This is a genomic window from Gracilibacillus alcaliphilus (assembly GCF_016909015.1).
In the GTDB taxonomy this organism is placed as follows: domain Bacteria; phylum Bacillota; class Bacilli; order Bacillales; family Amphibacillaceae; genus Gracilibacillus; species Gracilibacillus alcaliphilus.
Genome location: NZ_JAFBFA010000013.1, coordinates 1 through 57671 on the forward strand (window position 1 = coordinate 1; position 57671 = coordinate 57671).

The window sequence follows — 57671 nt, forward strand, 5'->3', positions numbered from 1 at the left end:
TGAAAATGACCGTTGTTTGCCTGGATTAAGCTTTATTTCCAGTGATTTTATGGAAATTGGGTCATTTTCACTCTTGAAATTCCGAGAGTCTATTTCATAATAGAGCCTCTTGTTATGCCATTTGTTTTGCTTTTTCAACGACTTCTTCAATGCGCCCAACCAAACGGAAAGCATCTTCTGGAAGATCATCATATTTACCATCTAGAATTTCACGGAAACCTTGAACGGTCTCTTGAACTGGCACATAGGAACCAGGCTGACCAGTAAACTGCTCTGCTACGTGGAAATTCTGTGATAAGAAGAACTGGATACGACGTGCACGAGATACTGTTAACTTATCTTCATCAGATAACTCATCCATACCTAAGATAGCAATAATATCCTGTAGTTCTTTATATTTTTGTAATGTTTGCTGTACTTCACGAGCTACATTGTAGTGATCGTCTCCAACAACTGCTGGGTCAAGGGCACGTGATGTGGAAGCAAGTGGATCCACGGCTGGGTAGATACCTTGCTCTGACAGCTTACGATCAAGGTTTGTAGTGGCATCTAAGTGAGCAAATGTTGTTGCAGGTGCCGGATCCGTATAATCATCGGCTGGTACATATACTGCTTGAATAGATGTAACAGAACCTTTGTTAGTAGATGTAATACGCTCTTGCAATTGTCCCATCTCTGTAGCAAGTGTCGGCTGGTAACCTACGGCAGAAGGCATACGGCCTAATAAGGCAGATACCTCAGAACCTGCTTGGGTAAAACGGAAGATGTTATCAATAAATAACAACACGTCCTGACCTTGTTCATCACGGAAGAATTCAGCCATTGTCAAGCCTGTTAATGCTACACGCATACGCGCTCCAGGCGGTTCGTTCATCTGACCGAATACCATCGCTGTTTTCGAGATTACGCCAGAGTCTTTCATTTCATAGTAAAGGTCATTACCTTCACGAGTACGCTCTCCAACACCTGCAAATACGGAAATACCACCGTGTTCTTGAGCAATGTTGTTGATTAATTCCTGGATAAGTACGGTTTTACCTACACCCGCACCTCCAAATAAACCGATCTTACCACCTTTAATATAAGGTGCTAATAAGTCTACTACTTTAATTCCTGTTTCAAGAATTTCCGTTTCTGTCGCTAATTCGTCAAACTTAGGTGCTGGACGGTGAATAGGGTCACGGCGTACCGTGGCACTCATCTCTTCATCCAAGTCGATTTTCTCACCTAATACATTGAAGACACGACCTAATGTTTCTTCACCTACTGGCACAGAGATTGGTGCTCCCAAGTCAATTGCTTCTGCACCACGTTTTACACCTTCAGTACCTGACATCGCAATGGTACGAACGGCATCATCACCTAAGTGAAGTGCTACTTCGACAATAAGCTCTTGTGCTTCGCCATTAACATCATACTGAATTTTCAACGCATTATAAATTTCAGGGAGTCTGCTGTCATCGAATTTAACGTCAACAACTGGCCCCATGATTTGAATAACGTGTCCTTTAGCCATCGATTTCCCTCCTAACTTAATCATTCGCTACCGATCAAAAATATTATTCTAATGCAGCGGCTCCACCAACAATTTCGGTAATTTCCTGTGTGATAGCAGCCTGTCTTGCACGGTTATACTGCAGGGAAAGATCCTCAATAAGATCATCTGCATTATCTGTCGCACTCTTCATAGCAGTCATACGTGAGGCATGCTCACTTGCCTTACTATCAAGCAATGCTCCGAAAATCAAGCTCTCTGCATACTGTGGCAATAATATATTTAAAATATCTTCTTGGTTTGGTTCATACTCATACGTACTGTGTACACCAGCTGCATCTTCTGCTAAATCAGTCAGTGGTAAAAGTCTCTTGTCTGTCACTTGTTGGGATATTGCACTAATAAAGTGATTGTAGAAAATTACTAACTCATCAATCTCCTCTTCGACAAACAACTGAACGGTATCAGAGGTTAACTCTTGGATTTCAGCAAAGCTTGGCTGATCTGATAAACCTGTCACCTCTTTTAGTATTGGCATATTGCGCTTCTTAAAGAAATCACGGCCAATACGTCCGACAGCAATAATTGCATACTCGTCTGGAGATTGATGGTGCTCTTGAATCCTGCGATATACGGCACGAAGAACTCCACTATTGAAGGCTCCAGCCAAACCACGGTCAGAGGTAATTACAAAGTATGCTGTTTTCTTGACCTCACGAGTCTGTAACATAGGATGTTCTACATCTTCTTCACTTCCAGCAGCAATACTGTTCACTACTTCCTTGATCTTATTACTATAAGGATCAAAAGCCTTCGCGAACTCTTCTGCCCGTGATAGTTTCGATGCCGATACCATATGCATAGCCTTAGTGATTTGCTTGGTCTTCTGTGTAGATGTTATTCGTGTTTTAATATCTCTTAACGATGCCACTTCGTTTCACCGCCCTTTCCTTAAAGGTTGACGCTAAGTGCTTGAAAAAATTTTTCTGCTCATTACTGCTTATTCAGATACAATGAAAGTCTTCTTGAAGCTTTCGATAGCTGCACGCATGTCATTATCATCCGCTAATGCACCTGTATCGCGTACAGTAGCTAACAGTTCCGGCTTGTTATTCTCTAACCAAGTTAGGAATTCTTCTTCAAAACGAGTAATGTCTTCTACTGGAATATCATCTAAGAAGCCTTTTGTCAGGGCATAGATGATCATTACTTGTTTCTCTACTACCAATGGCTTATGAAGACCTTGCTTTAATACTTCAACTGTACGTGCACCACGATTTAACTTCGCCTGTGTTGCCTTATCAAGGTCTGAACCGAACTGAGCAAATGCCTCTAATTCACGGAAAGAAGCCAAGTCAAGACGAAGTGTACCTGCTACTTTCTTCATCGCTTTAATCTGTGCGGAACCACCTACACGTGATACAGATAAACCTGGGTTAATCGCTGGTCGAACACCAGAGAAGAACAAGTCAGACTGTAAGAAGATTTGTCCGTCTGTGATTGAGATTACGTTGGTAGGGATATATGCAGAAATATCTCCTGCTTGTGTTTCAACAAATGGAAGTGCAGTTAAAGAACCTCCACCTTTGGCATCACTAAGCTTCGCTGCACGCTCTAATAAACGAGAGTGTAAGTAGAATACATCCCCAGGGAATGCCTCACGACCTGGCGGACGGCGTAATAATAAGGAAAGCTCACGATATGCGTTCGCTTGTTTTGTTAAGTCATCATATACAACTAGGACATGCTTTCCGTTGTACATGAATTCTTCACCCATGGATACACCCGCATATGGTGCCAAATATTGAAGCGGTGCCGGATCACTGGAACCAGCAGATACAACGATAGTATAATCTAATGCGCCATACTTACGTAATACTTCTACTGTCCCACGAACAGTAGAGTCTTTCTGACCAATAGCAACATAGATACAGATCATATTTTCAGTCTTTTGATTTAAGATCGTATCGATCGCTACAGTAGTCTTACCTGTTTGACGGTCACCAATGATTAACTCACGCTGACCACGACCAATCGGTACTAAGGCATCAATCGCCTTGATCCCTGTTTGTAATGGCTCATCTACTGATTTACGGTCCATTACACCAGGTGCTGGAGATTCTAATGGACGGGTTTTTGTTGTTTCCACTGGACCTTTACCATCAATTGGCTGGCCTAGCGGGTTCACCACGCGTCCGATAAGTTCCTCCCCTACTGGCACTTCCATAATACGGCCTGTACGGCGAACTTCATCCCCTTCACGAATTTCTGTATATGGTCCAAGGATTACAATCCCGACATTGGATTCTTCTAAGTTTTGTGCCATACCCATGACACCATTTGAAAATTCGACAAGCTCACCAGACATGACGTTATCTAACCCATGTGCACGTGCGATACCATCACCGATCTCGATAACCGTACCTACATCACTTACTTCAATATCTGAATCATAGCTTTCGATTTGCTGCTTAATCAGTGCACTGATTTCTTCAGCTTTAATGCTCATGCCATTTCACCCCTATCGTTCTTAATTTACTGCTGTTATTTGTCGCTCTAAGCGGTTCAACTTACCTTTAATTGATCCATCATACACAGTATTGCCAATACGGATACGGATACCGCCCAGTATAGAAGGATCTACTATATTGTTTATTTTTAAGGCACTTACGTTTAATTTCCTGGTAAATACACCTTGCAATGCTTGCTGTTCTTCCTGTGTCAACTCTCGCGCTGAATATACGGCAGCTTCTTCGATGCCTTTTACTTTATTATTAAACGTGATAAAATGATCGGCAACTTCGGGAACAATCTTTTCATTATGGCGGTCAACAAGCATAAAAAGAGTATGTAATACATCCTTTGAAAAGCCTGTGAACGCTGAAGTAAGAAGTTCTTTCTTTTTCTCTGCAGCTACTTTTGGATGCTGCAAAAATGCAAGTAACTCTGCATTAGTAATGAAAACTTCTTTTACAGTCGTTAATTCCGCTTCTAACACATCGGCAGTTCCTTTAGTTTGAGCTATTTCGAAAAGAGCTTCTGCATAACGTTTAGCTACAGTCGTATTACTCATCGCTCTTCTCCTACCTCTTTAATGTAGTCACTGATCAATTGCTCTTGATCTTCTGCATTAATTTCTTTCTCAATTACCTTCGTGGCAATTTGTACAGATAAGGTTGCCACTTGTGCCTGAAGTGCTTCAACTGCTTTTTCTTTTTCACGTGCAATATCTTCTTCAGCTGATTTCTTAATGCGAACGGCTGCTTCGTTAGCGGCCTCCATAATCGAACGTTCTTGGTCGATCGCTGCTTTCTTCGCATCTTCAATAATTCTCTGTGCTTCTTGGCGAGTTGATTTCAGCTGTTCATTAGCTTCTTGTGCAGCCTTCTCTGCTTCCACACGATTCTTCTCAGCCGTTTCAATCTCATTCGCAATATGATTCTCACGTTCTTCCATTTTGTTCATTAACGGACCCCATGCGAATTTCTTTAATAAAGCTAGTAAAATTAAAAAGCTGACGATAGAAAACACCATGTCGCCACCCTGCAATCCACCAATTGACGCCTGAATGACGAGTCCATCTGTTAACAGTTGCACAGTGCTCACTCCTTCCCACTCCGATAGTTGTATCTATTGAAAAATTCATTTTCATTGATTGTATATTACATGCCAGCTAGTGACATCCCCTTGTTACAAAGGAATGGCGAAGGTTGTCTGAGACGAACTTCGCCACTCTGCATTATTCAATAAGAAGATACACATGGAGCATAATTGCTCCACACGTCTTCTGCTATCTACGTTACATTACCATAAAGGCAATTACTACGGCGAAAATTGGAATCGCCTCTACTAACGCTACCCCGATAAACATAGTTGTTTGAAGTGGACCTCTTAATTCTGGCTGACGTGCGATCCCTTCTACTGTACGACTTACGATATTACTAACCCCAAAACCAGCACCAAGTGCCGCTAAACCAATTGCAATTGCAGCTGCTAAAGCTTCCATTACTTGTTTCCTCCTTTAAAATGTATAAATAATTAAGATAATATTATGTTAATGGTCTTCGCTCACTTTGTGAGAAATATAAACCATTGTTAACATGGTAAAAATAAATGCTTGAATAGCTCCTAAGAACATACCAAAACCTTGCCACGCCATCATCGGTATAATGGAAGCGACAGTTGTAAAAGGTACAGCTATCATTGCCATTTTCGTGATAAGAGATAGTAGTATTTCTTTTGCAAAGACGTTACCGAAAAGACGTAGACCTAGTGTCAAAGTATTTGTAAATTCCTCAATAATTTTGAAAGGCAATAAGAATGGTACTGGGCTGATAAACCCTTTGCAGTAGGCTTTGAACCCTCTTACCTTTATCCCATAATAGTGACTTAGAAGGACAACTAACCCTGCTAAGGATAATGTAACTGTTGCATCAGCTGTTGGTGATTTCCACCATAATGTATGTCCAACTACACCCATAAAGATGACCCCAAGCATATTACTTACGAAGACAAACACCAATAGAGTTAGTCCAAGCGGTAAAAATACTTTACCGGTTTTCCAGCCCATTGTATCTCCAATAATCCCTTTAACAAAATCAACAATCCATTCCATGAAGTTTTGAAAACCTGTAGGCTTCATTTGCAGTTTCCTTGCTCCCAGTGTACAAATAATAAACACAATTACAGAGGAAACAAATACCATCAACGTTGTTGACAGGTTAAAATCCAGCCAAGGAACACCGAACAGGTCTTCCAACATCGGTGATTCGTGATCCAATTCCTTCACCTCACTTCCCTTTTCTAGTCATAAACATAATAGATATTGCAAAATCTATCATAATAACAACATAGGTTGTCATTAATCCAAAAACAACGGCCATCAAATGGAAATGTTCTTCAAAACGCATAGCAATAACTATTGCTAATGCAGGTGCAGCTAGTCTAATAAATGTTCCAATCCCTTTCGTGCGGCCACTCTCGGCCACAGATTGTCCAAATTGATCGATTTTACGCTGCATGATCCATAAACTGTAGAAACTCAGTGCTGCTCCCAGCAGGAGTCCGAGGAAGATTCTTGTATATGGGGTAAAGCCCCAGCCAAGAACAAAAATGGCAAGAAGGAAGAACATCCATTTACGCTGACGGGTTACCATTTGACTAAATTGATCCATAATTACTCGTCCCCCGTGATTTCTCTTACGTAATGAATGGTTCCGTATATACCGGCTCCTATTCCTAGAAGAAGCCCTAATACTAAAAAAAGTGGTGAAGTTGATAAGTGGTTGTCTATATACCTGCCAATGAACAATCCCAGTAATGGACCGCCGACAAGTTGTGACAAAATCGCAGAATAAATGGCAAATCCGTAGTAACCTTTTTCTTTAGGTGGTGACATTTGCTCACCTCGGTTGCTCCATTGAGATTTCCACATAAGTATGGAATCTATTACTCACTGACGTGTGTAGTGGACAATAGATTATACACTGTTTACACGACGAATTTTTACCAGTAGAAAGATAGAATATTGCTCTTATGTATATGCATATGAAAACGATGACCTATCCAAAAATGTTGCCACTACCTTGAAACCCTTATCATCCATACTAGATTAGAATACAATAGAGCCCTTATAATGTCAATCCAAATTTAAGACAAAAAGCAAAAATAAACGGTCATATTTCAACATTTTTTATAAAAATCCTCATTTTCAAGCTATTATTTAGTTTCAGACGGTTTTTGAATAAAATGTGACAATTAGTTCGAGTTTCGAAGCACCTGTCTGCCATGGGAAAACAGGATGCAGCTAACCGCCCCATCCTGTTTGATATTGATATACTTCACCCGCTTTGGTTTCGATGGTAATATTTGCAATATACGGGCGTTCCAGCAATTCTTCCTCCTGAATTTCGCCTTCCCAGACACCTTGTGGGACGTCCTCTGCTTCATCCACTGTAGCGACAAAGGCAAATGTCTGTGGATCATACAGATCGATCGTTAACCGCTTGGCTTCCTCAACGAGATACAGCTTATAGTAATAATGATCATCCAATGGTGTCACACTCAGTTCTAACCCCATAACTTGAGGTACTTCTGCTTGATCAGTCACATACATATATGGTAATGGCCGATCATTTAAGTAAAGATAGCCTTGATTAATCCCTTCTGATTGGCTGTTGGTTCTAATTGTTGCTTGTATCGTCAGTTCCCTTTTTTCATTAGGCTCTAATTGAAAGCTTGGCGGTAATTGAAAGCGGATCTCTTGTTCTTGCGGCGGGAGAGAGAATTTGTATTGTTGTGTTTGCTGTGAAACATTTTCGACAACCAGCTTCGCCGATACTTGTTCGCTTAAGTCAGTTCGTTGGCCAAATGATAATAATGACTGGTAGATTAATGTATCTGTCTCAATAGCTGCCTGCGGATCTACTTTTCCTGCTCCTTGTTCTACTGGTTGATAGCCGTCTAATGGATGGGCTGTTGTCAGAAGAGCTGCTTTTAATTGTGCTGGAGTCCAATCAGGGTGTGCTTCTTTTATTAACGCCAAGATGCCAGCCACATGCGGGGCTGCCATACTTGTCCCGCTTAATGCTTGATATCCTTCAGGCACGGTGCTGACTATTTCTGCACCTGGTGCGACAATTTCCGGCTTGATTGCCCAGTTTACTGTTACAGGCCCTCTTGAACTAAAGTCGGTTATTGTATCTGATACAGGCTCATGCTCTAACAAGAGATACCCCGGATGATCGGTCAGCCAGTCTCCGTCCTCCTTGGAAATAGCTGCAACCGGGATCGATACATCGGCTTCTACTGCTCCTTGAAACAGCCCAGGTTCTTTATTGGCAATCAGCAAGGCTGCGGCACCTTGCTGCTCAGCTTCAATGGCCAACTGGGCAAATGGAATGTCACTTCTTTCTGTGATGAGAATTTTGTCATGTCCTTGGAGTTGCTGCAAGTCGGTCGTTACTTTTACATCCTTGGTAAAATCCCAAGGAACAGAACCTTCCATTGGAACTATTTCAATTCTTTTTTGTTGAAATCGGTCATAGAGATAGGGTTGTTGAAGTTCTGGTGTGGAGGCCCCCACCGATACGACTTGGCTTGCTGTGGCCGGAGATCCTACCGTCCACAGGTCTGGCCCTGTGTTTCCATTGGCTATTACGACAGTCACCCCAAATTCAGCTGCCCGATTAACGGCTACACTGGTCGGCCAATCCGGGCCATTGATCGAATTTCCCAAGGATAAATTAATAATATCCATTCCATCTTTCACAGCCCTTTCGATAGCTGCCATTACTTGAATAGAATTGCCTGCACCACCGGGTCCTAATGCCCTATAGGCATATAACTCCGCCTCAGGGGCAATTCCTGTCATTTTACCGTTTGCTGCAATAATACCAGCGACGTGTGTTCCATGTGTAGTGGGAATACCTTGCTCGACCTTTGTCTCCATTGGATCATCATCAAGATCGACAAGATCATAGCCGCCTTGATAACTTGCTTGCAGATCTGGATGTGTATAATCTATCCCGGTATCAATTACCCCTACCTTGACTCCCTTACCGGTATAAGGAAGCTGTTCCTGTAGTATAAAAGGAATGCTTTGATTGATATTACCTGTGTCTCGAAGTGCTTGATAGGTTTGAGCAGGGTATGTTTTTTTGATAAAAGGCTGTTTTCTTAACTTCTGAAGGTTTCGTTGGTCAGTTTGAATGGCAATCCCATTGAATATCGTGTCATATACTTCAAGAATATCTATTTGTGGATAATACGTTTCCAGCATTTCCACCGTTTCTTGCGGATCATCCTCTACCTCGATAATGAGCGAAAGATCTGGTGGAGAGAGGAATAACATAAGAGAAAACAAAATCGACATACATCGCACTCCTTTTTGGATAGGAGGTTGTTCAAAAAGTCACCAATCGATAAGCGGTAAATGTCTTCGTTGGCAAGTTTGTGAACACATACCATAGGGGTAGTATGAATCAGTTGCAATGAAGATATGTATAGAGAAAAAAAGAGGTCCCGAATGCTTAAGAAAGAGAGGTATAAGCACTCGGAACCCTTTTAGAATTGTTTATTTTGTTCCAAATAAACGGTCACCTGCATCGCCCAGACCTGGAACAATATAGCCTTTTTCATTTAATTTTTCATCTAATGCACCTAAATAAATATCCACATCAGGATGTTCTTCCTGTACCAGTTCTACTCCCTCAGGGGCCGCAATCAGGCACATTAATTTGATATTCACTGCACCACGCTTTTTCAAGGAATGAATCGCATCATTAGCCGAACCGCCTGTTGCAAGCATTGGATCTACTACAATCAGTTCGCGTTCTTGGATATCAGTTGGTAATTTAATGTAATACTCTACTGGTTTTAATGTCTCCGGATCACGATACAAACCGACATGGCCTACCTTTGCGGTTGGGATCAATTTAAGAATACCGTCTACCATCCCTAAACCGGCACGAAGAATCGGAATCACACCAATTTTCTTACCGCTGATGATTTGGGTAGTCGCCTCTGTTACTGGTGTCTGAATAGTTGTTTCTTCGAGAGGAAGATCTCTGGTAATTTCAAAAGCCATCAGGGCGGATACCTCGTCCACTAATGCACGAAACTCCTTAGTACCTGTACTTTTATCGCGAATATACGTTAATTTATGTTGAATTAATGGGTGATCAAAAACATATAACTTACTCATGCGAAAAACTCCTTTTTATATTAATTATGCTTCGATTCAAATTAATCATCCTTAAAATTGTACAGAAAAATCAGGCGGCTTGCAAGCACAATCAAGGAAATGGATTGGAGACACCGTCTCTCTGTGCTTATATGCTTTTAGTTTGAGTTAGTGAATAAGATTCCTCTATTCATCACTTTTCGTTTTGACGGACAACTTTCGGGATTTTCGCTTTTTTTGTCCCTCATCTGCGTTTTGATGGACAACTCTTCAGAAGTTTCGCTTTTTTTGTCCCTCATTTGCGTTATGACGGACAACTTTCGGGGATTCCACTTTTTTTTGTCCGTCATTTGCGTTATGACGGACAACTCTTCGGAAGTTTCACTTTTTCTGTCCGTCATTCCTTTTGTTACTAACGAAGAATCGCTCTCCACACTTTACTATTTATAACAGTGTACAATTCAGCTAAACTCAAAAAAGCAAATCTGCCCAAAGTAGGCTGATCTGCTTTAACGATTATTGATATAGAGGGAACTTAGCTGTTAACGCACTTACACGTTCACGTGCTTCTTTGATGGATGCTTCGTCTGTCGGGTTCTTTAATGTCAATGCGATAATCTTCGCCACTTCTTCCATCTCTGCTTCACCAAAACCGCGAGAGGTTACGGCTGCTGTACCGACTCGTACACCAGAGGTAACAAATGGGCTTTCTGGATCGAACGGAATAGTATTCTTATTTGTCGTAATACCTACTTCATCTAATGCCTCTTCCGCTGCTTTACCTGTTAGGTCTAATTCACGTACATCTAACAGCAATAAGTGGTTATCTGTACCGCCAGAAACGATACGAATACCTTCTGCTTGAAGTACCTCGCCAAATTTTTGTGCATTTTTGATAATATTTTTACCATATTCTTTGAAAGATGGCTCCAGAGCTTCTTTGAAGGCCACGGCTTTTGCTGCAATCACATGCATTAACGGCCCGCCTTGCATACCTGGGAATACAGTCTTATCAATCTGACGCCCATACTCCTCTTTACATAAAACCATTCCACCTCGTGGTCCGCGTAATGTCTTATGTGTTGTTGTTGTAACAAAATGGGCATGCGGCACTGGATCTGGATGTAAACCAGCAGCTACTAAACCAGCGATGTGTGCCATGTCTACCATTAAATAAGCGTCCACTTCATCCGCAATTTCACGGAATTTCTTAAAGTCAATTTCACGAGAATAAGCACTCGCACCAGCTACGATCATTTTTGGCTGTACTTCTTTCGCCTTTGCTAATACGGCTTCATAATCTAATCGTTCTGTATCTTTATCCACACCATAATCAACAAAATTGAAAAGCTTCCCGCTAAAGTTTACAGGGCTTCCATGTGTTAAGTGACCACCATGGCTTAAATTCATACCTAATACGGTATCTCCCGGCTCCAGCACAGTGAAATAAACGGCCATGTTGGCTTGAGCTCCCGAGTGCGGCTGCACATTGACATACTCTGCCCCGAAGATTTCTTTTGCACGATCACGAGCCAAGTCTTCTGCCACATCGACATGCTCACAGCCACCATAATAACGACGACCAGGATATCCTTCTGCATATTTATTCGTTAAGACTGATCCTTGCGCCTCCATTACTGCTTCGGATACAAAGTTTTCTGAGGCAATTAATTCAATCTTATCGTTTTGACGTTTTCGTTCATTCTCAATCGACTGATAAAGTTCTGGATCAAAATTTTTCAAGTGCTTCATGGATAGTTCCCCCTAAAAAAATAGATATTGTGTCTTAATCATTCGTCATTAACTCAATCTTATTCTAAAATAACATTATTTTCAAGATTATTCTAGTCCTTTTTACGAATAATAAAATAAAAATATGCACCTTCATTCGTAAAAATAAAAGTACATATCCTATTTACATAGATGATGGATAAACGGCTCGAGGACCGCCAATTAACTTCGGTCTTGTGCGTGCATGTGTTGTCCGGGCATGTCCTACATAGTTCTTCATCAGACGGATAGGTACAGCCACAGGTTTTAAATGCATCCCTATCATCGTCTCTCCAATATCCATCCCAGCATCGGCTTGGATCGTTTCTACCATCACGGCCTCCTGCATATGGCTGTATGCATAGGCTGCCATTGCCCCTCCAGCCTTGCGAACTGGCTGGGCAGACACTTGCTGCAAATGATGTGCACGCATGACTTGCTTCTCTACCACAAGGGCACGATTTAGATGTTCACAACATTGAAAGCATAAATGAACACCTGTCTGCTGGCGCAAGCGGTCTAATTCTTGAAACAAAACAGCAGCTATCTCTTCACTTCCTGCCGTTCCAATCTGTTCACCTGCTACTTCACTGGTAGAACAACCTATCACAAATAAATCGCCTTCAGCAAGAAAACCAAGCGACACCCATTCATCCACCATAGATCTGATATCTTGCTGCCATTGCTCCAGATGCATGAATCATCGCCTCTTCCTTTCCATGTTTGGGTTATTAGAGAACTACCACTGTTTATTTATTTTCGTATGCAGTTAATTTTGCTATTCGATTGGCATGACGCCCACCCTGAGCTTCGGTAGTAAGCCATGTCCGGGCAATTTCACGTGCAAGGCCTGCTCCGATCACACGCTCTCCCATTGTCAGCACATTGGAATCATTATGTTCACGTGTTGCCTTGGCACTAAATAAATCATGGACTAAAGCTGCACGAATGCCATTTACCTTATTAGCAGCAATGGCCATTCCAATACCTGTACCACAAATTAAAATGGCACGATCAAACTCTCCGCTTGCGACACGTTCGGCAGCAGGGATACCGTAATCAGGATAATCCACTGAATCAGCACAGTTACAACCAATATCCTCATACTCTATATTTAGCTCTTCCAACAACTCAGCTATCTCTTTTGACAAATGAATTCCGCCATGGTCTGATGCTAAAATGACTTTCATAGTAATGTTAGACGCTCCTTTTTGTAATTAATCTCTATTACTGTGCTTCTATCTTACCACATTTAGCATCAAAAAACTGCTTTTTAATTTAGCTTAAATTGACTAAGTTTAGCTTTCAAGCCTTGTGCTTGTCGATCCAAGGCAATTGCTAATCCCTCTAGGTGTTCCGCAAAATCCGCTTGTTCAGAAATGGTGGAATGGATTTCCTGCGCTCCGGCAGATGTCTCCTCTGCTATGGCCGCTACATTCTCCGATTTCACTTGTGTTGCCTCCATTTCTTGCAGCTGTGTATTCATCAGTTGAGAAATATCTTGAATCGAAGAGGCAACTTCATCTACAGACGCCGCCATATGATCTATGACCTCTGTGGTTTGTTCTCCTTTCTGTACCTCTGCATGCGTACCTTGAACATGAGTACGCATGGTTCCTACAACCAATTCAACATCTGTTTGCATCGATTTAATTAAATCAGAAATAGTCTGTACCGCTTCTGAACTCTGATCAGCCAGCTTGCGCACTTCTTCTGCGACAACAGCAAATCCTCTACCTTCCTCACCAGCACGTGAAGCCTCAATTGAAGCATTCAATGCTAACAAATTGGTTTGTTCACTAATATCCCCAACCATTGAAATAACATTCTCAACTTCTTGTGCCTTTTGTGATAAACGATTAACGTCTTGCAGTGCCAGCTCTTGATTGTCTGCTAATACCATAATTCCTGATACCAAACGGCTAATAACATCCTTTGATTCCTGAAGCTGGGCAACCATTTCATTTGACTTATTTTGTGAATCTTCTGCCCGTTCGTCAACTTGTGTTGCCAAACGCGTAGCATTATCCACTGCCTCAGCCGTCTGCTGGATTGCTTCAGAAGTCTCCTCAGCACCTGAAGAAATCTGACTAACCGTATCCTCCAATGCTTCCGTTTGTTCCTTTGTTAGGGATGTGGCTTGCTTCATCTGGCGTACTGATTCGGTTGTATCCTGCGCATGTTGATCAATTTCCTCCAAAACCGAACGCAGTTGGGATACCATTTTTTGAAAGGCTATCGTTAAAGCCCCGATTTCATCTTCTGTTGTTTTTGGTGAAGCAATGTTCTGCTTCAAATCCCCCTCTGCCACTTTGGAAGCAATCGTTTTTAACTCAATCAATGGTTTGGTAATCACTCCAGCAGCAATAAATGCCAGTATTCCTGACCAAATAATCCCTAATAATAAAGTAATTAATACAAAACTTACTTCTGAAACAGAGATAAATTCTCGAATATAGTCCTGTAATACATAAATAAAAAATGCACTCGTAGAATATGTAATAAGAGCTAATAATGTAGTGAACAATACCAATTTCAGTCTAAGTTTTAAACCTTTTCTCTGCTTCTCCATTAACCCATCCTCCTGAACCATGACTTTTTATCTATTCTTATTGTCCAACTTTTTTACCAATAATTCAAGATAATTATTGATTTCTTCATAAATTTGTTGATAAGTCATGATATCTCCACCAAAAGGATCGGCAATATCCACATTCTGAACAATCTGTTCCAACTCGTTAATCTTTTGCTGCATCGCCGGTCCAGCCTCAGGGTCAGCTGCTTTTAATTCTTCTAAACGCACATAGGCAGCCTTTAGCTGTTCCCAGGCTTGTTGAAACTGTGGATCGGCATATTCTTTCAATGTATATATTTTCCCTTCAAAAGAAGGATATTGTTGTTTCAGTACATCACGATGTCCTTGGGTCATGGTCAGCACCAAGTCTGACTCTTCTATCAGTGACGGAGTAACTGGCTGGGACTGGTGACTGCAAGCTATTCCATGATTAGCCAGAACGGTTTGTGTACCTTCAGATGACGGCTGACCAGCAGCTGCAAAAATGCCGGCAGATTGTACTTGGTGGTTTGTTCTATCCTGTAAAATGGCTTGTGCCATTGGACTGCGGCACGTATTTCCTGTACAAACAAATAATATCTTCATCATTACTGCCTCCATTTGTGATCCTTTATCACCTATCATATCTGTTCTTTATCTAATAATATCTTGTACTTGTTTAATTCGCAATATCAGCAGGATTTCCTTACCACCACATTTGTAAACCAAAAAAAATTAAAATAATCCCTCCAATCACCTCACTGTAAGTACCCAGTAAACGGTGCGCCCTGCGGCTAATCATCAGAGCGATCCAAGTAAACACCATGCTAAACAAGCCAAACAGCAGGATCGCAAATACTGTAGCTATACCTGAAAGCCCTAGTGATAACCCGATCGAAAAACTATCCAAACTTACACTAAAGGCAAATACTAATAAACCCAACCCTACTGGTGCTAAAACAGGGGTTTTTTTTTGGAGAAAAGTTTGTAAAATCATTTGCAGACCGATCGCACATAATAGTAATCCTGCTGCCAGCAGGGCAATTTCTTCTATTCTATCTGATAATAATGCCCCTAGTAACAAACCTGCAAACGGCATCAAAACATGGAATATGCCTACCACAAATCCTATAAAGGCAATCCGTTTCAAACGAATTTCTTGCATGCCAATCGCAAGACCTACCGAGAAGGCATCCATTGACAACGCAAAAGCCATACAACTAATAGAAAATAAAGCCACCACAAAAAGAACCCCCTAACCATAGTAGACAAAGAACGATTACTTCTTGTCCCATTTTTATGCAGGGAGTTGTTATTATATGTTTTTAATTCGGTCGGTGGCAGCTTTAGCTAACCTATTCATTATAGCTTCCCCTATTCCCTCTGCAGGAAAACTCTCAGATAAAATCAAATCGACTGATTTATGATTAAAATAGCGTAAGCCAAAATAAAGATTTGCCGCTACTTCCCGCAGATTGTCATGGTTGCCGCAATTATACTTCTCATTGGCATCCAGCTGTTCTATTAACGATGAACTAGCGAGCACACCTACTTTATGACCAGCTTGTTGATAACGTCTGATTTGCTGCTGGAAGAAAGCTTTGTCTCCCTCAATTAGATATAATGGAGCATCCGGCTCATAATGGTTATATTTCATTCCTGGGGACTTCGGTTGTGCTGTCTCTTTTAAAGGTTTTGGCAGTTTCACGGATCCAATCACTGATTCAATCTCTTGTTTAGTCACGCCTCCCGGCCGTAAAATCACCGGAATCTCTCCCGTTGCATCGACAACTGTCGATTCTAAGCCTACGCCTGTTGCTCCGCCATCTAATACACAAGCAATGCGCCCTTGCAGGTCATCATAAACATGGTCTGCCGTAGTAGGACTTGGTTTACCTGATACATTGGCGCTAGGAGCAGCTAATGGCAAGCCTGACTCTTTTAGTAAGGCTCGAGCGACCGGATGATCAGGCACGCGAATAGCTACTGTCGATAAGCCGGCTGTCACGGTCGGCGCCACTTGCCCATTACTTTTGAGGATGATTGTAAAAGGACCAGGCATAAAGTGATCGATTAGCTGTTGTGCCATCGGTGATATTTCTTCTGTGTAATATTTGATTTGATTGGAATCATGGACATGGACAATCAATGGGTTATCCGATGGCCGACCTTTTGCTTGAAAAATCTTGGCTACTGCCGCTTCGTTTGTCGCATCAGCTCCTAAGCCATATACCGTCTCAGTTGGAAAGGCAACGACCTCGTGGTTCTGTAAATATGCTGCTGCTTTGCGTAAAGCCTCTGTTGTCGCTTGTGTTCGTTCTGTTCTCATGTTATCCCTCGATATAGTATGTTTTGTAGTGAAAAGTCCGGTAACGTTAAGTATCCACAGAGAGGTATGTCCTCCCCGTGGATGAAAATTTTATTACAGCATTAACCTTCTGATAAGTCTCATCTTATTATAACTGCTGTGAAAAAATGTGCAAGTGGGATACACTATTCACATACTTATACACAAATTATTGGCTAAATGTGTATAATCCCCTATTTTATCCCCAACAATTAGGGAATAACTCTACCTTTTTGTACATGGGAGGTAATTTATGCACATGGTTATGCACAAATAAGACTATATCTGTGTATAAGTTCTTTTTTTACCCACATTTGCTAGGTTAGTTATCCACCACTTTGCTTCTAATGAACTGTCCAAGTCCTTTTCTGACGGCTGATAACCTAATTGTGTGAATAACTCATCTAACATGCCGCTAGTACTGTGGGTAACTAAATGTGTCGCTTTGTTATCAAACGCAATCTGTTCTGCTGATTGAATGATTGTCACTGGTAATAATATAGGGGCATGGCGCTTGATTATTAAGCTCCTTAACCAATACAGCTGCTCCTCAACTGCAATTAAGGAAAAAAATGCAATCGGGGTTTCGCCTTGATAAATAAAGTAGCCCCCCTCTTTTTGCTGTTCATACTCTGCTGCCGACATCGTCTGATCAAAAAATGCAATATACTCCTGTTGATCCAAGTATTTCGTTGCTTTTAATTCCATTTCGATTCACCTCTATCATTTTTCTATTACTATCAAGTTATGTGAGAAATGATAGAGATATGATTAACTAAACCATTTTAAAAAGAAAAAAGTATATTCAATTTCAGCATCATCATCTTCCTTACCGCTCTCCGCTTCCTCACTGTCTTCATCTATCTCTTCAGCTGACTCTTCCTCATCAACGGTAGTGCCAAACGAAAAATCAAGAAAACATAATGGTGGAAACACGACACACCACCAATTTGATCCTTCAGCTTCTCCTATTGAAATCAGAATCGCTTCATACTCACCAGCTGGATATAGATAACCATCATATAATTTTGTCGGAAAGGCGACATCTTTTCGATAACTAACTTGATAGGGCTGATCACCTACCGTTTCGGCTACAATCTTGTCAATATCATCGATCCGTGCCTCAATTAGTTCCCTTGCTTCATCAATATTACGAATATCTGCCACCCATTCTGTCACTTCTTCATTAACAGCATCACGGACTTGATGCTTTAATGCTTGATCTTTATCATCATCACTATTTGCCAGAATGCGCAAGCGGATTGCTTCATCTGGAATAACTTGTGGATTTATTTCTTGAGTTACTACTTTCTGTGGAAAAAAACCAATTACTAAAAAGATAAGGACACTAAATAAAATAAGTTTTCGCATGATTATCCTCCTATAGAACGTTTGTTAATCCTATTGTGGACAATCGAGAAAACTTTTAAACTTACAATCTATATATTTTCTCTCTTTAGCAGAAAAACAACTACAGAAGTGCTTGAACGATACGGTCTTTGCCATTAATATCTTGACAGATGCTTATCCTACTGGCAGGAAACTGCTTCTGAATAAGTGCTGTAACTGCTTCCGCCTGGGTATGGCCGATTTCAAAAAATAACATACCATCAGTGCACATCACTTGTCTGGCTTGGTGGATAATTTGTTGATAAGCATACAATCCATTATTGGCGGCGAACAATGCCAATTCTGGATCATGGTAACGAACGGTTTCTGATAACTGTTCCTTTTCCTGATAGGCAATATACGGCGGATTGGAGACAAGCACATCTAATTGGATTCCCTTCTCTATCAACGGCTGCAGGAAGTCCCCTTGATAAAATTGTACTGGTGCTTGTAACACTTCTGCATTTCGTCTGGCTATTTGCAAAGCTTTTTCAGAAATATCAACAGCCCTTACGACAGCTTGTTTGTCCCCCTGCCATTCTTTAGCTAGGGTAATAGCAATAATACCACTGCCAGTACCAATATCAGCACAATCAATGGATCTCTTGGTTACAGTAGTTAGGACTTGTTCCAGTAATTCTTCGGTTTCCGGCCTTGGAATAAGCACATCCGCATTCACCTGAAATTCACGTCCATAAAAAAATTCTTTCCCTGTTATATGCTGAACAGGAACCTTGGTCTCTGCGTGCTTGGCTACTTTGTGCATAAACTGTTGATAAGCTTGTTCTGGCATTGTTTCTCTCATACGTGTCATTAAATCTATTTTTGTCCACTGCAGCTGATCCAGCAGTAAGATCTCTGCTACCTTTGGCTCGCATTGATGTTCCATTAAAAAAGAAGAAGCCCAACCAAGGGCCTCATAAATGGTCTTTGTCATCGTTATTCACCGATTTCTTCCATCTTTTGTGCTTGTTCTTCAATAATCAAGGCATCAATTACTTCGTTCAGCTTACCTTCCAAGATTTGATCTAGCTTTTGGATAGTTAATCCGATTCGGTGGTCTGTGACACGATTTTGTGGAAAGTTATAGGTTCTAATTCGTTCCGAACGATCACCAGATCCGACCGCCGATTTTCGTGTTTGATCATACTCTGCTTGTGCCTCTTGCTGAAATTTATCATAAATCCGAGCACGCAATACCTTCATTGCCTTCTCTTTATTTTTAATTTGTGATTTCTCATCTTGAATCGATACTACAATTCCCGTCGGTTCGTGTGTTAAACGAACAGCTGACATGGTCGTGTTTACTGATTGTCCACCAGGTCCGCTGGAGGCAAACGTATCGACACGAATATCCTTTTCATGGATATCGATTTCTACTTCTTCTGCCTCGGGCATAACGGCTACGGTAGCTGTCGATGTATGAATCCGGCCGCCTGATTCTGTTTCTGGGACACGCTGTACACGGTGGGCGCCATTTTCAAATTTCAGCTTCGAGTAAGCACCTTTTCCATTGATCATAAAGATTACCTCTTTAAAACCACCTACTCCGGTTGTGTTTGAATCCATTATATCGATCTTCCAACCTTGTGATTCGGCATAACGGGAATACATTCGGAATAAATCACCGGCAAACAAGGCCGCCTCATCCCCACCGGCAGCTCCACGGATCTCCATAATAACGTTCTTGTCATCATTCGGATCTTTTGGTAATAGTAAGATCCTCATCTCTTCTTCTAACTCTTGCTGGCGCCCGGACAGCTCACTAATTTCCATTTTAGCCATTTCCCGCATTTCATCATCTAAGTCGTCTTCTAACATTTCTTTAGCGTCTGCCAACTGCTGAGTCACATCTTTATATTCACGATAAGCAGCTGTCACATCTTGCAAATCTGATTGTTCTTTGGAATATTCTCTTAATTTCTTAGAATCACTAATGATTTCCGGATCACTCAGTAATTCATTTAACTTTTCATAACGTGCCTCTAACGCTTCTAAACGATCTAACACGTTCTTCACCTCTTTCTCCGATTCACCTAAGTTATAGTATATAGAAAATACCGAATACCGGCAAAATTATCGATGGTGTGTCTTTAATTTCGCCTTTGGATGGTTAGGCACTTCATGGTGATGCCGGCATCTTGGTTCATATGCTTCCGTCGCCCCTAGCAAAAAGACCGGATCATGATAGGAAGCCGGTTGACCATCTATCAGGCGTTGAGTTCTGCTGGCTGGCGATCCGCAGATGGGGCAAACCGCATGCAGTTTTGTTACAAACTCACTAATGGCCAATAGTTGAGGCATTGGCCCAAACGGCTCGCCACGAAAATCGGTATCCAAACCGGCAAGCACAACCCGGTAACCGCGATTGGCCAGTTCGGAAACGACTGGTACGATATCCTCATCGAGAAATTGCACTTCATCAATGGCTATTAAATCAATACCTTCCTCTATATCAGTTAAAATATCCGGAGATTTTTGGATCGGTCTGGCCATAATCTCCATGCCGCTATGGGACACAATATATTCTTTACTGTAGCGACTTTCCCATTTGGGCTTATAAATAGCAACATTTAAGTTACCGTATGTAGCACGGCTGATCCTGCGAATTAATTCTTCTGATTTTCCCGAAAACATGCCGCCGCATATTAATTCGATCCAACCAGCTTCTTTCATCATATCCATACTTGCTGCTCCCTCCAACCTTCGTACTTCTCATTTTACCACGAATAATCATTTAATATGTAGGTTTTTTTTATCAGAAAGTCTTTGTTCTAATTTATAGTGCGTATTCAAACAGGCCTTTTTTCAGACAGAGCTTTTGCTTGTTCCATTGAAGCTTAGCTGAGGTTCTGTTGTACTTTTATTAAACCAAGCTTACCAAAGTTCATTACTATTCAGGATACAGGCTGACTGTAAAGAGAAGCTGAGGGGATAAGGAAGGAACACACTTTTATTTCGCCGAGAAAAGCTGGGGTTTTTCTGTTATTTTTATGACAGACCTAAAGATATTTTTTGGCTTTTAGTGTTTGTCATTTTTATTGTGACGGACAGTAGGATGACTTTCCTTGCTGTTTTGTCCGTCATTTCCAATCTCGTGTGAGTAGAATTAGCTGACAGTTAGCTGATTGTCTCGTCTGTCTGTTGACTTCCATCCATGTCAAGACATAAAAACAGGCAGAGGATAGCCCACCTGCCTGTTTCTTAACATTATATAGTTGCTTTTGAAAAAATACCGATTATTTAAGGTTATATTTTTTCTTGAATCGGTCAACTCGACCGCCGACTTTGTCAGCTCTTTGCTTACCAGTATAGAACGGGTGAGAAGCTGAGCTAGTTTCTACACGGATTAATGGGTAAGTGTTGCCATCTTCCCATTCAATTGTTTCATCAGATGATGTTGTTGATCCGGTTAGAAATTTGTAGTCAGAGCTTGTATCAAGAAACACGACTTTACGGTATTCTGGATGAATTCCTTCTTTCATGTCTATCCACTCCTTTTGCCCTGAATCCCTTGGAAACAGAGTTAAATTCACATGCGGTATCGCACATATGTCACACAGAAGAATTATAACAGTATGTACTAACCTTTGCAAGGGAATTTTAATGTTGTATTGGTTTTTTTGTACCTTTTCGTTTCATTTCTTCGTCCAATACGGCTAAAAATTCTTCATTGTTTTTGGTTGAACGTAGTTTTCTTAAGAAACGTTCTAGGAAATCAGGCGAGTCTTGCATGCTTTTACGAATAGCCCACATTTTTTCTAAATGGGATTTTGGTACAAGCAGTTCTTCCTTCCGAGTACTGGAACGCAGAATATCAATTGCAGGGAAAATACGGCGCTGTGCCAAATGACGGTCTAAGTGAAGCTCCATGTTACCTGTCCCTTTAAATTCTTCATAAATTACATCATCCATACGAGAGCCTGTTTCCACTAAGGCAGTTGCTAAAATCGTGAAGCTGCCGCCATCTTCAATATTCCTGGCTGCTCCAAAGAAACGTTTTGGCCGGTGGAATGCTGCTGGATCAATACCACCTGACAACGTTCTGCCGCTTGGCGGAATGACTAAGTTATAAGCCCGCGCCAACCGCGTAATACTATCCATCAGCACGACAACGTCTTTCTTGTGCTCTACTAAACGCATCGCACGCTCTAATACTAATTCTGCCACCTTAATATGGTTCTCAGGTACTTCGTCAAAAGTAGAGCTGACCACATCTACATTCTCATCCACTGAACGCTCGATATCCGTTACTTCTTCTGGACGCTCATCCACTAATAAAATAATTAGTTTTGTATGGGGATGGTTTTTCGTAATACTGTTAGCAATCTGTTTTAACAGCATCGTCTTACCTGCCTTTGGAGGCGCTACAATTAATCCACGCTGACCATATCCAACCGGTGTCAGTAAATCCATGATCCGGGTAGAAATTAATTTGGTGTCTGTTTCCAAATTCATTAAACGATCTGGATAAAGCGGTGTTAGCGCCGGAAAATGAACACGCTCCTTGGCAGCCTCTGGATCCTCGCCATTAACTGCGTCTACATGTAATAAGCCATAGTAACGCTCATTCTCTTTCGGCGGACGCACCTTACCAGATACCTTATCCCCATTTCTTAAGTCAAAACGGCGAATTTGTGATGCCGAAATATAAATATCTTCCGCACTTGGCGAATAATTAATGGGACGTAGAAAGCCAAAGCCTTCCGTAGGGATAATTTCCAGAATCCCATCCATAAAAAGATAACCGCTTTTCTCTGCTTGTGCCTTTAGAATAGCAAACACTAATTCTCTTTTTGTTAATTTGGCATAATAAGATACTTTAAATTCTTTTGCTTTTGCATACAGTTCTTTCAATGTCATTGATTCTAATTCTGAAATTGTTACTTCACTCACAAAATCACCACACCTATATTTAATTTATTACAGTACAAATCGTCCGCAAAATGTAAATAGCACATTATCTTAATTCCCTTGACAAACAAGCTTTACCTAAAAAATAATATCTATATAAAAGCTCTTTCAATAAAAAAGAAAACTAGGCTCCTTAGTGAAAGTCTACTAGTCCCCCCAATAAAAAGAGCACGAAATCAGCATAGGGTAAAACGCAACTATGCACCAGCTATCCCTATTGCGTAATTAATAAACCTCTATCTGTTATTTTGGAATGGTCTATGTAACGTTCAAGTAGTCTGAAAAACTTTATTGAAGCACCGAGATCATTTAAAACCTCAAGAAGAATAAAAGATGGAAGCAATACTCATCTATCAGAAGTTATTCAAAAAGCCCAATAAAAATGAAGCACCAAATTTCTGCGTTGGCGGTAGAGGAACTTCTACTAAGATCGTCCACATCATGCGGACAACGCAGAAGTCAACACTTCCTGTGCAGGTCCGTTACTCACGTATGAAAAGCATACGTTCCGTTACTCAAAGCGGCGCCGCCTTGAACTTCGACGTACAGGACGTACTAGTGCAGGCGTTATGACAGGACGTCATGGCTTTAGCCTGCCGACGTACACGATGTGCTAGTATCGGTGTTGCAACACGATGTTGCGAACTTAACCGATGACGGTCTTTTAAGCAATCTTTTTGAACACGCACTATCAATGAAAACAAGATGATTATACGAAGATCGTATATTGAGTTATTACTATTTCCTATAGTACAACCTAAACTCTAGATATTCAACTGTTTTTTCAAGAATTAAATAAAAATAATTACAAATTGCGCCCCTCCCCATTTTACCTTGGTCTGCCTTTGCAGAAAAATAAGGAGGGGGGAGGTTTTCTTCCATTCCGTCTCTTGCAGGGGCGGTTTCTCCATAAGGAAAACTGTGAGAAGCCCTTGACTCCCCACAGCTTGATTGCTATCGCTGATTATGAATTTTGGATTTGCTGCATTTCCTTTTCTGACATCTCTTCACGCCAAATCTTTGCACCCAGGCTTTTTAGTTTTTCTGTAATATTGGCATAGCCACGGTCAATATGGTCCAGTCCAGTAATCTCTGTTACACCGTTTGCTAGTAATCCTGCTACAATCAAAGAGGCACCGGCACGCAAATCACTCGCTTTCACCTTAGCACCTTCTAACGGTGTTGGTCCTTGGACAATGGCAGAGCTGCCTTCTACCTTGATTTGGGCGTTCATTCTTCTTAATTCATCGGTATGTTTAAAACGAGCCTGATAAATTGTGTCCGTAACGACACCAGTTCCTTTTGCCTGTGTTAAAAGAGCGGTAAAAGGTTGTTGAAGATCGGTTGGAAAACCTGGATGAACTAAGGTTTTGATGTCGACACTCTTCAATTCATCACCCCTGTGAACCACCAGATGTTCTTCTCCTTCTTCAATGTGTACGCCCATTTCCCGCAGCTTGGCAAGCAACGGCTCTAAGTGCTGAGGAATCACATTATCAATCACCACGTTCTTCCCGTTGGCTGCTGCCATAATTACATAAGTACCTGCCTCAATCCGATCTGGTATAATGGTATGCATACATCCAGTTAGTTTCTCCACACCATCAATACGAATCACATCAGTACCGGCCCCTTTTATCCTCGCACCCATACTTGTTAAAAGAGTGGCTACATCAATAATTTCTGGTTCTCTTGCCGCATTTTCAATTACGGTACGCCCTTCTGCCCGTACTGCTGCCAGCATGATATTAATCGTCGCACCTACGCTGACCACATCTAAATAAATTCGTGCGCCGGTTAATTTCTCTGCACGTAAATAGATCGCACCCTGTTCATTAGTAACAGTTGCACCTAGGGCCTCGAAGCCTTTAATATGCTGATCAATCGGTCTTGGCCCTAAATAACAACCACCTGGTAGACCAATCACCGCTTCTTTAAAACGTCCTAACATAGCTCCCATAAAATAATAAGAAGCCCTTAGTTTCTTTACCCGTCCATTCGGCAACGGCATTGCCGTCATATTGACTGGATTAATATGCATTACTTGGCCTTTACGCTCTACCGTTCCGCCAATCTCTTCCAACAGAAAACTTAATGTTTCTACATCTGATATATCTGGAAGACCCTCAATCATTACCTCCGACTCAGCCAAAATGGCTGCCGGCAGTAAAGCTACTGCGCTGTTTTTTGCACCGCTCACACGCACGTTTCCTGATAGTAAATGTCCACCTTCCACAAGCAGTTTCTGCATGATGTTATCCTCGCTTTCTGAGTTTCAATCCTATTACCTCTGCATCTATATTCTCAATCGAATTCTTCCATTATTCTTAGCTTGTACGATGATTACCAAATATATGTAACCTTTTTATCGGACTTTTTGAACAACCTCTTAAAATCAATCATATCTATTATAGCTTATTTAGGGAGGAATTCAAACAGTAGAAATGCCATTGCTTGAAATTAGGGAATTTGCTTCAGTTGCAGCGATATGCGGGCCAAATGTTTCCGTTTATTTGCCAGCAGTCATTACGGACTCCCTGACTTATACAGAAAAAAACAGAAAACAAACAGCGAAATGCAAGTGGTGATGGTCATTTGCTTTTTAAACACCGTCACGCGCCTCTAACCATCTCGCTCAAACAGGAAATAAGCCTCCGTTCAGTATTTAGTAACTTTTTGCATTCCAATTAAACCTGTTATCATTTACGAAGACTTCTGAAAATCTTCTGCTTCCAATGTAGTCAATTGTTCATAAGTAGGATCTTCCATCACACTCAGCCTAAACGACATATTTCGAGATGCTCGTTCAAACAGATTTCTTACATATCTCCCGTTGCCAGACTGTGTCCTGGATTGTTCCTGATTAAATAACTCTTTCACAATTGGTTCACAAGAAACAGCTAGTTGGAAACCATTCTTTTGTACCATTAACTGCAGCATAGTGTACATCTCATCGACTGTATAATCGCTGAAAGTAATCAGGATTCGGGATTGCAGACCTGGATTGGCCTGAATAAAAGTTTGCATTTCTTTCCTACTTCAATATTAGTTTTTGACACTTGTAGCCAGACAAGGAAAGCATAGTGGGAAGACATCGCAAGGAAAGGGCTCTTCTTTTCCGAAGAGAATGAGTACAATTTCATGAAACGCGGAGCCTATTTCTGGAGCGATTACACGCCTATTTTTTATGTTATAAAAAATACTCTCTATCCAAACTAACAGGAATAGAGAGTATTTCAGTATATGTTATCTTATGCTTTACCTGAAGAACCGAATTCACGCATTTTACCGATTACGGTATCTTTAATGGCGTCACGGCTTGGTCCTAAGTATTTACGTGGATCGATCATTTTAGGGTTTGCTTCTAATACTTCACGGACTACTTTTGTTTGTTGGATTTGGTTTTCTGTATTTACATTAATTTTGGATGTACCAAGAGAAATTGCCTTTTGGATATCTTTCAAAGGGATACCAGTTCCGCCATGCAGTACTAATGGTACACCTGCAATAGTATTGATTTCTTCCATCTCTTTAAAGCCTAAGTTTGGTTCGCCTTGGTAAGGACCGTGTACAGAACCTAATGCTGGTGCAAGACAGTCAATGCCAGTGCGCTCCACAAGTTCTTTACATTCGTCTGTATCTGCGTACATGATACCACCTTGTACACCATCTTCATCACCGCCAACTGTACCAAGTTCTGCTTCAACTGATACACCGTGGAAGTGTGCAAGTTCTACTACTTTAGAAGTAACAGCGATATTCTCTTCAAAAGGATCATGTGATGCATCAATCATAACAGAAGTAAATCCTGCATGGATTGCCTTCGCACATGATTCAAAGCTAGAACCATGATCTAAGTGAATAGCTACTGGTACGGTTGTTCCTTGTGCTTCCGCTGTAGCTTCTACCATTGCTACTACAACACCGAAACCACCCATATATTTTGCTGCACCTTCAGATACACCAAGGATTACTGGAGATTTTTCTTCTTCTGCCGCTTGAAGGATAGCTTGTACATATTCTAAATTGTTGATATTGAATTGACCTACTGCATACCCATTTTCGTTTGCTTTGATAAGCATTTCTTTCATTGATACTAATGGCATTATTGTTCCTCCTTTAATATATGTAAACACAATGATAAAACAATCGATCTTGTGAAAGATTGTACCCATTTATAGAATACCAATTTCATGGGCAAGGTGCAACAAAACATTTTCATTCAACCGCTTACTTTTCATTTTTTTTAACATTTATCCCTAAAAACAAGAAACCACCTCCCCTTCATAGGTTTTTTGACCCTATGCAGGAAGGTTATGACAATAATCGCTCTTTTATTTCATTGATATGCCAAATGACCTTTTCTTTGTCGATGGTCATTAACTGTCTGTTATTTAACAGTACTTGTCCGTCCACGATCGTATGGGTAATATCTGTTGATTTGACAGAATAAATAATATGAGAAATGATATTATTCTTTGGTGATAGGTGAGGCTGATCAAAGTCAATTAACGTGATATCGGCCTGTTTACCTGTCTCAATCGTACCTGTTATTTGATCGATACCTAAAGCACGTGCACCTTGACTGGTACCTAGTGCCAATGTTTGATAGGCAGATAAGGCTGTGGCATCTTCATTGGCAACCTTTTGCAGAAGACTGGCGAAGCGCATTTCTTCTATCATATCAAGTGCATTGTTGCTGGCTGATCCATCTGTACCAATCCCGACACGCACCCCTTGTTCTAATAGATGGGCAATTGGTGCAATCCCGCTGGCTAATTTCATATTACTTTTCGGATTATAAATCAGTCCAGCCTGATGCTGCTGCAAAATAGCTATATCTTGATCTGATAGATATACACCATGTGCCGCAATCACTGGACGAGAAAATAATCCTGTTTTTTCCATCAAAGTGATTGGACTTTCCTGATACTCGTTTGCAATAATCGTCATTTCCTGCCTTGTCTCTGCCAAGTGGGTGTGGATAGCACAATCTAAACGTTCAGCCTCTTGGACTATCTTTTCTATCATGTTTGGTGAACATGTATAAGGTGCATGTGGAGATAGTAACGGTGTAATCCGGCTATGGCCTACCTGTTTCCATTTTTCGACAAATGCTATTGTTGCTTGGAGACGTTCTTCTCCGTTTCCAGCTGTCTCCATAATCGCTTCACACAATAATGCACGTAAACCGGCTTGATCTACTGCCTGAGCAATTTCATCCAAGCCAAAGTACATATCTGAAAAAGTGGTTGTCCCTGACTCAATCATTTCGATCATGCTTAACATCGAAGCCCAATAAACATCATCTGCCGTCATTTTTCCTTCTATGACCCACATTTCTTGGAGCCAGTCCATTAATGGCAGATCATCACGATAACCACGCAGCAAACTCATCGGTGTATGGGTGTGGCCATTGATCAGGCCGGGAATTGCCACTCGATTGGTTCCATCAATCACTTGATCAGCTGTCAATGCAGCAGGACGTTCAGATCCAACCTCCTGAATCAAACCGTCTTTTATCAGAATATAGCCGTGTTCTATCATTTCTTGATCTTTGGTCATTGGTACGATGGTTACATTTTTAATTAATAAGCTTTCTTTAGTCTGCATCTGTTCACCTACCGTCTTCTAATAAAGTGAAACTTCATTACGTCATTTCTGATATAACTTTTTCCATAATATAAAGGCTTATTTCCTTTCGTATAATGGACTTGTTCTAAAACTTGCAGTGCTTCACCAGGCTCTATTCTTAATTTATCTGCTAACTCTGGAGTGGCTTTATCCGCAAAAATAGTACAATTGGAATAAATGAGCTGCTGATTCTGTTGTTGTTCTAAATAAGCAAAGAATGACTCCTGTTGTTGTATTTCTCTGTCATCATCACCAATAACAGCCTCTGGGACAACAACAATATCATAGGCGAACGGCAGCTTATCTGCTGTACGCACCCTCTCAAACGTAATAATCGGGGTTTCAGGCTCCAATTGGAGTAAATCAGTAATCGGTCCAGTGGCCTGTCCTTTTATTACCACAGTATTAATCGTACCTGGCGTTAACCCTTGCCATTTGATAAAATCTGTCATACTCTCCAATTTTTCTAAACCGGCATTCAATTGGGGAGAAGCAGAGATGACAAATGTACCTACACCATGCCTGCGATCAATATACCCATCTAGTTCTAAACGCTGAAGTGCTTCGCGCAAGGCCGTTCGGCTGACACGCAATTGTTTTGCTAATTCTTGTTCTGAAGGTAATTTATCACCCACAGGGTATTCTCCCTTTTGGATTAGTCCATGAATGGTCAGATATATTCGATCTGGCAGGGTGTCAGGTTTCTTTAATTCCATCTGTCTATCTCGCTCCTTCTTACGTTCGGCTGCATGTTCTTTTTATTTTTCTAAGTGTTCACGAATATTTCTAGCCGCAAATACCCCTTTATGTGTAACAATTGCATCTACAAAATTTGGTGATACAATATCAAAGGACGGATATAGCCCTTCAATTCCCTCAATCGCTGTCCGTACACCACGTGCATAGAAGACCTCATCTGCTTGACGAAATTCAATCTCAATTTGATCTGTGCTTGGCGAATTCTCATCAGGACCTTCATATCCTAATACATAGAACGGAATGTTGTGGTGCTGGGCGACTACTGCATATTGATAAGTCCCGATCTTATTACATATATGTCCTTCTAACGTGATCTTGTCGGCAGCTGTAACAAGTGCCGTAATCATGCCTTGCTCCATTAAAAATCCAGGCATATTGTCAGTTACAAGGGTAACCTTTGTCCCCGTTTCTTTAATCGAATGAGCCGTTAAACGAGCCCCCTGAAAATAAGGACGGGTTTCCGTGCAATACATTTCAATATGTTTCTTTTGTTTCTTCGCTTCTAACAGCATATGAATTAAAGCAGAATCGGCAAAACAATGTGTTAATACCCGATCACCATCTTTAAGTAAATTGGCCGTATATTTTCCACAGTCGATGGCAATTTGATCTGCTTCTGCTACTTCTTGATTCATAAAGGCAATTAATTGTTCCGCTACGTCATCCGCTTGTTTCCCTGCCTCAATAGCCGGCTTAATTTCAGTTAAACATTTATCTAAAATAACTTTTAAACGCTGACCGGTTGGCCGAGTTGCCAATAAACGCTGATAGACTTCCTCTGCATATTGTGCAAGTGTTTGACCTGACCATTCCGGATTTTGTTTCAAGGCCAGGGCAAAGCCATAGCCTGCCGCAATAGCAATAACAATTGCTCCTTGAATCGTCATATCTTCAATCGCTTCTGCTACCTGCTGGTAGTCTTCGCAAACGACATAGGTCGTTTCCTCTGGATACAGTCGGCGATTTAATAAAATCACCTGTTGATCTTCATATCTTACTGTGTTATGCAGATAGGCCAATAACGGTACATCTTGTGCTTGTGGTACGTTCATATCGTTTCTCCTCCCTTTTACTTGCTTACATAAAGAACATACCGGCAATCGCTGCACTTAACATAGAAGCTAAGGCACCGGCAAATACACTTTTTAGTGATAGTTTGGCAAATAAACTCTGGCGCTTCGGATCTAAACTAGTTAGTGTACTGGCTAATGTTGCCATTGACGAGAAATTGGCAAATCCACATAAGGCAAAGGTGATCACCATGATGGACTTGTCACTAAACTGTGCTGTATTATCCATTAAGTTGATATAAGCAATAAATTCAGTTAATACTAACTTCTCACCAATTAACGATCCTGCCATGACGGCTTCACTCCACGGAATACCGATCGCAAAAGCAAGTGGTGCTATAATAAAACCTAAAATTTGTTGTAAACTTGTTTCAAACCCAAATAAACCAGTGGCAAACCCAATAAAGCCATTCACCATGTAAATGAGGGCAACAAAGGCGATTAAGGTAGCCCCTACAATTAAGGCAATCTGCAGACCATTTCGAGCTCCTGTAGAAGCAGCCTCAATGACATTACTGGCGCCTTCTTCATCTGCCAGCTGCAGATCGGTATCTTCTTTTATATCTTCTGTTTCTGGGTAAAATATTTTGGCAATAATCAAACCCGATGGTGCTGCCATAAAACTAGCCACTAGCAGGTATTGTAATTCCACTCCCAAAAGGGCATAGGAAGCCAGCATCGTACCAGCAATAGAAGCCAGCCCGCATGTCATAACCGCAAAAATCTCTGAACCAGACATCTTCGGCAAGTGCGGCTTGACAACTAGCGGAGATTCGGTTTGACCAACAAAAATATTCGCTGCTGCTACAACCGATTCACGTTTGGTGGTTTTAAATAAGAAAGAAAATAAACCACCAACATATTTAAAGATAAATTTCATAATCTTCAAGTGATATAAGATCGCAATTAATGAGGCAAAGAAAATAATCATTGGCAGCACATTAAAAGCAACAATAAACTGGATACCAGACTCCTCTGTGTATAAACCGCCAAATACGAAATCGATTCCTTCATCTGCATAGCCGATAATAACATTGACAAAATCGGAAATGCCCATTAATATCGTCGAACCGATCTTTGTCGATAAAACAAACCAGGCAAATACGATCTCAAAGGCCAGAGCAATCAGCACAAGTCTCAGACTGACCTTTTTCTTATTATTAGAAAAAATAAAAGCAAGGCCACAAACAATTAAGATTCCAAACAGACCCCAAACAATATTAATAAAACTCATTTATTTCCCCTCTCTGGTATTCCCAGTAAGTTTCTTATTCATTTTTTAGACAATGTAGCCTCTTTATGAAGAAAGGTGAGTACCTTTCCCCATTTAGAACGTTACTATAGCCTCTAAGGCAATATAAATCTCATCTTCTACTGCTTTTTTGACATGATCTTGATGTGGATTATAGTAGTCCATATCTGCATAGGCATAACCATCTAGTGCGACAATACCTCCAGCAGAAATGCCACGTAATTGTGCAATAGTATATAATGCCGATAATTCCATTTCAGCACCTAGGGCACCAGCATCTTTATATAATTTATGCGGAAATTCAACCGGGCCGGCATAGAAGGCATCCAATGTAACAATCATCCCTGTTCCAAATGTGACATCTGTTGCTTCAGCCGCTTCATTTAACGCCTGTACCACACGGAAATCAGCTACAGCCGGTACTCCATCTGGAACCATTTGTTTGGTTAAACCATCTGTTCGAACAGCAGAGCTGGCAATAATCAAGCTGCCTGGCGGTAATTCCTTTGTATACGATCCAGCTGTTCCAACACGGATAATGACTTTCGCTCCGGCTTTAATTAATTCTTCAAAATGAACGGCTGCCCCGGGCGCTCCAATGCCGTGACTTGAAACCGTAACAGCTGTCCCTTTGTATTTCCCATTAAACGTACGATATTCCCTGGAATAAGCAATCTCTTCTGCGTCTTCCAATTTGCTGGCGATCAATTCTGCTCGAAATGGATCTCCACAAACAATAACTAGAGGAGAAATGCCATGAACCGGAATCTTCGTTGTTGGCATAACCTGTTGATTTTCGCTCATATAAACAAAACAACCCTTCTTTTTTTATTAAATTCCCTAGAGGTATGACCTCTATACAACTTCAACATTACCTTCCCGAAAAAAAGTTGTCAATATTTTTTTAATTTTGTCAAAAAGGATTGCGATATGTTTTGAGGGTATCTTCTTATACTGAATTACAATCTATGACAGCATACCAAAAGTCCTTATTATTAAATGACTGGTACTTTCTCTCAAAGAAAGGCCATGTCACAAAATAATAAAGACTTTTTGTGATAAAAAATAGGTATAGTTTTTGACTTCTTTACATTAAGGCATGAGCTATCAGACAATTTACAACTTAAACAAATAGATCATCCGTTAACATTATTTCTGTAAAACGGTAGCGACTAGTTCACGAATATCGTTTAGTTGAAACGGCTTTTCTATGACTTTATGGATCATACTTGAGTGCTGAACGTCTGCTTTTGCCTTCTCAGGCAGCCCACTCATCATAATAACAGGAATATGATAACCTTCTTTTTGAAGCATAGTGAGCAGTGTCGGTCCATCAATAATAGGCAGTTTATAATCTAACATAATTAAATCCGGCTGTTGCTGGGTGATTTTTTCAAATGCTTCTTTACCATTTACAGCAAGTTCTACCCGATAGCTCTCCTGGCTAATGACTTCTTCCAAAAGCAATCGTATTCCTACCTGATCGTCTACAACTAGAACCGTTTTTTCCATATGAATTAACCCCTTCTAACATTTTCTAGGATAGTTTGTTTATTTGGAACGACAAATAATCGCTAACGGCAGTTCTATATAGTTTAAATTCGCCATATCTTACGAAATTCCTGCAACATTTTACTATAAGAAATTATAAATTTCATTATAACATAGCAAACCGATAAGATTTAGTATTTTTTTGAAAGCGGTTACTGATTATTGAGCAATAAGCAATGAAACTTCTTTTTTGTGATTGCTGTCTGGTATAACTGACGTGCGGCTTTTAGTTGTATTTGCAGAATTCGTTATGATGAACAAATTTTCGAGGATTTTCGCTTTTTTGTCCGTCATTTTCGTTTTGACGGACAACTCATTGAGCTTTACTCTTTTTTTGTCCGTCATTTCTGCTATTGATGAATGGAGGGCGAATTCCCCGGCTATGTCCGCATACTATAGTTCCTTGCTGCTTTCCCAGATTACCGCCATCCTTTTCATATGAAAAAACACCCTACTTCAAAAAGTAGGATGTTTGCTTTCGCTTGTTTATTTATTAACCGCAGCACCGATGAAGCCATTAAATAATTGTTGTGGTCTGGTTGGTCTTGATTTGAATTCCGGGTGAAACTGAGAAGCGACGAACCATGGGTGATCCTCTAGTTCAATCGTCTCGACCAATTTATGATCTGGACTTGTACCAGAGAAGACAAATCCATGTGCTTCCATCTGTTCTCTATATTCGTTATTAAATTCAAAACGATGGCGGTGGCGTTCATAGATAACATCTTCATTCCCATAGGCCTCTTTTGTTTTTGTACCATCCTGCAGACGGCATGGGTAGATACCTAAACGTAAAGTACCGCCAAGGTCAGAGACATCTTTTTGCTCTGGCAACAGATCAATAATTGGATATGGAGTGTTTGGATCAATCTCAAAAGAGTTCGCTCCTTCTAATCCAACTACATTACGGGCAAATTCAACGGTCGCAAGTTGCATACCTAAACAAATGCCGAGGAATGGCAGTTTATTCTCACGAGCATAGCGGATTGCTTCCAGCTTACCCTCGATCCCTCTGTCGCCAAAACCGCCTGGAACTAATAATCCTTCTACATCTGATAAATGCTCGGCAACATTGCTGCTGGTAACCTCTTCCGCATTAATCCATTTGACTTCCACATCGGCGTCATGCGTATAACCTGCATGCTTTAAGGCTTCTACGACAGAAATATAGGCATCAGGCAGTTCCACATATTTACCTACTAAACCGATTGTTATTTTTTTCGATAGCTTCAATACACGCTCTACCAGCTGATTCCACTCGGTCATGTCTGCTTCGCCACAGTCCAAACCAAAATGATCACATGTAATCTGATCTAAGTTCTGTTTTTGTAAGTCAAGTGGTACGTGATATAGTGTATCTGCATCTCCAGCTTCAATTACAGATTTCTCGTTAATATCACAGAACAAAGCAATCTTTTCTTTCATTTCCTGACTGATTGCATGTTCGGTTCTTAATACAATCACATCCGGCTGAATCCCTAAAGAACGTAATTCTTTCACACTGTGCTGGGTAGGCTTGGTTTTCAGTTCTCCGGCTGCCTTGATATATGGTACTAGCGTACAATGGATATACATGACATTGTCTTTCCCAATGTCACTCTTAATTTGGCGAATCGCCTCAATGAACGGTAAGGATTCAATATCCCCTACAGTACCGCCAATTTCCGTGATGACAATGTCTGCATTAGTCTGTTTACCAGCTTGAAAGACTTTGTCCTTAATTTCATTAGTGATATGTGGAATCACTTGAACCGTGCCGCCTAAGTAATCACCATGGCGTTCTTTCTTAATAACAGTTGAATAAATCTTTCCCGTTGTAATATTGCTGTATTGATTAAGATTGATATCAATAAAGCGTTCATAATGACCTAAGTCAAGGTCTGTTTCTGCGCCATCATCTGTCACAAATACCTCGCCATGTTGATATGGACTCATGGTGCCTGGATCCACATTGATGTATGGGTCAAATTTCTGGATAGTTACCTTTAATCCTCTATTTTTCAAAAGTCGTCCCAATGAGGCAGCCGTAATCCCTTTTCCAATAGAAGAAACAACACCACCAGTTACAAATATATACTTGGTCACACTATATCCCTCTTTCTATTTGTATTATGATATCTATTATTTTTCGTGACAAATAAACAAGTTATGACACACGCTCTAAATAAGGTACGCACCATATGATATGCTTATCAAAAAATAAAAAGCGCCCCCCTAAGCAGGGAACGCTATATGCTTCTACTAATAATAGTGCCCAATAAGAATTTTACTCAGAAGCTTATCGAAAGTCAAGTATCTGTTTAAACTATTTTTCTATATCATCTTCATTAATGAACTCGTCATCAATCTCCTCATCGTCATCCTCAAAGTCAAAATCATCATCGATAATATCATCTGCCGCTAATTCATCATCATCGAAATCGTCTAGATCATCGTCTTCTGCAATGATCGTTTCATCCAAATCCTCTGTTTCATCAAGCACATCTTCTGCCTTGCTCTTCTTTGCTTTTTTCTTTTTCTTCTTTGGCACAACCGTAATATCCTCATCAATTTCCTCAACGGGATACCACTTCTTCAGCCCCCAAAGATTGGAACCTTTTGTCATAAAACGTCCATCAATGTTTAAATCTGTATAATATTGAGTAATCCAAGTATCCTTCTCAGACTCTGATAAACCCTTCAAATCGGCAATTCGATCAAATATTTCACGAAAGTCTAATGCTTTATTCTCTTCTTCTAAGATTAGCGTCGCAATCTCTATCATTGCCAACTCATCTATTTGTTGTTGCGTTAAGTCATGTAAACTCAAAGCTCAGCACCCCTTTTTCATCAATACTATATGTAAACTCCTGTATGCAATTGATATAGTCTATCATCATATTATATGATTTTGTTTATCGAAATGCAATACTCATTCTTTGATTGCTCTAACACCATCTGCACAAGCTGTTTACTGTTACACGTGATTCCTTGTCTGTCACCTGCTAAGCCTCCAAAAAACGTACCAGATTCGCAATTTTCTCTTCTGTTAATTCACCTGAGTTATCAAATATCTGAATATGGTCTTGCGGAATGTCCCAATTAATGGCTGGAATAAAGTCTACCCTTGTTTCATAGGAATCCCAATTATCCAGTTTCCACGTATCTCGAACTGTCCCACGTTCCTGAATACGCTGACGTTGTTGATTCATATCGTCCAATGTAACAACGACTACCTTCACATCAACGTCAGTCTTTGATTTACCGCTGGCGGCAATCACTTCATCGATCCAGTCTTTGTTCTTCAGCTCAGCCGTAAAGGGAGAAATCATAAATACATTCTGTCCAACACGCAGGTTCTCTATGCATATATCTTTGGTTGAATCATATTCTAAATCACGCAGATTCTCTTTATAAAATTGAGAATCACGGTCATTCGGGTCCATGTTGTTCATTTTTAAAATATGCTCAACGAAACGTCCGCCAATTGTATCACGATCAAGGAACGCACACGGAATCCGCGCAGCCGCCTTTTCCGCTACTGTTGTCTTCCCAGTACCTGCTACCCCTACAAAAAAAACTAACCTTTGCACAAGCTCACACCTCTTCTGTAATTATCTATTCTTTTGTATATGTTAACGCAAAATGAAGAAATACGCACCCCTAAGTTGGTGTATATTCCAATTTTTTTTGGCAACATTAAATAGATAAACACGGATCAATTAGCCGAATATCTTTTTTTAGCAAAAAGGGGGATCACCGATGATCTGGTTAGTATTAGTAGTTATTCTCATTTGCCTGGACTGGATCATTGGCAGATGGTTTCAATTCCAAAAGAATCAGAGTCAGAGCTGGATGACGACCATCCAAGAAAGTGATGTCTATATCGATGGTAATTCCTTATTTTCTGCTATTTACCAAGATATTGAACAAGCAACAAAGCGAATAGATATCCAATTCTTTATTATTCGCAATGATAAAGTAAGTAATCGCCTGTATGCTTTATTGGCACGCAAGCAATCTGAAGGTGTTCAAGTGCGGCTGCTGACAGATTGGATCGGCAGTATTCGTTTCCGCAGTAAATGGCTGAAACACAAAATGGCCTTTCGAAAGACAAACCCGCCAGCCTTTCCCTTTTTTTATCGCTTACAGCAGCGTAACCATCGCAAAATACTAATAATAGATGACAGCATAGCCTATGTTGGTGGGTTTAACCTTGGTGATGAATATTTAGGCAAAGATCTGCAATTAGGTGCATGGCGGGATTATCATGTTCGGGTAACTGGTGAAATCGTGAAAGTACTGCAAACAGCGTTTACGATCGATTGGGAACAGCAAATACAGGACACTATGCATGCAAACAATGGTGATGTGGAGGTGTTAACTACAGAAGGATACACCTTTGAAAAACGATTATTGCATTATATTCATCACTGTCAACATTCTATCGAGATTGGTTCTCCCTATTTTATTCCCAGTAGCAAGGTAAAAAAGGCACTGCTGGACGCCTTAAATCGCGGCGTAAGGGTTACCATCTTATATCCAGATAAAGCAGATCATCTCCTTACAAAGGCAGCCTCTCTTTCCGATTTAAAGCAGTTAAAAAGCCACCACGCAACTATCCGTCTCTATAAAAAAGGCTTCTTTCACGGCAAAGTGATTTTTATTGATGAAGACACCTGTATCTTTGGTACTGCAAACTTCGACCGTCGCAGCTGTGAGCTTAACCAAGAGCTGAATTTTATTTTCACTAGCCAGCAGCCTTTATATACCAAATTAAATCAAGCCTTTTGGCAGGATGTTTCCATCAGTAAGCCCCTTACAGACGGGTGGCTGGAACACCAGCCCGTACACTTGCGTTTGCTGTCACGGCTGACTATGCCGATTAGGCAATGGTTGTAAGGGATAACAGATGTTAGGATAGTGGCCAAACTTAACTATTATGGATGCATGGGGTAACTCAGGAGAGTGGACCATCATGTTGTTTCATTGATTGTAGTTATGAGTGAAAGGGACCTTGATAGCGGGACCTTGATAGTGAAGTTGTCCATTTCCTTTTATAGAATGCTTTCATAAGAAGTAAACAGATAAGCTATTCTAGGGAGCATACAGTCATGATGCTATTTCTTTGCATGAATGTAGAACTATTTTCCAGCGCAGGCTAACCACAAAGACTCCTATGGGTGTGGCGGGTAAAAACGTAACAACTGGACCGAAGCAACTGAGATAAAGGAATCACGGGGAGGAACGAACCGATGATGACTTATCGTAGGGCACTTTCGGGAAGTTATCTAGTTTTTGACACTTGTAGTCAGACAAGGGAACTGGACGAGCGGAAGATCCATCAAACAGAATCACCTAACATACAAAAGGCTGTTGCACAATGTAATATTTACATGTTGCAACAGCCTCTTCTTTTCCTCCGTATAGTCTAATTACATACTATCTGGTGCATGGACTCCTATTAGCTTCATACCGTTTGCCAAAGTAATACGCACTGCGTCCATTAATGCTAACTTTACTTTGGTTGCCTCCAATTCTGCTTCGTTAATGACCTTCTCGGCATTATAGAAGCTGTGCAGTAAGGCAGCCAGATCAAAAATATACTGTGTCACACGGTGTGGTGTACGGTTAGTTGCAGCATCTGCCACAACTTGGGTGAATTCGCCTAACTTCTTCAGTAAATCTTCAGCTTTCTCAGATTGCAGTAAGTTGGTGTCATAACTATCAAAGACAATCCCTTTCTCTTCTGCTTGTTTCAGCATCGTACAAATACGAGCATGTGCATATTGGACATAATATACCGGATTCTCGGTGGATTGGGATTTTGCCAAATCCATATCAAAATCCAAGTGAGAATCTGCTGAACGCATCACAAAGAAGTAGCGCATTGCATCAATCCCAACCTCTTCCATTAACTCACGTAATGTAACAGCTTTTCCGCTTCGCTTACTCATCTTAACCTTTTCACCATTCTCGAAGAGGTTCACCATTTGAATAATTTCAACCTCTAGCGTATCGGCGTCATAGCCTAATGCTTGAATGGCCGCTTTCATTCTCGGGATATAGCCGTGATGATCTGCTCCCCAAATATCAATCAGCTGATCAAATCCACGATCTAGTTTATTTTTATGGTAAGCAATATCAGGTGATAAATACGTGTAGGAACCATCTTGCTTAATTAATACACGGTCTTTATCATCGCCAAATACAGTCGTCCGGAACCAGGTAGCTCCATCTTGTTCATAGATATAGCCTTTTTCTCTTAAGGTTTCGATCGCTGGAATTACCTTGTCCTCTTCATATAATGATGTCTCGGAAAACCAATTATCAAAAGTAACACGGAATTGTTCCAAGTCGTTCGCTAATTTGTCCAATTCTACTTTTAAACCATAAGAGCGGAAAAAGGCAAGCTGCTCATCCTCTGATTTCTCCAATAATGCCTCTCCGTGTTCCGCAGCTAATTGTTCACCGATTTTAATAATATCTGCACCATGATAGCCGTCCTCTGGCATGGCAGCCTCTCTGCCTATCGCCTGCAAATAACGTGCCTGTACTGAAACAGCCAAGTTAAGAATTTGATTCCCGGCATCATTAATATAATATTCACGCTGCACTTTGTACCCAGCCTTATCCAGGATATTACAAAGCGAGTCACCGACAGATGCTCCGCGTGCATGACCCAAATGTAAATCACCTGTTGGGTTAGCTGATACAAACTCTACTTGTATCTTTTCCCCTTTCCCTGTATCAGATGAACCATATTCAGAACCTTGTTGCAAAATCGTTGGGATCAATTCTGTCAAATACTGATTATTCATCGAAAAGTTAATAAAACCTGGTCCAGCAATATCCACTTTTTCAATAAATACCTTTGCTGTATTTAATCGCGTGATTAATTCTTCAGCAATTTGGCGGGGCGGCTTCTTTGCCACCCGTGCAAGCTGCATAGCGATATTAGTCGCATAGTCCCCATGTGCCTTATCCTTCGGTTGTTCTAAAATAATCGCAGGCAGTTCTGTCTCAGAAGCCAACTCTGCTTTTAGGACAGCCTGCTTTATCTCTTCTTTTACCTTTTCCTGCAATTCCTGCATTACATTCATTTCTGTTACCTCCACTAAGTTCTATAATTCAACGAGATGGTGAGATTATGTTGTCTAGGCTCTTCACCATTTAAACTGGTTTGATAGTCAATGCTCAAGACACCTGCTTCTTGTTTCTGAGGCCGTCTAAAATAAATCTGATTTGTCTTTGTAGTCATATGCATTGTTCCATATGCATGGCGATATACATTCTCGGTCGGCTGGTCTGCGATAAAACGCTGCACCATGGATATGGATCCGGTTCGTTTAACAGTTACTTTATCCGCTTGGATCGTAATCATGGAATCAATAACCGTATCTTCTTCATGTTGTTCACTGAAGGTTAATACCGTCATATTGCCTCTTTCCATTAATTGTCCTCGTTCTTTCACTACAGAAATATCCTGTTGTCCTTGATCGATAATTTCCATTCTCATATTGACGGATACGTCAGATTTCTTCACATTACCATGCTTCCTTCTATTAATCCATTGTCTTTAATGCTTCCAACGGTAATTTGGCATAAAAATAATCATCCCGCTCATTAATAAAGCGTTGATAAGAGGTCCGAAGCAATTGCTTGTCCCGCTTGGCTTTACCTAAATAATACATTTGAAAAGGCGTTAGACTTTCAAATGATTCCAGAGTTTCTATACATAGATCCAACTGATTATTTGCCAATGCCAAGTGAGCTTGTTCTGCCTTGTCCTCGGTCTCAATACCCTCTGTTTTCCCATGGTAAGCCGAAATAAATACCAATGTATAGTTTTTCAAACCGTACACCGCTCGCGCATTGTTCATTTCCTTGGCTATTTCAATCGCAGTATTAACATGTGTGATGGCTTGGTCATAACTCTCATAAATATATCCTTGTGCCAAAATATTATGGATATCTATTTTTTTTCTTGGATTGTTAATCGATTGCAGCAACTGGTAGCCGTATTTGCGAGAAAGAATTAATTCATTTCGCTTCCAGTGATAAATAAATAATGTTTCCTGCAGGCGCAAATTTAATAGTTTGTATAACAGCGGATCCTTGACCTTGTGGATGTTTCGCTTAATATTCTCATTAAATGAACCGATCATACCATATTGATACATATCAAAGTAACAATAAATATGAATGAGGTCACTTAACAACATTATTAAGTAATCGTCCGGGTGAACCTTCATACGGCTTAATTTCTTTAAATATTTGGCTGGGCCATCTGGTTTTAGTTGTTTTTTGCGTAACACCTTTCGCTGGTACATCAATTCATAAAACTTGGCTGCTTTACTTACGAACTCACTGTCTGTATGCTTTACTTTATCCAATAGCTGCCTTAGTTCCTGATATAGCCCATTCGTGTATAAATACTCCATAGCGGTACATTGGTTTTTTTCCTGTTCACAGGCTAAACATATTCTACTCATATCACTTACTTCCGTTGGCTGATTCTCCAATTCTTGATATATCAGATACAACGGTTTTTCTTGTTCACTTAAGATAAATTTATCGACTATTGAATTACCTGCCATAGAATAATCTCCTAATCTTTATAAACTTAATTCCATTTTGTATTAGTAGTTGTCATACTATGTAAATAGCCTCACCAATTGTCTCGTAAGAATGTCTTAAGTTGAATAATTCATGTACTATACAACATTTTATCACATTCTGCAAAAGAGAGATATGGAAGCTTTCTTTTTTTATTGGACTTTTTGAACAACTGCTTATAGCTATATTTTAACTCTCTATTGTTATCTATCAAGATATAATGCTTTAATCCATCTCATATTTCTTATTTCCATAAAATACATGTTTAGTCTGTATGCCATTTAGACATACTGCTAATAATGTACAAAGTGGGGTGTGGAAATGAAACGTCTGCTTAAAATTGCTCTTTTTTTTATAATGATAGGCAGCTCTTGTCTGGCTGTATTGTTAGTGGCTTGCTTCTTTTTGGGTCCACCCTCTCTTGAGCGCCCGCAGAACACGGTTTACTTCAGTGATAAGGAAGAAGTAATTGGAGAAGCGTACGGATCTGAGAAACGGTATTGGGTGCCAGATGATGAAATAGATGACAAGGTAGAGTTAGCTACTGTTTGGACAGAGGATCAACACTTCTATCGGCATTTCGGCTTTGATTTTAAACGACTGCTAAGTGCTATTTGGAAGGATATTCGAACGATGTCCTTAAAGGAAGGTGCCAGTACGATCACCCAGCAATATGCACGAAATCTTTATTTAACACATGAAAAGACCTGGAAACGAAAACTATATGAAGCATTCTATACCATTCGTTTAGAAATGTTTTATGACAAAGAAGAATTGTTAGAAGGCTATCTAAACACAATCTATTATGGTCATGGAGCCTATGGTATTGAAGCAGCCAGTCAGCATTTCTTTGATAAGCCTGCGAAACAACTAAGCTGGGCAGAGGCAGCAATGCTTGCCGGTATACCAAAAGGTCCTTCACTCTACTCGCCTTTTCATGATGAGGAGAGGGCCAAGGCACGTCAAGAATGGATTTTGCAAAATCTATACGATAAACAAGTCATTGATCAAGCAACCTACCACTCTGCGATTCACGAAAAACTGGCTTTCGCTGACCCAGAAGAAGTGGTTACAGCAGGGGCAGCCCCCTACTTTCAAGATGCCGTTAATCAGGAATTACAAGCGTTATTGGATATTGATCTGGAAGATATTCGCTCAGGCGGTTATCAAGTCTATACGACACTTGATCTGAACCAACAACGATTACTAGAAGAAACCGTGGCAGAAGTCATTACTAATCCAGAAATACAGATTGGCGCTATGGCAATGGATCCGAACTCCGGGGCGATTACCTCCTTGTTGGGCGGACTGGACTATCAAGAATCTGCTTTTAACCGAGCTACCCAAGCACAGCGAATGCCAGGGTCTGCTTTTAAGCCTTTCCTTTACTATACAGCTTTAGAAAGCGGAATGACAGCAGCTACACCTTTAATGAGTCAGCCGACAGTGTTTGAGCTACAGGATGGCAACAGCTATCAGCCTAGTAATTATCATGATTATTACGCCAACAAGCCAATTACTTTGGCACAGGCTCTAGCTTTATCTGATAATATCTATGCTATTAAAACGAATCTATTTGTGACACCAGAGCGGTTTGCTAAGATCGCGGAGGACAAGTTCCAATTTACCAGCCCATTATCTGCCGTTGCCTCTTTGGCATTAGGAACGGAAGTAGTCACGGTACAGGAAATGGTAACTGGTTATAGTATCCTTGCCAATGGTGGCAAACGGGTAGAACCGCATACAATTGAAAAAGTAACGGACAGCTTTGATAACGTATTATACGAACGAGAAACAGATGATAAAGCGGAGAGTCAATTTTCTCTATTTAAAAAACAAGAAGACCAACAAGTGTTAAATCAAAGTTATACCTATATTCTTAATGATCTGATGAAAGGGATGTTCCATGAGGAATTAAATGGCTATATGCAAGTCACCGGTGCGTCCATTGCTGATCAATTATCCCGTGATTATGCCGGTAAATCTGGAACAACCAATGTCGATAATTGGATGGTCGGCTATTCGCCGGCACTCACTTCCGGCATCTGGGTAGGATATGACGATAATCGTGAAATTGTCTTATCAGAGGATCAGCAATATGCTAAGGAAGTTTGGGCGGAGTTTATGGAAAAGGCGCATCATACTTTACCAGAAGTACGCGTGATGAAGCCCGATAATGTCGTTGAAGCAATGATTGATCTGGATACAGGTTTATTAGCCGCAGAGGGCTGTGAACATACCTATCCCATGCTGTTTATTCGTGGAACAGAGCCGAAAGAATACTGCAGTACTCATTCTGAAGGAGGAACGGTGCCCGAAAACCATTTGTTAGAGAATTGGTGGGAATGGTTATGGATTGGTGAAGGAGAGGAAGGAGATCCTACGTAAAAAGGCTGGGCATATGCCCAGCCTTTTTACGATCCTAGTAACTATAAGAGTTACCTTGTTATCTATTTTATTAATATTGAACTGCAAGAACAAGTATAATCTTCGCTATTTTTGAAAGTTCACAAAATGTTCATGATTATTGAGGTAGGGCTTGCTTTAATTCGTCTGATGAATTCTCCCACATCTCTTGGTTAAACTCGCGCAAGAAATTACCCAATAATTGCTTTGATTTCTGATCCATATGATCGACAATCACATGCCCTTTCATCGATTTATCCATGTGATTAACATGCTCTGGCATTGACTTGTAGGCGCGTTTAATGGAGCGGTCTACAATAATTTCACAGCCAGTAACCCCATGATAATAAGGTCCCTTGTCTGATTGTTCTACCGTTACCCAAACAATCCAATAAAGCTTGCCATTTGGCACTTCGTCTTTATTTGGAATAAATTTAACCCGTCGTTCTACCTCACTTCTTGCATGCATTGCACCAATATCGACAAAGGCACGCTCTTCGTTCGGATCAACAATCACCGGTGAAATATTCTCTAAACTGACGGAGCCCACACCGTAGCCGCCATGGCCGTCGGTAGAGTCATCCTTCATAATCGTAAATTGGTTAGATTTCTTTTGCTTTTCCTCACTCATAAAAAAAGCCTCCTCGTTCTAATCTTCTCCTTCTTATTGTAGCATGGTTAATTTCTATTTTTCATCTTCTACAGCTTTTTATCCCGATGGATTTATTATTTTTCTCTCTGTATTCGTTTATTTTATAGTATACTACACTAGAACGATCAGGAAAAAAAGGAGTGGATGCATATGCCATATGTTACAGTACAAATGCTGGAAGGCCGTACAGATGAACAACGCAAGGCACTTATCGAGAAGGTAACCGATGCCGTTGTAGAAACAACTGGCGCCTCTCGTGAAAAGGTAGTTGTCTTTATCGAGGATATCGATAAACGCAATTATGGTATGGGTGGTAAACGGTTAATCGATTGATGATCTGATGTAACGATACAAAAAGCGACGATTAGGCAGTTCCACCATCGTCGCTTTTGTTATTCCTCCTAGTGTACCATTGTTTGTTTGATATACTTAATAAATGCTCGCGCCTCTTGCATATCTTGCTTGGTATAATTTGACTTCTTCTTTACTTCTTCTACCTTTTGTTCAATTTCATCTTCACTAAGCTGATCAAAATACAGCATTGTCGCTACCAATTCCAAGAAACGGGAACTCTTCTGTTTTATTTCTTGCAATGGTTCACTGATAGTGGAGAAGTCTGCAGGTGCATGCTGAAGGAAGGCCTTCCCTTGCTCTGTCACTTGGTAACGATACTGATAATAATTGCTTTTCTCCTCTTTGACCTCAGAGACAAAGTTTAGATTGGTCAGTTCTTCTATGCGCAAGCTTAACTCTTCCGAATACGGTCCATAAAAATAGAAGGTATATTTCTCCTCAAAGGGGAAGCCCAGTTTCTTCATGATATAGATGATTTTCTGCAATTTTTTGCGTCCCACGACACCGTCTGCTGCGGCAATTATGCCTACTAATCTCGCATGATTATCAAGCAATGAAAACACTCCCAGTTCTTAACGTTTGTTATCTGTATAGTATTCGTTTGATCTTCTCTTTCTCTGGTCGATCATCTGCTAATTGTTCAATCGCATCTCTTGGAAAATAGAGCTTATGGTCGGTTCGTTTCTTACCTGAAATCCCCTCAACAATATCCGATTGACGTGATAGTTCTTTCAACTCTTGATTAGGCATTAATAAATGAATCGGCAATCGCTCTTCTTCTTCACCTGGACGGTAAAAATCATATGGCAAATCAGAGGAAGAGTCAACCACTAAATAATATTCCGGATCAAGATCCACGTCACGGAAGAGCTGATACAGCTCCATCCAATCCTTCATCTGCAAATTCGGATTAAATTCTGTATATTTAAACAATCGGCGGTTAACAAATCGATCGGCTAAATCACGCAGAATCGGATCGGCTTCTTCCTCCCACATTTGAAAATAATACAGAACGACTCCCTCATCTAAGTGAATATAATCAGATAAGGAAACATCTTCTTCAAAGAAGGAAATAAATGGGACAGGCTGCACGCGGAAAGTGTAACCTTCATGATACAACTCTTTTACCCTGTGCAAAATTTTGGTCAAAATCACGTCTGCACTTCTTGTTACAGGATGGAAATAGACCTGCCAATACATTTGATAACGGCTCATAATATAATCTTCTACCGCATGCATGCCTGATTCTTTAATCACCACTTGATCTTCTAATGGGCGCATCACCCGCAGGATCCGTTCCATATCAAAATGGCCGTAGCTGACACCAGTAAAATAAGCATCCCGCTGTAAATAATCCATTCGATCGGCATCAATTTGACTAGAGATAAGGCTGACTACCAGCTTATCATGGTATGTCTTATTAATGACATCGGCTACCTTCTGCGGAAATTCCTTCCCCACTCTGGTTAAAATCTGATTGACCTGAGTATCACCAAGAATAATCGCCCTTGTAAATTCCTCATGATCCAGCTTAAACACCTTTTCAAATGTATGGGAAAAAGGGCCATGACCTAAATCATGCAGCAAACCTGCACAGAGGCAAAGCAGCCGTTCTTCACGATTCCATGTCGGACGATCTTCAAAGTTAACCAGAATCCGCCTGACAATTTCATAGACGCCCAAGGAATGACTGAACCGGCTGTGTTCTGCCCCATGAAAGGTTAAGTAGGTGGTGCCCAGCTGCTTAATGCGTCTTAATCTTTGGAATTCTCTCGTTCCAATTAAATCCCAGATCACACGGTCTCGCACATGAACATAGCGGTGAACAGGGTCTTTAAAGACTTTTTCTTCATTCAATTTCTCATCTTTATAAGCCATGGCAAATACCTTCCTCTTTTTTCTTATTATCTAGTATAATATAGTATAAAGTGATCTTCAAAATTTTTTGAATAACCTCTTTATAGAAGGCCGGATCGTGATAAGAGTTGGAGGATACGTATGTATGAAGGACTGGGAGCTTTTTTTTAAAGATAAACAAATACGAATCATTGATCACAGTGATCCTGATACACTAACCACTGCTATGGCCTCATTTGCCGTAGATGATACCTTATGTGAAGTTATCGGCGGATCGCTTGATCAAATCGCCTGCCGATTCTGGGTGCATCATTCAACCGTAGTACTTGGTATCATTGATACCAGACTGCCTGAAGTCGAACAAGCCGTAGCCCTTTTGCGGGCACAGGGCTATGATGTGGTTGTGCGTAATTCTGGCGGGCTTGCTGTAGCATTGGATCAAGATGTGCTGAATTTTTCTTTTATTGTGCCAGATTTGCCGGAGATGGGCATCCATTCTGGCTACCAATTGATGACAGCCTTTGTTCAAGATATGTATAGTGATTTGACAGATGAAATCGAAGCCTATGAAATAGCAGGCTCTTATTGTCCTGGTGATTATGACTTAAGCATTGGCGGAAAAAAATTCGCCGGCATCTCTCAGCGCCGGGTAAAGAAAGGAATAGCTGTACAGATTTATCTTTGCATGCGCGGCAGTGGTGCTCAGCGAGCCGCATTAATCCGTCAATTTTATCAAGCTGGCGGCGCCAAAGAGGATATGCGTTTTGACTATCCAGTTATAAAGCCTGATACTATGCGGTCATTGTCTGAATTGATTGGTGTTGAATTAACGGTTGCCGATGCGATAGATCGGGTAAAGCGGCTCTTTGGCGATACCTATGAAGCAGACTTAGCCGGTGAAGAACTAACCATATTTGAACAGCGGATGCAGCAAATGATTGACAGGAATCAAAAGGCACTCAGGTAATCGAGTAGAAGGGGAAATTAGTAACTTTTCCCTCTACTCGATTCCTCGCTTATTCTTTTTTTCTAGCATCTCTATCCATTGTTCTCCATAAGAAATGTTATCGATTGTATCCACCCTCTCATCGAATTTTACATAGCAATATATTATATATTTTACTATAACCTTCTCACCATGAGCAGTGGAGATTTGCATAATCATTTCGCATTACTTAAAAATAGATTGTTGTTGACAACCTTTCATACATTCTATTTTGTGATAAAATGACAACATATTAGGTAATCAATGACATCAAACAGAAGTGTTGTTCTAACAGTGGTACGGACTGTTGTATAGATATACGAAGAACAAAAAGGACAAAATTCAAATGGCGTCAGGTTTGCTTCTTGTTATAGTTTCTTTAATATATACCTATCAAATTTGTGAACTATATGTGGTAGAATTTATAATAAAATTAACGCAAAATTTTGGATGAGTTTAGCAGTAGTATCTGTATTAAAGACATCTCACTAAGCAAGGTTTTTTTGTTTTTCTCCTTTCACCACCTAGATAGTTGCCATGCCTGGTACACATAGAAAAGGGCGAATGAGACGTCCTTTTCCAGATATGATTAAATAGTAAACGGCGGAATATAGCGGCCGTCTATATCTGTAAATTGATACTCCTTCGCCAAATCGCCTACTCTGTATACATGTCCTGTCTTTTCCATAATATGAGGGTCTCCTGCCAGTGCAGCAACCCCACGCCCGACATAATGTGGTGTTTCTGTTTGCTGTAAATCAGCCGCCTCTTGCCAGTGTGCTTCATCTGATTGATGATGTTTTAACACAAGCTCTGTCCGCATAAAACCTGGTGAAACAGCCAGCACAGCAATGTTATCTTGTTGTAATTCTATAGAAAGGCCGAATGCCATTCGAATTATTGCTTGCTTGGCTAAATCATAATAAAACTGCCCTGTGTATTTGTTATCATTCCAAAAGGTGGTATGAATGATCAGAGCTTGTTCATTCTCTCGAAGCAACGGAATGGCGAAATGATTCGTTGCTAATTGGGCTCGTACACCTGCCGTAAACATAGTATCCCAATGTTGTAAAGGCAATTCCCAAAAAGGCTTCGCCTCTACCCCAAGATCATGTGCTCCCCACACATTGTTTACCAAAATATCTAATTTACCCTGTTCTTTTCGAATTCGGTTAATCACTGCCTCTGTTTCTGCATCATTGGTATGATCACAACGAATGGCAATACCTTTTCCTCCTGCCGCTTCTATTTGTGAGACTGTATCATCGATGGTTCCCGGCCAGTTATTTGTAGCGTGTTCTTTTGTACTGCGTCCTGTAATATAAACGGTTGCACCTGCTTTTCCTAATTCGACCGCAATCCCTTTCCCAGCTCCTCTGCTTCCTCCGGTTACTAGTGCGATTTTTTCTTTAAGTGGTTGCATTTTCTTAAATCCTTTCAACAGAAATTATCTTCATTATAAACAGTAATTCTTGACATCTATTGTCATATTTAATGAAATAATTTATAAAACGGGTTTATGGATGGTTGCGCCGGGATAAAAAGGAGAGAAGGTTGCTTACTAGTTATTTGTGAGAACCAGATAAACAATAGCAATGAATCGTAGCGTTTGAAGAATGACAAACAAAAGCAATGCAGGTTTGTGAGTCCATCAGACTATTGCTAAATGAAACAGCGGCGATACATATCATAGTCGATTGATAGCTTGATAAATCATCACAGGAAGGTGACGGAACAAACTGTATCATCCATTTGTTCCGTCAATTTGAATCAAGGCACTCTGACTGACTGGGTGGCAGTTCCACTTGATAGCCAATCCCCGGATGATCAGGCAGTTTGATTATCCCATGTTCCATTTCAATCTCTGGCTGGATAATGTCTTTTTGCCAATAACGGTTAGACGGACCTGGATCGGCAGGATAATAAAAATTCGGCAAAGTAGCTAATGCCAATGACTGCGCCCGTCCAATTCCCGCTTCCAGCATCCCCCCACACCAAACAGGAATCCCTTGTTCCTGACAATAATCATGGATTGTTATCGCTTGTCGGAACCCTCCTACCTTTGCCAGCTTTATACTGATTACTTGACAGCTTTTTAATGTTAAGGCGACTTTAACATCTTCTAAGGTATGAATACTCTCATCCAGACAAATCGGGGTTTTTATTTGTTGTTGGAGTACCGCGTGTTCCAGAAAATCGTCTGCTGCCAGCGGTTGTTCTATCATCAGCAAATTAAAATAATCAAACTGCTTAAGGTGGTCGATTTCTTGCAAGGTATAGGCAGAGTTTGCGTCAACCATCAGTGATAGATCGGGATAATCACGGCGAACTTGTTCCAGTATCTTAATATCGTATCCTGGTTTCACCTTTAATTTAATGCGCTGAAAACCTTTGTTAAGTGCTTGCTGGATCTTGTGGCTTAAGGTGGAATAATCTGGCTGAATACCAATTGCTGCTCCAACCGGTACCTGATTAGTTCTCCCACCGATCACTTGATAAAGCGGCTGGCGTTGTTTTTTGGCATATAAATCCCATACTGCTCCTTCTATTGCCGTTTTTGCCATATGATTGCGCCGAATGGGGGAAAGGTTCAGTTCATTAGGATGGGAGATTGTTTGTGTTTTGATCATTGGCCAGATGTGGTTTGCAATGATATGCTGAGCAGTTTCTATTGTTTCTTCTGTATACCATGGCGCATCGAAGGCCACACACTCCCCATACCCGCGAGTTCCTGCAGGATCAATTAATTCCACAATCAACACCTTTTTTTCAGTCACCGTTGTTGTGCTGTTTTGGAATGGGAATTTTAATGGCATTGTAAAACGGTGAAGACAAAGTTGTTCAAAAACTAACATCACGGCATATTCCTTTCTATGTTTCTACCATCCATTTAGAAAAATATCCTTATATTTGCACTTATTGAACTTGGAATGACAGACAAAGTTTTGGGATTTCGCACTTTTTTGTCCGTCATAGCCAAGATGACAGACAAAGTTTTAGGATTTCGCGCTTTTTTGTCCGTCATAGCCAAGATGACAAACAAAGTTTTGGGATTTCGCGCTTTTTTGTCCGTCATAACATTCTTATGGACTGAAGAATGGATTTCCCCTTTTTTCTGTCCATAAGACCTACCATACTAAATAGAGAAAAGGCACAGTAGGGATCTACTGTGCATTTAAAGATTGGGCGGCGGTGATTAGTGCTAATTTATAGGCATCTTCACTGCTGCACCCTCTTGATAAGTCATTTACTGGTTTATTTAAGCCTTGTAAGATCGGTCCGACTGCGTCGAAGCCGCCTAGGCGTTGGGCTATCTTGTATCCAATATTACCTGCCTCTAATCCAGGAAATACGAATACGTTGGCATCTCCTTTTAGGACAGATCCTGGCGCCTTCTTCTCCGCCACAGAAGGGACAAAGGCAGCATCAAATTGGAACTCTCCATCGATTGTCAGTTCAGGTGCTTTTTCTCTTGCAATAGCTGCAGCTTGTACCACTTTCTCGGTTTCTTCTGATTTGGCCGATCCTTTAGTAGAAAAGCTTAACATAGCTACACGTGGATCTATATCAAATAAGGCAGCTGTCTCCGCACTGGTGATTGCGATCTCTGCCAGATCTTGACTGTCTGGTGCAATGTTAATGGCACAATCAGCAAACACGTATTTCTCATCATCACGTACCATGACGAAAACACCAGAAGTCTTTTTAACACCTGGTTTGGTCTTGATGATTTGCAAAGCTGGCCTTACGGTATCGGCAGTAGAATGTGCGGCCCCGCTTACCAGTCCGTCTGCTTTTCCCATATAAACAAGCATGGTTCCAAAATAGTTTTCATCCAACAGCAATTTGCGTGCATCCTCTTCCGATGCCTTCCCTCTACGTCGTTCTACAAAAGAGGTAACCATTTCTTCAAATGCAGGATATGTACTAGGGTCGATAATTTCCACATCCTCCATAGAAATATTAATTTCTTTTGCCTTCTGTTCTATTTTTTCTTGCAATCCGATTAGTACAGGTTCTACTAATCCTTCCTTTTTCAGTTGGCTGGCAGCAGTAATAATTCGCTCATCCAATCCTTCTGGAAGCACAATTTTACTAGTTTTTCCGTACAATCTCTTCTTTACATCTTCAAATAAATCACTCATGATTCAACCCTCCAATTTATTATCTGTACTATATGATACGCCTTTTTGTGTAACAATGAAAGTAAAAGCTCAACAAAAAAAGTACTTTCTGAAAAAATCGGTGAGTCTCTGTACAGCTGGAGACACATTACTCATTATCTCCTTGTATTTTACACTTAATTCAAGGATATCAAAATCTATTTTAAAAAGCTATGTTTAATCCTAATCAATGCAGCACCGATATAACACAGCCCTTTCTCAAAAAAATTCCTGATTTGTTCATTTTTATGGAATTTTTTAGTTAATCCTTATAGCCGGTTCCTGATTAATCTTCTCTACTTATGGTATATTAAGATAAAGTGAAATTTATCGCAGTGTAACTGGCTGTAAAACCCCCACTTCAAGCACGTCTTTTGCTAAGTGGGAAGCTTAGGCCCGATCGGTTCAACTAACATTCAGTGGGATGGAAAAACCCCCCACTGAACGAAGTTTCACTTTATCAGCGTGTGAACACTCGCCTTGTTGGGATCTTTTTGAACCAAAAGCGGATGGTTAACACCATAATAAATAATTGTTATAAAAGGAGTGGAGTCTGATGCCAGAAGCAGTAGAAACAATGGATGGCTGGTATTGCTTACATGATCTGCGCAGGATAGATTGGACCAAATGGAAACAAGCCTCTGAGGCAGATCGTGCGGAAGCACAAACAGAATTACAAAACTTGTTACACAAATGGGAAGCTGTTGCCGAAGCACGGGATGGCAGCCATGCCTTCTATTCTATAATGGGACAAAAGGCAGATATTATTTTGATGATTTTACGTCCGACCATGCAGGAACTCAGTGAGATTGAATTAGCCTTTAACAAATCAAAATTTGCCGAGTATACCATACCTAGCTATTCCTATGTATCAGTCGTGGAACTATCCAAATATATGTCTAAAGACACAGATAATCCAGAAGATAACCCGGGAGTACGTGCCCGCTTAACACCAAAATTGCCGCAATGGGATCATATCTGTTTCTATCCAATGGACAAACGGCGTGAAGGAAATGATAATTGGTATATGCTTCCTTATGATGAGCGCCGTCAATTGATGTATGAGCACAGTCTGACAGGGAGAAAATATGCTGGTGAAATCAAACAGATTATTACAGGTTCGATGGGCTTTGATGATTGGGAATGGAGTGTTACCCTGTTTGCAAAAGATGTACTGCAAATTAAGAAAATTGTTTACGAAATGCGTTTTGATGTTGTCAGTGCTCGTTACGGGGAATTCGGCCCATTCTATGTAGGTAATATTCTTAAAACAGAGGATATACCTGCTTATCTAGTCATATAATCTATATCAAAAGCTGGTTTTTGATACCAGCTTTTTTTCAATTCATAGGAATGTTCCCCCCTTTTGTTACATATAGATAATGTAGCGGACAACAGCTCGACTATCGAAAGGGGTTTTTATCTATGAATCAGCAAGATAATCAAAATCAATTTCAGGCAATGCCTTATTATCCGCAAAATTATTACGGCACACAAAATTATCCGGTCCAAAACCAACCAAATACACCAATGATACCAAACATGCAGCAAGCGAACGCCACGCCAGGCATGCTTCCGATGGAGCAATCTTACATCGAAAATATCTTACGGCTCAACAGAGGAAAGCAAGCCACCGTTTATATGACTTTTGAAAATAACGATCGTTGGAATGCCAAGATATTCAAGGGGATTATTGAAGCAGCCGGCCGGGACCATATTATCTTAAGTGACACCGAAACAGGAAAAAGGTACATTTTATTGATGGTTTATTTGGATTACATTACCTTTGATGAAGAAATTGTTTATGACTATCCATATGCCAATGCACCACGCTAAAGGCATTTTGCCACAATGAAATCTCGTTCCGATCAGATTACCATCTATTGTTTTTACTTTACACTCATTTGCCTGATCCTCGCCTGGATCAATACATCATTTCTATTTACTATGCTTACATTGGCAAGTGTCAGTGTCGCCTTGTTTACGGATGCAGCCCAAGAATGGCGCAAAGGAAATCGTTTTTTCTTCTCTCAATCTCTTGTAAGGGGCTTTGGAGTAGTTGGCGGAATGATCCTGATCTATTATTTTCTCTAACCATCAGAAAAAAGGTTCCAACCTATTGGAACCTTTTTTTCTATACTGTTAGATATGTTTGATCACAGCGTATCCTAACAATACCCAGCCGATTAAGAATGCCACTCCGCCTATCGGAGTGATCATGGCAAAAGTCTTTATTTGTGTAGTTGAATAAATATAGAGACTGCCTGAAAACAGCAGGATTCCTGCAAAAAAGAACCAGCCTGCCGATACCATACTGCCGCTTGTTATCTTCTGCATGGCCAGTCCAGTAACCAGCAAGGCTACGGTATGGAACATTTGATATTGTACAGCTTTCTCCCAAGTAGCAAGCATTTTTTCAGATAGTTTTCCTTCTAATCCATGAGCGCCAAACGCACCAAGGGCAACGGCTAAGAAGCCATTTAGAATACCTAATAGTAAAAACAATTTCATTGCTGTGGACACCTCTCTATCAAAAGTCTAATAATGAATCACTCTGCGTCTCTTCACTTGCTGTTTGCTTCGCTTGTTTTTGGACCGGTTTTGGTGCAGGATGGCCGACCATCTTCTTCCACTCCAGCTCATTTATCGTTGGAGAGGCTGTTGGAACATCATATTCCAGTAATAAATCGGTTAATGCCTGTACCGCTTTTGCATGTTCACGCACTTTTTCCTCATTCTTTAAGGCCTGCTCACACTCAGCAATTATTTTTCTTAAAATTTGTTGATTCGTAATGGTCATGATTACTCATCCTCTCTCCTGATATTATACAATGGTTACAAGTGGATTCAAAATACAAACATCTAAAAGAGAATAGAACTGGGAGGATCACGTTATGGAACAAAGCTTAAGGAAAATAGGAGATCACACAGCGATTCAAACCGTTCAGCCTGTATCTGGCGGCGAAATTAGGCAAGCCTACTATGTAAAAACGGAACAGCAGGCATATTTTATCAAAACCAATCAAGGTGTAACGGGTAACTTCTTTAAAGTCGAGGCTGATGGCTTAGAGCGTATTCGTGCAACTGGAACGATTGCTGTCCCGGAAGTATACTATTATGATGAGACAATAGATAACCAAGAAATGGTGCTTATCCTGGAATGGATACAAGGGGAAACATCAGCAACTACTGCTCAACAATTAGGCAAACAGATAGCCGCCCTTCATCTTGCACCTGCTGCTCCACACTATGGGATGGAGCACCCTACCTTTGTTGGTGAATTAATTCAGCCAAACAAGTGGTACGATAACTGGATCAATTATTTCCATGAACAACGACTCCTGCCACAACTAGACCTTGCTATCCAACAGAAGCGAATGCCCCATGCCAGACGAGCCAAACTGGAAACATTGCTAAACCGGTTAGATCGCTATCTGCCAAGCCATCCAAGGGTTTCCTTACTGCATGGCGATTTATGGGGTGGTAATTGGCTTGCTGGTCCGCATGGGAAACCATATGTGATCGATCCATCCGTTGTTTATGGAGATCACTTATTTGAGTTGGCTTTTACGGAACTCTTTCACCGATTCCCTGACGACTTTTATTCCCATTACCAAACACTGCTGCCGATTGCTGACTATTACCAAGAAGTTAAACCTATTTACCAACTCTTCTATTTACTCGTTCACTTGAATATCTTTGGTGAAGGGTATGGAAGTAGTGTCGATCAAATACTAAAGAAATACGCCGGTTAAGTCTCAAACATACTGTTCTTCATAATCATCCCTTACTTGGGCCTGTCTATCTTCCACTTTCTTGCAATCTCAAAATCATAAACAAATGACTGCTGCCTTCTCTTTCGGCAGCAGTCATTTATGTCAAGATGATTCTTCTTTCATTTGATAAGCCTTCCGGCGCTGTCTGCGCCTAGACCAGCGTGCTTGTAATAAATCGATTTTCCCTTCTACAATCGGCTGTGTCAACGTTACTACCCATTTAGAAGAGAGTAACAACACAATGGAAGCTGCGATTACAGCAAGCCCTAAAGTATCAAGATTCTGATTCACCGCCAGTAAGTTCGCTTCGCGTACATACTGAATAATGACACCGTGTAACAGATACACATAGATCGTATATTGGCCCAGCTTTGAGAAGCTGAATTCTTTTCTCGGTATAAGCGTAAGCACGGCAAACACCATTAAAAGGGCAACCAAGTATAAACTGGCGCGGAATAATCCACCTGGTATAGGTGCCGCAAGCTGTTGATAAGGTTGTGAACCAAACAGCCATTGTACCGGTATGTCTGGTGCAAGATAAGTGATGACCAAGGCAACTGTTAATAAACCAGCTGCTGCCACCTTCTTGGGCAATGTCTGCCATTTATATAATTGATCAGTATGAAGCCAATAACCAATTAGGAAGAATGGAAAGAAGACAAATGTTCTCGACAAACTTAAGTCTGGTCCAATAAAAGGCAGATAACCAATGGCTGTTCCAATCAGAAAAGCAACTGGAATACCTAACATCGGCTTTAATTTCTTGAAACCAATTAATAATATATGCCAACTAAATAGACTTAGTAAAAACCACAATCCCCACTGTGGATCATATATTGCCTGATCCCAACTGCTCTTTCCAATCGTTAAGAAATAAAAGGAATAGAAGAGCTGGAACAGAAAGTAAGGAAGTAAGATTCGTTTAGCTAGTTTCATCAGATACCCTCGATCACTGGCTCCTTTCGCAAAGAAACCACTGACTAGAATAAAGACCGGCATATGAAATAAATATATCCACTGATATAATACGTTTATCACTTCAATGTTGTCTTTTAAAGGCTGGATTAAATGACCAAACACCACTAAAAAGATAAACAAGAGTTTAGCATTATCAAAGTAAACCTCTCGTTTCATGTCCCATTCTCCTCTTATATTTTAACTTTACATTATCCATAGTACCCTTTTTTGTTCTGAACAAAAAGCATTTTGAACGATTGTTACTACTTTGTAAATGTTATGTTAACAACTTGAAATTTTTCTTTATGATGAAGGCTTGTCCACAGGTTTTCTCCTCATGACCGCTATTGTGAGCAAGGTAGCCGCTAAGGCTGACCATTTGCTTCTACAAAATTTGGTAGAGGCTTAACCTGTTAGAACACACGCTGCTAGTTCATCGAAGAAAGGTAAGGCAAGAGGAATAATGAAGAACGGTTTTGACATGGTTAGCAAGGTATAGGTGTTT

57 protein-coding genes are annotated in these 57671 nt (G+C 40.6%); 8 read left to right on the plus strand and 49 right to left on the minus strand.

What is annotated here, in order from left to right; genetic code table 11:
* Positions 1 to 112: 112 nt before the first annotated feature.
* The 37 genes from atpD to JOD18_RS11190 all read right to left on the minus strand — a co-directional run bounded on the left by atpD (position 113) and on the right by JOD18_RS11190 (position 36990).
* Positions 113 to 1516, minus strand: a complete 1404-nt coding sequence (atpD, locus tag JOD18_RS11010; RefSeq protein ID WP_204669085.1) for a F0F1 ATP synthase subunit beta — start codon at positions 1514 to 1516, stop codon at positions 113 to 115.
* Between the two features lie 43 nt (positions 1517 to 1559).
* Entirely contained in the window at positions 1560 to 2426 is an 867-nt protein-coding gene (locus JOD18_RS11015) for a F0F1 ATP synthase subunit gamma (RefSeq protein WP_204669086.1), read from the minus strand.
* Between the two features lie 69 nt (positions 2427 to 2495).
* Positions 2496 to 4004 (minus strand): F0F1 ATP synthase subunit alpha, encoded by a 1509-nt coding sequence (atpA, locus tag JOD18_RS11020; protein ID WP_204669087.1) that lies wholly within the window; start codon positions 4002 to 4004, stop codon positions 2496 to 2498.
* 21 nt (positions 4005 to 4025) lie between these two features.
* Positions 4026 to 4568 carry a F0F1 ATP synthase subunit delta gene (locus tag JOD18_RS11025; RefSeq protein ID WP_204669088.1) on the minus strand — a complete coding sequence of 181 codons (543 nt, stop codon included), beginning with the start codon at positions 4566 to 4568 and terminating at the stop codon, positions 4026 to 4028.
* Positions 4565 to 5092 (minus strand): F0F1 ATP synthase subunit B, encoded by a 528-nt coding sequence (gene atpF / locus JOD18_RS11030; protein ID WP_204669089.1) that lies wholly within the window; start codon positions 5090 to 5092, stop codon positions 4565 to 4567. Before atpF ends, JOD18_RS11025 begins: the two co-directional genes overlap by 4 nt.
* 202 nt (positions 5093 to 5294) lie before the next feature.
* Positions 5295 to 5501, minus strand: a complete 207-nt coding sequence (gene atpE, locus JOD18_RS11035) for a F0F1 ATP synthase subunit C (protein WP_204669090.1) — start codon at positions 5499 to 5501, stop codon at positions 5295 to 5297.
* Positions 5502 to 5549: 48 nt separating this feature from the next.
* On the minus strand, positions 5550 to 6275 hold the full coding sequence (gene atpB / locus JOD18_RS11040; protein ID WP_204669091.1) for a F0F1 ATP synthase subunit A: 726 nt from the start codon (positions 6273 to 6275) through the stop codon (positions 5550 to 5552).
* Between the two features lie 10 nt (positions 6276 to 6285).
* Positions 6286 to 6669, minus strand: coding sequence for an ATP synthase subunit I (locus tag JOD18_RS11045; RefSeq protein WP_204669092.1), 384 nt, complete (start codon positions 6667 to 6669; stop codon positions 6286 to 6288).
* Positions 6670 to 6671: 2 nt separating this feature from the next.
* Complete coding sequence (locus tag JOD18_RS11050; RefSeq protein WP_204669093.1) at positions 6672 to 6893, minus strand: AtpZ/AtpI family protein; 222 nt, start codon at positions 6891 to 6893, stop codon at positions 6672 to 6674.
* A gap of 408 nt (positions 6894 to 7301) precedes the next feature.
* Positions 7302 to 9368, minus strand: coding sequence for a S8 family serine peptidase (locus JOD18_RS11055; RefSeq protein ID WP_204669094.1), 2067 nt, complete (start codon positions 9366 to 9368; stop codon positions 7302 to 7304).
* A gap of 201 nt (positions 9369 to 9569) precedes the next feature.
* On the minus strand, positions 9570 to 10199 hold the full coding sequence (gene upp, locus JOD18_RS11060) for a uracil phosphoribosyltransferase (RefSeq protein ID WP_204669095.1): 630 nt from the start codon (positions 10197 to 10199) through the stop codon (positions 9570 to 9572).
* A gap of 495 nt (positions 10200 to 10694) precedes the next feature.
* Positions 10695 to 11930: a serine hydroxymethyltransferase gene (locus tag JOD18_RS11065; protein WP_204669096.1), complete on the minus strand. Its 1236-nt coding sequence runs from the start codon at positions 11928 to 11930 to the stop codon at positions 10695 to 10697.
* A 163-nt stretch (positions 11931 to 12093) separates the two neighbouring features.
* Positions 12094 to 12645 carry a TIGR01440 family protein gene (locus JOD18_RS11070; RefSeq protein WP_204669097.1) on the minus strand — a complete coding sequence of 184 codons (552 nt, stop codon included), beginning with the start codon at positions 12643 to 12645 and terminating at the stop codon, positions 12094 to 12096.
* 52 nt (positions 12646 to 12697) lie between these two features.
* Complete coding sequence (rpiB, locus tag JOD18_RS11075) at positions 12698 to 13138, minus strand: ribose 5-phosphate isomerase B (protein ID WP_204669098.1); 441 nt, start codon at positions 13136 to 13138, stop codon at positions 12698 to 12700.
* Positions 13139 to 13221: 83 nt separating this feature from the next.
* Complete coding sequence (locus JOD18_RS11080; protein WP_204669099.1) at positions 13222 to 14520, minus strand: methyl-accepting chemotaxis protein; 1299 nt, start codon at positions 14518 to 14520, stop codon at positions 13222 to 13224.
* Between the two features lie 27 nt (positions 14521 to 14547).
* Positions 14548 to 15111, minus strand: coding sequence for a low molecular weight protein arginine phosphatase (locus JOD18_RS11085; protein ID WP_275582995.1), 564 nt, complete (start codon positions 15109 to 15111; stop codon positions 14548 to 14550).
* A gap of 97 nt (positions 15112 to 15208) precedes the next feature.
* The gene (locus tag JOD18_RS11090) at positions 15209 to 15718 is read right to left on the minus strand and encodes a manganese efflux pump MntP (protein ID WP_204669186.1); all 510 of its coding nucleotides are present in this window, start codon (positions 15716 to 15718) and stop codon (positions 15209 to 15211) included.
* Positions 15719 to 15817: 99 nt separating this feature from the next.
* A complete protein-coding gene (locus JOD18_RS11095; RefSeq protein WP_204669100.1) occupies positions 15818 to 16831 on the minus strand; it encodes an L-threonylcarbamoyladenylate synthase in 1014 nt (337 codons plus the stop codon).
* Positions 16832 to 17128: 297 nt separating this feature from the next.
* Positions 17129 to 17557, minus strand: coding sequence for a hypothetical protein (locus JOD18_RS11100; protein ID WP_204669101.1), 429 nt, complete (start codon positions 17555 to 17557; stop codon positions 17129 to 17131).
* 63 nt (positions 17558 to 17620) lie between these two features.
* The gene (spoIIR, locus tag JOD18_RS11105; protein ID WP_204669102.1) at positions 17621 to 18220 is read right to left on the minus strand and encodes a stage II sporulation protein R; all 600 of its coding nucleotides are present in this window, start codon (positions 18218 to 18220) and stop codon (positions 17621 to 17623) included.
* 100 nt (positions 18221 to 18320) lie between these two features.
* Positions 18321 to 19175 carry a peptide chain release factor N(5)-glutamine methyltransferase gene (gene prmC, locus JOD18_RS11110; RefSeq protein ID WP_204669103.1) on the minus strand — a complete coding sequence of 285 codons (855 nt, stop codon included), beginning with the start codon at positions 19173 to 19175 and terminating at the stop codon, positions 18321 to 18323.
* Positions 19176 to 19177: 2 nt separating this feature from the next.
* Positions 19178 to 20248, minus strand: a complete 1071-nt coding sequence (gene prfA / locus JOD18_RS11115) for a peptide chain release factor 1 (RefSeq protein ID WP_204669104.1) — start codon at positions 20246 to 20248, stop codon at positions 19178 to 19180.
* 66 nt (positions 20249 to 20314) lie between these two features.
* Positions 20315 to 20923: a thymidine kinase gene (locus JOD18_RS11120; protein WP_204669105.1), complete on the minus strand. Its 609-nt coding sequence runs from the start codon at positions 20921 to 20923 to the stop codon at positions 20315 to 20317.
* A gap of 554 nt (positions 20924 to 21477) precedes the next feature.
* Complete coding sequence (locus JOD18_RS11125) at positions 21478 to 21723, minus strand: type B 50S ribosomal protein L31 (protein WP_204669106.1); 246 nt, start codon at positions 21721 to 21723, stop codon at positions 21478 to 21480.
* Positions 21724 to 21841: 118 nt separating this feature from the next.
* Positions 21842 to 23134, minus strand: coding sequence for a transcription termination factor Rho (gene rho / locus JOD18_RS11130; RefSeq protein ID WP_204669107.1), 1293 nt, complete (start codon positions 23132 to 23134; stop codon positions 21842 to 21844).
* A gap of 982 nt (positions 23135 to 24116) precedes the next feature.
* A complete protein-coding gene (locus JOD18_RS11135) occupies positions 24117 to 25403 on the minus strand; it encodes a UDP-N-acetylglucosamine 1-carboxyvinyltransferase (RefSeq protein WP_204669108.1) in 1287 nt (428 codons plus the stop codon).
* Positions 25404 to 25855: 452 nt separating this feature from the next.
* Positions 25856 to 26179, minus strand: a complete 324-nt coding sequence (locus tag JOD18_RS11140) for a hypothetical protein (RefSeq protein WP_204669109.1) — start codon at positions 26177 to 26179, stop codon at positions 25856 to 25858.
* 224 nt (positions 26180 to 26403) lie between these two features.
* Positions 26404 to 27258, minus strand: coding sequence for a class II fructose-1,6-bisphosphate aldolase (gene fba, locus JOD18_RS11145; RefSeq protein ID WP_204669110.1), 855 nt, complete (start codon positions 27256 to 27258; stop codon positions 26404 to 26406).
* 208 nt (positions 27259 to 27466) lie between these two features.
* On the minus strand, positions 27467 to 28765 hold the full coding sequence (locus JOD18_RS11150; protein WP_204669111.1) for an amidohydrolase: 1299 nt from the start codon (positions 28763 to 28765) through the stop codon (positions 27467 to 27469).
* 8 nt (positions 28766 to 28773) lie between these two features.
* Positions 28774 to 29502 carry a GntR family transcriptional regulator gene (locus tag JOD18_RS11155; protein WP_204669112.1) on the minus strand — a complete coding sequence of 243 codons (729 nt, stop codon included), beginning with the start codon at positions 29500 to 29502 and terminating at the stop codon, positions 28774 to 28776.
* A gap of 42 nt (positions 29503 to 29544) precedes the next feature.
* A complete protein-coding gene (locus tag JOD18_RS11160) occupies positions 29545 to 30597 on the minus strand; it encodes a s-methyl-5-thioribose-1-phosphate isomerase (protein ID WP_204669113.1) in 1053 nt (350 codons plus the stop codon).
* A 25-nt stretch (positions 30598 to 30622) separates the two neighbouring features.
* Entirely contained in the window at positions 30623 to 31849 is a 1227-nt protein-coding gene (locus JOD18_RS11165; protein ID WP_239588073.1) for a NupC/NupG family nucleoside CNT transporter, read from the minus strand.
* A gap of 93 nt (positions 31850 to 31942) precedes the next feature.
* Complete coding sequence (locus JOD18_RS11170) at positions 31943 to 32671, minus strand: nucleoside phosphorylase (RefSeq protein ID WP_420827801.1); 729 nt, start codon at positions 32669 to 32671, stop codon at positions 31943 to 31945.
* A 345-nt stretch (positions 32672 to 33016) separates the two neighbouring features.
* Complete coding sequence (locus JOD18_RS11175) at positions 33017 to 33379, minus strand: response regulator (RefSeq protein WP_204669114.1); 363 nt, start codon at positions 33377 to 33379, stop codon at positions 33017 to 33019.
* A 525-nt stretch (positions 33380 to 33904) separates the two neighbouring features.
* Positions 33905 to 35503 carry a CTP synthase gene (locus JOD18_RS11180; protein ID WP_204669115.1) on the minus strand — a complete coding sequence of 533 codons (1599 nt, stop codon included), beginning with the start codon at positions 35501 to 35503 and terminating at the stop codon, positions 33905 to 33907.
* Positions 35504 to 35723: 220 nt separating this feature from the next.
* Complete coding sequence (gene rpoE / locus JOD18_RS11185; RefSeq protein ID WP_204669116.1) at positions 35724 to 36227, minus strand: DNA-directed RNA polymerase subunit delta; 504 nt, start codon at positions 36225 to 36227, stop codon at positions 35724 to 35726.
* A gap of 175 nt (positions 36228 to 36402) precedes the next feature.
* Complete coding sequence (locus JOD18_RS11190) at positions 36403 to 36990, minus strand: AAA family ATPase (protein ID WP_204669117.1); 588 nt, start codon at positions 36988 to 36990, stop codon at positions 36403 to 36405.
* 169 nt (positions 36991 to 37159) lie between these two features.
* On the opposite strand from JOD18_RS11190, the gene JOD18_RS11195 reads away from it, so the two are divergent.
* Positions 37160 to 38299: a phospholipase D-like domain-containing protein gene (locus tag JOD18_RS11195; protein ID WP_204669118.1), complete on the plus strand. Its 1140-nt coding sequence runs from the start codon at positions 37160 to 37162 to the stop codon at positions 38297 to 38299.
* A 533-nt stretch (positions 38300 to 38832) separates the two neighbouring features.
* Here the strand turns inward: JOD18_RS11195 and argS are convergent.
* The 3 genes from argS to JOD18_RS11210 are packed head-to-tail and all read right to left on the minus strand — an operon-like array spanning position 38833 to position 41997.
* Positions 38833 to 40500 carry an arginine--tRNA ligase gene (argS, locus tag JOD18_RS11200; RefSeq protein ID WP_204669119.1) on the minus strand — a complete coding sequence of 556 codons (1668 nt, stop codon included), beginning with the start codon at positions 40498 to 40500 and terminating at the stop codon, positions 38833 to 38835.
* A 14-nt stretch (positions 40501 to 40514) separates the two neighbouring features.
* Positions 40515 to 40943 (minus strand): DUF1934 family protein, encoded by a 429-nt coding sequence (locus tag JOD18_RS11205; RefSeq protein WP_204669120.1) that lies wholly within the window; start codon positions 40941 to 40943, stop codon positions 40515 to 40517.
* 19 nt (positions 40944 to 40962) lie between these two features.
* Positions 40963 to 41997 (minus strand): AimR family lysis-lysogeny pheromone receptor, encoded by a 1035-nt coding sequence (locus JOD18_RS11210; protein ID WP_204669121.1) that lies wholly within the window; start codon positions 41995 to 41997, stop codon positions 40963 to 40965.
* A 340-nt stretch (positions 41998 to 42337) separates the two neighbouring features.
* Between JOD18_RS11210 and JOD18_RS11215 the strand changes: the two genes are divergently transcribed.
* Complete coding sequence (locus tag JOD18_RS11215) at positions 42338 to 44404, plus strand: transglycosylase domain-containing protein (RefSeq protein ID WP_204669122.1); 2067 nt, start codon at positions 42338 to 42340, stop codon at positions 44402 to 44404.
* A 136-nt stretch (positions 44405 to 44540) separates the two neighbouring features.
* On the opposite strand, the gene JOD18_RS11220 is transcribed toward JOD18_RS11215, so the two are convergent.
* On the minus strand, positions 44541 to 45053 hold the full coding sequence (locus JOD18_RS11220; protein ID WP_204669123.1) for a YwhD family protein: 513 nt from the start codon (positions 45051 to 45053) through the stop codon (positions 44541 to 44543).
* 171 nt (positions 45054 to 45224) lie between these two features.
* Between JOD18_RS11220 and JOD18_RS11225 the strand changes: the two genes are divergently transcribed.
* Positions 45225 to 45407 (plus strand): 2-hydroxymuconate tautomerase, encoded by a 183-nt coding sequence (locus JOD18_RS11225; protein ID WP_204669124.1) that lies wholly within the window; start codon positions 45225 to 45227, stop codon positions 45405 to 45407.
* Between the two features lie 68 nt (positions 45408 to 45475).
* On the opposite strand, the gene JOD18_RS11230 is transcribed toward JOD18_RS11225, so the two are convergent.
* Both JOD18_RS11230 and JOD18_RS11235 read right to left on the minus strand, forming a co-directional pair.
* Positions 45476 to 45982, minus strand: a complete 507-nt coding sequence (locus JOD18_RS11230; protein WP_204669125.1) for a YwgA family protein — start codon at positions 45980 to 45982, stop codon at positions 45476 to 45478.
* Positions 45983 to 46010: 28 nt separating this feature from the next.
* Positions 46011 to 47306, minus strand: coding sequence for an HD domain-containing protein (locus tag JOD18_RS11235; protein ID WP_204669126.1), 1296 nt, complete (start codon positions 47304 to 47306; stop codon positions 46011 to 46013).
* A gap of 124 nt (positions 47307 to 47430) precedes the next feature.
* Here JOD18_RS11235 and JOD18_RS11240 point away from each other — a divergent pair, with 124 nt between their 5' ends.
* Complete coding sequence (locus JOD18_RS11240) at positions 47431 to 48252, plus strand: lipoate--protein ligase family protein (protein ID WP_204669127.1); 822 nt, start codon at positions 47431 to 47433, stop codon at positions 48250 to 48252.
* A 607-nt stretch (positions 48253 to 48859) separates the two neighbouring features.
* On the opposite strand, the gene JOD18_RS11245 is transcribed toward JOD18_RS11240, so the two are convergent.
* From JOD18_RS11245 to pta, 3 genes are all read right to left on the minus strand, one after another.
* The gene (locus JOD18_RS11245; RefSeq protein WP_204669128.1) at positions 48860 to 49693 is read right to left on the minus strand and encodes an SDR family NAD(P)-dependent oxidoreductase; all 834 of its coding nucleotides are present in this window, start codon (positions 49691 to 49693) and stop codon (positions 48860 to 48862) included.
* A gap of 337 nt (positions 49694 to 50030) precedes the next feature.
* Positions 50031 to 51125: an o-succinylbenzoate synthase gene (menC, locus tag JOD18_RS11250; RefSeq protein WP_204669129.1), complete on the minus strand. Its 1095-nt coding sequence runs from the start codon at positions 51123 to 51125 to the stop codon at positions 50031 to 50033.
* 309 nt (positions 51126 to 51434) lie between these two features.
* Positions 51435 to 52415 (minus strand): phosphate acetyltransferase, encoded by a 981-nt coding sequence (gene pta, locus JOD18_RS11255; RefSeq protein ID WP_204669130.1) that lies wholly within the window; start codon positions 52413 to 52415, stop codon positions 51435 to 51437.
* Between the two features lie 574 nt (positions 52416 to 52989).
* On the opposite strand from pta, the gene hemQ reads away from it, so the two are divergent.
* The 3 genes from hemQ (at position 52990) to JOD18_RS11270 (ending at position 54527) form a co-directional block, all read left to right on the plus strand.
* Complete coding sequence (hemQ, locus tag JOD18_RS11260) at positions 52990 to 53736, plus strand: hydrogen peroxide-dependent heme synthase (protein ID WP_204669131.1); 747 nt, start codon at positions 52990 to 52992, stop codon at positions 53734 to 53736.
* A gap of 122 nt (positions 53737 to 53858) precedes the next feature.
* Positions 53859 to 54269: a spore coat protein GerQ gene (gene gerQ / locus JOD18_RS11265; protein WP_204669132.1), complete on the plus strand. Its 411-nt coding sequence runs from the start codon at positions 53859 to 53861 to the stop codon at positions 54267 to 54269.
* A 15-nt stretch (positions 54270 to 54284) separates the two neighbouring features.
* Positions 54285 to 54527: a hypothetical protein gene (locus JOD18_RS11270; protein ID WP_204669133.1), complete on the plus strand. Its 243-nt coding sequence runs from the start codon at positions 54285 to 54287 to the stop codon at positions 54525 to 54527.
* Between the two features lie 48 nt (positions 54528 to 54575).
* On the opposite strand, the gene JOD18_RS11275 is transcribed toward JOD18_RS11270, so the two are convergent.
* Both JOD18_RS11275 and JOD18_RS11280 read right to left on the minus strand, forming a co-directional pair.
* On the minus strand, positions 54576 to 54944 hold the full coding sequence (locus JOD18_RS11275) for a DUF423 domain-containing protein (RefSeq protein ID WP_204669134.1): 369 nt from the start codon (positions 54942 to 54944) through the stop codon (positions 54576 to 54578).
* A 19-nt stretch (positions 54945 to 54963) separates the two neighbouring features.
* Positions 54964 to 55233 carry a DUF5327 family protein gene (locus JOD18_RS11280; protein ID WP_204669135.1) on the minus strand — a complete coding sequence of 90 codons (270 nt, stop codon included), beginning with the start codon at positions 55231 to 55233 and terminating at the stop codon, positions 54964 to 54966.
* A 94-nt stretch (positions 55234 to 55327) separates the two neighbouring features.
* On the opposite strand from JOD18_RS11280, the gene JOD18_RS11285 reads away from it, so the two are divergent.
* Positions 55328 to 56188: a fructosamine kinase family protein gene (locus JOD18_RS11285; RefSeq protein WP_204669136.1), complete on the plus strand. Its 861-nt coding sequence runs from the start codon at positions 55328 to 55330 to the stop codon at positions 56186 to 56188.
* Positions 56189 to 56311: 123 nt separating this feature from the next.
* Here the strand turns inward: JOD18_RS11285 and JOD18_RS11290 are convergent, their stop codons facing one another.
* A complete protein-coding gene (locus tag JOD18_RS11290; protein WP_204669137.1) occupies positions 56312 to 57343 on the minus strand; it encodes an acyltransferase family protein in 1032 nt (343 codons plus the stop codon).
* Positions 57344 to 57671: the final 328 nt, after the last annotated feature.

What these genes read in the sequence shown, in the direction of transcription:
- atpD (WP_204669085.1), bottom strand. Translation starts at nt 1,516, where the DNA reads ATGGCTAAAGGACACGTTATTCAAATCATGGGGCCAGTTGTTGACGTT.
- atpA (WP_204669087.1), bottom strand. Translation starts at nt 4,004, where the DNA reads ATGAGCATTAAAGCTGAAGAAATCAGTGCACTGATTAAGCAGCAAATC.
- JOD18_RS11025 (WP_204669088.1), bottom strand. Translation starts at nt 4,568, where the DNA reads ATGAGTAATACGACTGTAGCTAAACGTTATGCAGAAGCTCTTTTCGAA.
- atpE (WP_204669090.1), bottom strand. Translation starts at nt 5,501, where the DNA reads ATGGAAGCTTTAGCAGCTGCAATTGCAATTGGTTTAGCGGCACTTGGT.
- JOD18_RS11045 (WP_204669092.1), bottom strand. Translation starts at nt 6,669, where the DNA reads ATGGATCAATTTAGTCAAATGGTAACCCGTCAGCGTAAATGGATGTTC.
- JOD18_RS11050 (WP_204669093.1), bottom strand. Translation starts at nt 6,893, where the DNA reads ATGTCACCACCTAAAGAAAAAGGTTACTACGGATTTGCCATTTATTCT.
- JOD18_RS11055 (WP_204669094.1), bottom strand. Translation starts at nt 9,368, where the DNA reads ATGTCGATTTTGTTTTCTCTTATGTTATTCCTCTCTCCACCAGATCTT.
- upp (WP_204669095.1), bottom strand. Translation starts at nt 10,199, where the DNA reads ATGAGTAAGTTATATGTTTTTGATCACCCATTAATTCAACATAAATTA.
- JOD18_RS11065 (WP_204669096.1), bottom strand. Translation starts at nt 11,930, where the DNA reads ATGAAGCACTTGAAAAATTTTGATCCAGAACTTTATCAGTCGATTGAG.
- JOD18_RS11070 (WP_204669097.1), bottom strand. Translation starts at nt 12,645, where the DNA reads ATGCATCTGGAGCAATGGCAGCAAGATATCAGATCTATGGTGGATGAA.
- rpiB (WP_204669098.1), bottom strand. Translation starts at nt 13,138, where the DNA reads ATGAAAGTCATTTTAGCATCAGACCATGGCGGAATTCATTTGTCAAAA.
- JOD18_RS11080 (WP_204669099.1), bottom strand. Translation starts at nt 14,520, where the DNA reads ATGGAGAAGCAGAGAAAAGGTTTAAAACTTAGACTGAAATTGGTATTG.
- JOD18_RS11085 (WP_275582995.1), bottom strand. Translation starts at nt 15,111, where the DNA reads ATGATGAAGATATTATTTGTTTGTACAGGAAATACGTGCCGCAGTCCA.
- JOD18_RS11090 (WP_204669186.1), bottom strand. Translation starts at nt 15,718, where the DNA reads ATGGCTTTTGCGTTGTCAATGGATGCCTTCTCGGTAGGTCTTGCGATT.
- JOD18_RS11095 (WP_204669100.1), bottom strand. Translation starts at nt 16,831, where the DNA reads ATGAGAACAGAACGAACACAAGCGACAACAGAGGCTTTACGCAAAGCA.
- JOD18_RS11100 (WP_204669101.1), bottom strand. Translation starts at nt 17,557, where the DNA reads ATGGAATTAAAAGCAACGAAATACTTGGATCAACAGGAGTATATTGCA.
- spoIIR (WP_204669102.1), bottom strand. Translation starts at nt 18,220, where the DNA reads ATGCGAAAACTTATTTTATTTAGTGTCCTTATCTTTTTAGTAATTGGT.
- prmC (WP_204669103.1), bottom strand. Translation starts at nt 19,175, where the DNA reads ATGACAAAGACCATTTATGAGGCCCTTGGTTGGGCTTCTTCTTTTTTA.
- JOD18_RS11120 (WP_204669105.1), bottom strand. Translation starts at nt 20,923, where the DNA reads ATGGATATGATGAAAGAAGCTGGTTGGATCGAATTAATATGCGGCGGC.
- JOD18_RS11125 (WP_204669106.1), bottom strand. Translation starts at nt 21,723, where the DNA reads ATGAAAGAAGGAATTCATCCAGAATACCGTAAAGTCGTGTTTCTTGAT.
- JOD18_RS11135 (WP_204669108.1), bottom strand. Translation starts at nt 25,403, where the DNA reads ATGCAGAAACTGCTTGTGGAAGGTGGACATTTACTATCAGGAAACGTG.
- JOD18_RS11140 (WP_204669109.1), bottom strand. Translation starts at nt 26,179, where the DNA reads ATGCAAACTTTTATTCAGGCCAATCCAGGTCTGCAATCCCGAATCCTG.
- fba (WP_204669110.1), bottom strand. Translation starts at nt 27,258, where the DNA reads ATGCCATTAGTATCAATGAAAGAAATGCTTATCAAAGCAAACGAAAAT.
- JOD18_RS11150 (WP_204669111.1), bottom strand. Translation starts at nt 28,765, where the DNA reads ATGCAGACTAAAGAAAGCTTATTAATTAAAAATGTAACCATCGTACCA.
- JOD18_RS11155 (WP_204669112.1), bottom strand. Translation starts at nt 29,502, where the DNA reads ATGGAATTAAAGAAACCTGACACCCTGCCAGATCGAATATATCTGACC.
- JOD18_RS11160 (WP_204669113.1), bottom strand. Translation starts at nt 30,597, where the DNA reads ATGAACGTACCACAAGCACAAGATGTACCGTTATTGGCCTATCTGCAT.
- JOD18_RS11165 (WP_239588073.1), bottom strand. Translation starts at nt 31,849, where the DNA reads ATGAGTTTTATTAATATTGTTTGGGGTCTGTTTGGAATCTTAATTGTT.
- JOD18_RS11170 (WP_420827801.1), bottom strand. Translation starts at nt 32,671, where the DNA reads ATGAGCGAAAATCAACAGGTTATGCCAACAACGAAGATTCCGGTTCAT.
- JOD18_RS11175 (WP_204669114.1), bottom strand. Translation starts at nt 33,379, where the DNA reads ATGGAAAAAACGGTTCTAGTTGTAGACGATCAGGTAGGAATACGATTG.
- JOD18_RS11195 (WP_204669118.1), top strand. Translation starts at nt 37,160, where the DNA reads ATGATCTGGTTAGTATTAGTAGTTATTCTCATTTGCCTGGACTGGATC.
- argS (WP_204669119.1), bottom strand. Translation starts at nt 40,500, where the DNA reads ATGAATGTAATGCAGGAATTGCAGGAAAAGGTAAAAGAAGAGATAAAG.
- JOD18_RS11210 (WP_204669121.1), bottom strand. Translation starts at nt 41,997, where the DNA reads ATGGCAGGTAATTCAATAGTCGATAAATTTATCTTAAGTGAACAAGAA.
- JOD18_RS11215 (WP_204669122.1), top strand. Translation starts at nt 42,338, where the DNA reads ATGAAACGTCTGCTTAAAATTGCTCTTTTTTTTATAATGATAGGCAGC.
- JOD18_RS11220 (WP_204669123.1), bottom strand. Translation starts at nt 45,053, where the DNA reads ATGAGTGAGGAAAAGCAAAAGAAATCTAACCAATTTACGATTATGAAG.
- JOD18_RS11225 (WP_204669124.1), top strand. Translation starts at nt 45,225, where the DNA reads ATGCCATATGTTACAGTACAAATGCTGGAAGGCCGTACAGATGAACAA.
- JOD18_RS11235 (WP_204669126.1), bottom strand. Translation starts at nt 47,306, where the DNA reads ATGGCTTATAAAGATGAGAAATTGAATGAAGAAAAAGTCTTTAAAGAC.
- JOD18_RS11240 (WP_204669127.1), top strand. Translation starts at nt 47,431, where the DNA reads ATGAAGGACTGGGAGCTTTTTTTTAAAGATAAACAAATACGAATCATT.
- JOD18_RS11245 (WP_204669128.1), bottom strand. Translation starts at nt 49,693, where the DNA reads ATGCAACCACTTAAAGAAAAAATCGCACTAGTAACCGGAGGAAGCAGA.
- menC (WP_204669129.1), bottom strand. Translation starts at nt 51,125, where the DNA reads ATGTTAGTTTTTGAACAACTTTGTCTTCACCGTTTTACAATGCCATTA.
- pta (WP_204669130.1), bottom strand. Translation starts at nt 52,415, where the DNA reads ATGAGTGATTTATTTGAAGATGTAAAGAAGAGATTGTACGGAAAAACT.
- hemQ (WP_204669131.1), top strand. Translation starts at nt 52,990, where the DNA reads ATGCCAGAAGCAGTAGAAACAATGGATGGCTGGTATTGCTTACATGAT.
- gerQ (WP_204669132.1), top strand. Translation starts at nt 53,859, where the DNA reads ATGAATCAGCAAGATAATCAAAATCAATTTCAGGCAATGCCTTATTAT.
- JOD18_RS11270 (WP_204669133.1), top strand. Translation starts at nt 54,285, where the DNA reads ATGAAATCTCGTTCCGATCAGATTACCATCTATTGTTTTTACTTTACA.
- JOD18_RS11275 (WP_204669134.1), bottom strand. Translation starts at nt 54,944, where the DNA reads ATGAAATTGTTTTTACTATTAGGTATTCTAAATGGCTTCTTAGCCGTT.
- JOD18_RS11280 (WP_204669135.1), bottom strand. Translation starts at nt 55,233, where the DNA reads ATGACCATTACGAATCAACAAATTTTAAGAAAAATAATTGCTGAGTGT.
- JOD18_RS11285 (WP_204669136.1), top strand. Translation starts at nt 55,328, where the DNA reads ATGGAACAAAGCTTAAGGAAAATAGGAGATCACACAGCGATTCAAACC.
- JOD18_RS11290 (WP_204669137.1), bottom strand. Translation starts at nt 57,343, where the DNA reads ATGAAACGAGAGGTTTACTTTGATAATGCTAAACTCTTGTTTATCTTT.